The 57,671-nt window shown below is 57.3% G+C and carries 42 protein-coding genes and 8 pseudogenes (1 of these 50 running past the window's edge); 10 read left to right on the top strand and 40 right to left on the bottom strand.

Features of this window, described 5'->3' with window-relative positions; translation table 11 throughout:
* The 4 genes and pseudogenes from pncC to mltB all read right to left on the bottom strand — a co-directional run.
* Nucleotides 1-153 carry the 5' end (the start) of a nicotinamide-nucleotide amidase gene (gene pncC / locus HA48_RS09765; RefSeq protein WP_128601002.1) on the bottom strand. Its footprint begins 342 nt before the window's first position, so 153 of the gene's 495 nt are visible here — the first part of the coding sequence; its start codon is at nt 151-153; its stop codon lies off the left edge, out of view.
* 106 nt (nt 154-259) lie between these two features.
* Nucleotides 260-1,038, bottom strand: a pseudogene (gene tam, locus HA48_RS09760) (trans-aconitate 2-methyltransferase).
* A gap of 189 nt (nt 1,039-1,227) precedes the next feature.
* Nucleotides 1,228-1,563 (bottom strand): zinc ribbon domain-containing protein YjdM, encoded by a 336-nt coding sequence (locus tag HA48_RS09755; protein ID WP_128600999.1) that lies wholly within the window; start codon nt 1,561-1,563, stop codon nt 1,228-1,230.
* 86 nt (nt 1,564-1,649) lie between these two features.
* A complete protein-coding gene (mltB, locus tag HA48_RS09750) occupies nt 1,650-2,732 on the bottom strand; it encodes a lytic murein transglycosylase B (protein ID WP_128600996.1) in 1,083 nt (360 codons plus the stop codon).
* Nucleotides 2,733-3,092: 360 nt separating this feature from the next.
* Between mltB and mutS the strand changes: the two genes are divergently transcribed.
* Nucleotides 3,093-5,636 carry a DNA mismatch repair protein MutS gene (gene mutS, locus HA48_RS09745; RefSeq protein ID WP_128601013.1) on the top strand — a complete coding sequence of 848 codons (2,544 nt, stop codon included), beginning with the start codon at nt 3,093-3,095 and terminating at the stop codon, nt 5,634-5,636.
* Nucleotides 5,637-5,744: 108 nt separating this feature from the next.
* Here mutS and rpoS read toward each other — a convergent pair whose 3' ends face one another.
* From rpoS to HA48_RS09730, 3 genes are all read right to left on the bottom strand, one after another.
* Nucleotides 5,745-6,737, bottom strand: a complete 993-nt coding sequence (gene rpoS / locus HA48_RS09740) for an RNA polymerase sigma factor RpoS (protein WP_021507339.1) — start codon at nt 6,735-6,737, stop codon at nt 5,745-5,747.
* A gap of 51 nt (nt 6,738-6,788) precedes the next feature.
* Nucleotides 6,789-7,922, bottom strand: a complete 1,134-nt coding sequence (gene nlpD, locus HA48_RS09735; RefSeq protein WP_128600994.1) for a murein hydrolase activator NlpD — start codon at nt 7,920-7,922, stop codon at nt 6,789-6,791.
* A 166-nt stretch (nt 7,923-8,088) separates the two neighbouring features.
* Nucleotides 8,089-8,715 carry a protein-L-isoaspartate(D-aspartate) O-methyltransferase gene (locus HA48_RS09730; protein ID WP_128600991.1) on the bottom strand — a complete coding sequence of 209 codons (627 nt, stop codon included), beginning with the start codon at nt 8,713-8,715 and terminating at the stop codon, nt 8,089-8,091.
* On the opposite strand from HA48_RS09730, the gene HA48_RS09725 reads away from it, so the two are divergent.
* Nucleotides 8,699-8,884 (top strand): hypothetical protein, encoded by a 186-nt coding sequence (locus HA48_RS09725; RefSeq protein WP_128600988.1) that lies wholly within the window; start codon nt 8,699-8,701, stop codon nt 8,882-8,884. The genes HA48_RS09730 and HA48_RS09725 overlap by 17 nt on opposite strands.
* A gap of 214 nt (nt 8,885-9,098) precedes the next feature.
* On the opposite strand, the gene HA48_RS09720 is transcribed toward HA48_RS09725, so the two are convergent.
* From HA48_RS09720 to cysG, 14 genes and pseudogenes are all read right to left on the bottom strand, one after another.
* The gene (locus HA48_RS09720) at nt 9,099-10,943 is read right to left on the bottom strand and encodes a glycoside hydrolase family 9 protein (RefSeq protein WP_128600986.1); all 1,845 of its coding nucleotides are present in this window, start codon (nt 10,941-10,943) and stop codon (nt 9,099-9,101) included.
* 27 nt (nt 10,944-10,970) lie between these two features.
* Nucleotides 10,971-12,350 (bottom strand): OprD family outer membrane porin, encoded by a 1,380-nt coding sequence (locus HA48_RS09715; protein WP_128600983.1) that lies wholly within the window; start codon nt 12,348-12,350, stop codon nt 10,971-10,973.
* Nucleotides 12,351-12,430: 80 nt separating this feature from the next.
* Entirely contained in the window at nt 12,431-13,798 is a 1,368-nt protein-coding gene (locus HA48_RS09710) for a PTS transporter subunit EIIC (RefSeq protein ID WP_128600981.1), read from the bottom strand.
* Between the two features lie 30 nt (nt 13,799-13,828).
* Nucleotides 13,829-14,899, bottom strand: coding sequence for an SIS domain-containing protein (locus HA48_RS09705; protein ID WP_128600978.1), 1,071 nt, complete (start codon nt 14,897-14,899; stop codon nt 13,829-13,831).
* 158 nt (nt 14,900-15,057) lie between these two features.
* A complete protein-coding gene (locus HA48_RS09700; protein ID WP_128600976.1) occupies nt 15,058-16,101 on the bottom strand; it encodes a LacI family DNA-binding transcriptional regulator in 1,044 nt (347 codons plus the stop codon).
* Between the two features lie 14 nt (nt 16,102-16,115).
* Nucleotides 16,116-17,159: a tRNA pseudouridine(13) synthase TruD gene (truD, locus tag HA48_RS09695; RefSeq protein ID WP_128600974.1), complete on the bottom strand. Its 1,044-nt coding sequence runs from the start codon at nt 17,157-17,159 to the stop codon at nt 16,116-16,118.
* A complete protein-coding gene (gene ispF, locus HA48_RS09690; protein WP_128601011.1) occupies nt 17,156-17,629 on the bottom strand; it encodes a 2-C-methyl-D-erythritol 2,4-cyclodiphosphate synthase in 474 nt (157 codons plus the stop codon). Before ispF ends, truD begins: the two co-directional genes overlap by 4 nt.
* Nucleotides 17,629-18,345, bottom strand: a complete 717-nt coding sequence (gene ispD / locus HA48_RS09685) for a 2-C-methyl-D-erythritol 4-phosphate cytidylyltransferase (protein ID WP_128600971.1) — start codon at nt 18,343-18,345, stop codon at nt 17,629-17,631. The genes ispF and ispD overlap by 1 nt, the downstream gene beginning before the upstream one ends.
* A 3-nt stretch (nt 18,346-18,348) precedes the next feature.
* Nucleotides 18,349-18,663: a cell division protein FtsB gene (gene ftsB, locus HA48_RS09680; RefSeq protein ID WP_128600969.1), complete on the bottom strand. Its 315-nt coding sequence runs from the start codon at nt 18,661-18,663 to the stop codon at nt 18,349-18,351.
* Nucleotides 18,664-18,899: 236 nt separating this feature from the next.
* A complete protein-coding gene (locus HA48_RS09675) occupies nt 18,900-19,220 on the bottom strand; it encodes a DUF3561 family protein (protein WP_128600967.1) in 321 nt (106 codons plus the stop codon).
* A 57-nt stretch (nt 19,221-19,277) separates the two neighbouring features.
* Nucleotides 19,278-19,883, bottom strand: a complete 606-nt coding sequence (cysC, locus tag HA48_RS09670; protein ID WP_128600965.1) for an adenylyl-sulfate kinase — start codon at nt 19,881-19,883, stop codon at nt 19,278-19,280.
* The gene (gene cysN, locus HA48_RS09665; RefSeq protein WP_128600963.1) at nt 19,883-21,310 is read right to left on the bottom strand and encodes a sulfate adenylyltransferase subunit CysN; all 1,428 of its coding nucleotides are present in this window, start codon (nt 21,308-21,310) and stop codon (nt 19,883-19,885) included. The genes cysC and cysN overlap by 1 nt, the downstream gene beginning before the upstream one ends.
* 10 nt (nt 21,311-21,320) lie before the next feature.
* Nucleotides 21,321-22,228 (bottom strand): annotated as a pseudogene (cysD, locus tag HA48_RS09660) (sulfate adenylyltransferase subunit CysD).
* Nucleotides 22,229-22,237: 9 nt separating this feature from the next.
* Nucleotides 22,238-23,654 (bottom strand): annotated as a pseudogene (gene cysG / locus HA48_RS09655) (siroheme synthase CysG).
* Between the two features lie 243 nt (nt 23,655-23,897).
* Here cysG and HA48_RS09650 point away from each other — a divergent pair.
* Nucleotides 23,898-24,917: an aminopeptidase gene (locus tag HA48_RS09650; RefSeq protein ID WP_425270664.1), complete on the top strand. Its 1,020-nt coding sequence runs from the start codon at nt 23,898-23,900 to the stop codon at nt 24,915-24,917.
* A gap of 120 nt (nt 24,918-25,037) precedes the next feature.
* Here HA48_RS09650 and HA48_RS09645 read toward each other — a convergent pair.
* From HA48_RS09645 to cysJ, 3 genes and pseudogenes are all read right to left on the bottom strand, one after another.
* Nucleotides 25,038-25,771 (bottom strand): annotated as a pseudogene (locus tag HA48_RS09645) (phosphoadenylyl-sulfate reductase).
* Nucleotides 25,768-27,491, bottom strand: a pseudogene (gene cysI / locus HA48_RS09640) (assimilatory sulfite reductase (NADPH) hemoprotein subunit). The pseudogenes HA48_RS09645 and cysI overlap by 4 nt, the downstream one beginning before the upstream one ends.
* Nucleotides 27,491-29,293, bottom strand: a complete 1,803-nt coding sequence (gene cysJ / locus HA48_RS09635) for an NADPH-dependent assimilatory sulfite reductase flavoprotein subunit (RefSeq protein WP_128600959.1) — start codon at nt 29,291-29,293, stop codon at nt 27,491-27,493. Before cysJ ends, cysI begins: the two are co-directional and overlap by 1 nt.
* A gap of 296 nt (nt 29,294-29,589) precedes the next feature.
* Here cysJ and queD point away from each other — a divergent pair, with 296 nt between their 5' ends.
* Both queD and HA48_RS09625 read left to right on the top strand, forming a co-directional pair.
* Nucleotides 29,590-29,949, top strand: a complete 360-nt coding sequence (queD, locus tag HA48_RS09630) for a 6-carboxytetrahydropterin synthase QueD (RefSeq protein ID WP_128600957.1) — start codon at nt 29,590-29,592, stop codon at nt 29,947-29,949.
* A gap of 247 nt (nt 29,950-30,196) precedes the next feature.
* Entirely contained in the window at nt 30,197-30,796 is a 600-nt protein-coding gene (locus HA48_RS09625) for an inorganic diphosphatase (protein WP_128600954.1), read from the top strand.
* 105 nt (nt 30,797-30,901) lie between these two features.
* Here HA48_RS09625 and queE read toward each other — a convergent pair whose 3' ends face one another.
* The 6 genes and pseudogenes from queE to rlmD all read right to left on the bottom strand — a co-directional run bounded on the left by queE (nt 30,902) and on the right by rlmD (nt 39,427).
* A complete protein-coding gene (gene queE, locus HA48_RS09620; protein WP_128600952.1) occupies nt 30,902-31,573 on the bottom strand; it encodes a 7-carboxy-7-deazaguanine synthase QueE in 672 nt (223 codons plus the stop codon).
* Between the two features lie 148 nt (nt 31,574-31,721).
* Nucleotides 31,722-33,019 (bottom strand): annotated as a pseudogene (gene eno, locus HA48_RS09615) (phosphopyruvate hydratase).
* Nucleotides 33,020-33,096: 77 nt separating this feature from the next.
* Nucleotides 33,097-34,734 carry a glutamine hydrolyzing CTP synthase gene (pyrG, locus tag HA48_RS09610; protein WP_128600950.1) on the bottom strand — a complete coding sequence of 546 codons (1,638 nt, stop codon included), beginning with the start codon at nt 34,732-34,734 and terminating at the stop codon, nt 33,097-33,099.
* A 242-nt stretch (nt 34,735-34,976) separates the two neighbouring features.
* The gene (mazG, locus tag HA48_RS09605) at nt 34,977-35,768 is read right to left on the bottom strand and encodes a nucleoside triphosphate pyrophosphohydrolase (protein WP_128600948.1); all 792 of its coding nucleotides are present in this window, start codon (nt 35,766-35,768) and stop codon (nt 34,977-34,979) included.
* 75 nt (nt 35,769-35,843) lie between these two features.
* Complete coding sequence (gene relA, locus HA48_RS09600) at nt 35,844-38,078, bottom strand: GTP diphosphokinase (protein WP_128600945.1); 2,235 nt, start codon at nt 38,076-38,078, stop codon at nt 35,844-35,846.
* 32 nt (nt 38,079-38,110) lie between these two features.
* Nucleotides 38,111-39,427 carry a 23S rRNA (uracil(1939)-C(5))-methyltransferase RlmD gene (rlmD, locus tag HA48_RS09595; RefSeq protein WP_128600941.1) on the bottom strand — a complete coding sequence of 439 codons (1,317 nt, stop codon included), beginning with the start codon at nt 39,425-39,427 and terminating at the stop codon, nt 38,111-38,113.
* Nucleotides 39,428-39,517: 90 nt separating this feature from the next.
* On the opposite strand from rlmD, the pseudogene barA reads away from it, so the two are divergent.
* A pseudogene (barA, locus tag HA48_RS09590) lies at nt 39,518-42,243 on the top strand (two-component sensor histidine kinase BarA).
* Nucleotides 42,244-42,351: 108 nt separating this feature from the next.
* On the opposite strand, the gene HA48_RS09585 reads toward barA, so the two are convergent.
* From HA48_RS09585 to HA48_RS09560, 6 genes are all read right to left on the bottom strand, one after another.
* Nucleotides 42,352-43,491 (bottom strand): glycerate kinase, encoded by a 1,140-nt coding sequence (locus tag HA48_RS09585; RefSeq protein WP_128600939.1) that lies wholly within the window; start codon nt 43,489-43,491, stop codon nt 42,352-42,354.
* 84 nt (nt 43,492-43,575) lie between these two features.
* The gene (gene garR, locus HA48_RS09580) at nt 43,576-44,460 is read right to left on the bottom strand and encodes a 2-hydroxy-3-oxopropionate reductase (protein WP_128600937.1); all 885 of its coding nucleotides are present in this window, start codon (nt 44,458-44,460) and stop codon (nt 43,576-43,578) included.
* Nucleotides 44,461-44,479: 19 nt separating this feature from the next.
* Nucleotides 44,480-45,247 carry a 2-dehydro-3-deoxyglucarate aldolase gene (garL, locus tag HA48_RS09575; protein WP_128600934.1) on the bottom strand — a complete coding sequence of 256 codons (768 nt, stop codon included), beginning with the start codon at nt 45,245-45,247 and terminating at the stop codon, nt 44,480-44,482.
* 52 nt (nt 45,248-45,299) lie between these two features.
* Nucleotides 45,300-46,631: a glucarate dehydratase gene (gene gudD, locus HA48_RS09570; RefSeq protein WP_128600932.1), complete on the bottom strand. Its 1,332-nt coding sequence runs from the start codon at nt 46,629-46,631 to the stop codon at nt 45,300-45,302.
* A 10-nt stretch (nt 46,632-46,641) separates the two neighbouring features.
* Nucleotides 46,642-47,988: an enolase C-terminal domain-like protein gene (locus tag HA48_RS09565; protein WP_128600930.1), complete on the bottom strand. Its 1,347-nt coding sequence runs from the start codon at nt 47,986-47,988 to the stop codon at nt 46,642-46,644.
* The gene (locus tag HA48_RS09560) at nt 47,985-49,340 is read right to left on the bottom strand and encodes an MFS transporter (RefSeq protein ID WP_128600928.1); all 1,356 of its coding nucleotides are present in this window, start codon (nt 49,338-49,340) and stop codon (nt 47,985-47,987) included. The genes HA48_RS09565 and HA48_RS09560 overlap by 4 nt, the downstream gene beginning before the upstream one ends.
* 506 nt (nt 49,341-49,846) lie before the next feature.
* On the opposite strand from HA48_RS09560, the gene garD reads away from it, so the two are divergent.
* The gene (gene garD, locus HA48_RS09555; protein WP_128600926.1) at nt 49,847-51,406 is read left to right on the top strand and encodes a galactarate dehydratase; all 1,560 of its coding nucleotides are present in this window, start codon (nt 49,847-49,849) and stop codon (nt 51,404-51,406) included.
* 74 nt (nt 51,407-51,480) lie between these two features.
* Here garD and HA48_RS09550 read toward each other — a convergent pair whose 3' ends face one another.
* From HA48_RS09550 to syd, 4 genes are all read right to left on the bottom strand, one after another.
* Nucleotides 51,481-51,927, bottom strand: a complete 447-nt coding sequence (locus HA48_RS09550; protein ID WP_128600924.1) for a flavodoxin — start codon at nt 51,925-51,927, stop codon at nt 51,481-51,483.
* A 12-nt stretch (nt 51,928-51,939) separates the two neighbouring features.
* Entirely contained in the window at nt 51,940-52,719 is a 780-nt protein-coding gene (gene truC / locus HA48_RS09545) for a tRNA pseudouridine(65) synthase TruC (protein ID WP_128600921.1), read from the bottom strand.
* A complete protein-coding gene (locus HA48_RS09540) occupies nt 52,719-53,045 on the bottom strand; it encodes a YqcC family protein (protein WP_128600919.1) in 327 nt (108 codons plus the stop codon). The genes truC and HA48_RS09540 overlap by 1 nt, the downstream gene beginning before the upstream one ends.
* A gap of 589 nt (nt 53,046-53,634) precedes the next feature.
* On the bottom strand, nt 53,635-54,183 hold the full coding sequence (gene syd / locus HA48_RS09535; protein WP_128600916.1) for a SecY-interacting protein: 549 nt from the start codon (nt 54,181-54,183) through the stop codon (nt 53,635-53,637).
* Between the two features lie 62 nt (nt 54,184-54,245).
* On the opposite strand from syd, the gene queF reads away from it, so the two are divergent.
* The 3 genes and pseudogenes from queF to xni all read left to right on the top strand — a co-directional run.
* Nucleotides 54,246-55,091, top strand: a complete 846-nt coding sequence (gene queF / locus HA48_RS09530; protein WP_128600914.1) for an NADPH-dependent 7-cyano-7-deazaguanine reductase QueF — start codon at nt 54,246-54,248, stop codon at nt 55,089-55,091.
* 181 nt (nt 55,092-55,272) lie between these two features.
* Nucleotides 55,273-56,637: a nucleotide 5'-monophosphate nucleosidase PpnN gene (gene ppnN, locus HA48_RS09525; protein ID WP_128600912.1), complete on the top strand. Its 1,365-nt coding sequence runs from the start codon at nt 55,273-55,275 to the stop codon at nt 56,635-56,637.
* A gap of 37 nt (nt 56,638-56,674) precedes the next feature.
* Nucleotides 56,675-57,421, top strand: a pseudogene (xni, locus tag HA48_RS09520) (flap endonuclease Xni); the annotation flags it as partial.
* Between the last annotated feature and the right edge of the window lie 250 nt (nt 57,422-57,671).

Raw genomic sequence — 57,671 nt, 5'->3', positions numbered from 1 at the left:
GCGTTCAAACCACGCCGAACTGCCGCTGATATCCGTAAACACTTTAGCGATCCAGCCGCCGGTACAGGACTCCGCTGCCGTGACCGTCGCCTGATGCTGTTTAAGCACCTCACCAATACGGCTGCTTAACGCCTGTAGCTGTGCATCGTTCATCGCTGTTCGCCCTCTCCTGTTATGGCGCTTCACGTTAGCAGTAAATGGTATGGCATGCGGGCCTTTTCAACCACCAGCCTTCGATTTTGCGCAGTGTATTCCAGCATTAACCACGCGTTTTCACAGCGACAATAAACAGACGCGGGAAAGCCAGCAGAACCTGCCCATCACTGCGTGCCGGGTACGCAGAAAGCAGCGCCTGATGGTAATCACGCAAAAAATCGGCCTGCTGATTGTCATCCAGCGCGGCAAGGAAAGGACGCAATCCGGTAGCACTCAGCCATGAAATAATAGCCTGTGCATCGGCCATTGGGTGGTAATAGGTGGTACGCCAGATATCCACCTGACAGCCTGCCTCACTAAGAAGATCATAGTACTGATTGGTGGAAAGCAGGCGTTTGCGATCGGCTATTTGCGCTGAGATAAGGGGTTGCCAGCGCGAGGTTGCTGCGACTTCACGCATCAGCCGATGGGAGGGCTCGTCAAGGTTATCCGGCATTTGTATGGCCAGCGCGCCGCCAGCGGCAAGCTGCTCAACCAGATGCGGCAGCAACGTATCATGTCCGGTAAGCCATTGCAGTGAAGCATTAGCATAAATCAGCTGCTGCGGTTGCTCAGCCTGCCAGGTACGAATATCGGCGTGCTGAAAATGGCAGCCTGGCAGACGCTCACGTGCCTGCTCCAGCATTGCCTCAGAGCTGTCGAGTCCGGTTACCTCTGCCTGGGGCCATTGCTGAACCAGCAGCTCAGTGCTGTTACCGGGCCCGCAGCCAGATCGGTCGCGGTGCCTACGTCTTTAAGCGGAACACGCTCCAGTAACTCGCGAGCCGGACGCGTCCGCTCTGATTCAAACTGACGATATAGCCCGGGATTCCAGTCTTGCATGGCAATGCTCCTGTCTTGTCGAGAGAGCCACACACTACCTCTTTTTTAGCGGGTGATGCGAAGGGAAAAGTGCGATGGCGTATCCGGCAGATGCAAGCAACGGACATCTGCATCGGGATAGCAGCGGGAGAAAAGAATCAAAAGCCAGGCGTAGCGATCTGCGCAGGACGGCATACGGCCGCCCTGCCCTTAGCTCTTTTTCACAAACTCAGATTTCAGCTTCATCGGGCCAAAACCCTCGATCTTGCAGTCGATATTGTGATCGCCTTCGACCAGACGGATCCCTTTCACTTTGGTCCCTATTTTCAGGGTTGAGGAGCTGCCTTTAACCTTGAGATCCTTCACCACGGTGACATTATCTCCATCAGCCAGCAGATTGCCGTTAGCATCACGTACAATCAGGCTGTCGCCGGCATCCGCCGCGCTTGCGGACCAGATATGACCACATGACGGGCAGTTCAGATTATCGCCATCTTGCCAGGTGTAATCGGCCTGGCAGGCAGGACAGACAGGTAAAGTACTCATAAGCGCTCCTCAGCGATCGGGATGCGATGAAGATGACACCGCAAAAGGGGCGCCATCTTATACCCTTATACTTTATAAGGACAGAGCTAAAGCATATTGCCCTGACGCGCTTTCGCCACGGCTTCGCCCAGCTGCCACACCGCCATCGCATAGTGGGTGCTATGGTTGTAGCGTGTGATCACATAGAAGTTAGGCAAGCCATACCAGTACTGATAACTGGTACCCAGATCCAGCCGCAGCAGGCTGGCCTGATCGTTCCCCTCAAGAGAACCCTGCGGCGTGAGGCCGCTTGCCGTCAACGTACTCACCGGATAACGGGTTTTGAAACCATTTTCCAGAGCCGGTGCCTGACCGCTGGCCGGAACCGCTACCGTCTGCCCCGCGCGCCAGCCGTGCGCTTTAAAGTAGTTCGCTACGCTGCCAATGGCGTCCACCGGGTCCCACAAATTGATGTGTCCATCGCCATTGAAGTCGACCGCATACTGCTTATAGGAGGAGGGCATAAACTGCCCATAGCCCATCGCGCCGGCAAAAGAACCACGCAGATCGAGAGGATCATCCTGCTCGGTACGCGCCATCAGCAGGAAGGTTTCCAGCTCGCTACTGAAGTAAGCAGCACGACGCGGATAGCTAAAGGAGAGCGTTGCCAGCGCATCCAGTAAACGGGTTTTCCCCATAACGCGGCCCCAGCGCGTCTCCACACCGATGATGCCCACAATGATTTCCGGCGGCACGCCATATACCTGCTGCGCTCGCTGCAGTGCATCCTGGTACTGATTCCAGAAGGCTACGCCGTTTTGCACGTTATCGGGGGTAATGAATTTATTGCGGTAGCGAATCCATGCGCCGTTTGGTCCGGCCGGTGGCGTATAGGAAGGTGCCTGCTGATCCATCAAGCGCAAGACATAATCCAGCCGTTTAGCCTGGCCAATCACCGCGTGTAACTGCTCGCGGTTAAAACCATGCTTCGCGACCATCTGATCAATAAACTGTTCAGCCGCGGGATTACCGGCGAAATCGCCGAACATCGGCTGAATAGCATGGGAAGGTTCCAGCAGAAAACCGCCTTTAGGTGCAGGCACAACGGCGGCTTGCTGCTGAGGGGCAGGCTTACTGCTGCATGCAGCAAGCAGACAAATAAGCGGAAGAAGAGCAACCTTAAAACGCATCGGATATCCATCAGCCAGGTGAAATCAGAGGCGTTCATGGTAATCGTTCAACGCGGCGACTTACAGAGCAATATGTTAAATTCACGTCAGTTTTCATGCGTCTCAGCCTGTTACAGGGCAAATTTGCGAAACCGCTCCACACTTTGCTTTTTCCCGTAAAATTTACTTTTTACCGCTCTGCGCAATTTGCTATGGTCGGCAGCCATAAACGCCCGTGGCGGATGAAGGCAGTGCCGCAAAAATGGTAATATCTGCCCTTTCGTCACCTGTATGGTAACGGCACATCCAGGCTGTCATTAGCCAGCCTCCGGTTATGAAGAGTACATTCTGAGTGAGAACAAGATGAAAGGAGCAGAGCCAATGGACTTCAGCGCCCATACGCCCATGATGCAGCAGTACCTGCGACTGAAGGCCGATCATCCTGACATCCTGCTGTTTTATCGCATGGGCGATTTCTATGAGCTGTTTTATGACGATGCGAAACGCGCCTCACAGCTGCTGGAAATATCCCTGACCAAACGCGGCGCGTCAGCGGGTGAACCTATCCCTATGGCAGGCGTGCCTTACCACGCCGTGGAAGGTTATCTGGCCAAACTGGTACAACTGGGCGAGTCGGTAGCTATCTGCGAACAGATTGGCGATCCGGCACTCAGTAAAGGGCCGGTTGAGCGCAAAGTTGTGCGTATCGTGACGCCGGGAACCATCAGTGATGAAGCCCTGCTGCAGGAGCGTCAGGACAACCTGCTGGCGGCGATTTTCCAGAGCCAGCGCGGCTTCGGCTACGCAACGCTGGATATCAGCTCTGGCCGTTTCCGGCTGAGCGAGCCGGCCGATGCTGAAACCATGGCGGCAGAGTTGCAGCGCACCAATCCGGCAGAGCTGCTCTATCCCGAAGATTTACAGGCGATGACGCTGATCGATCAGCGGCGTGGCCTGCGCCGTCGTCCGCTGTGGGAGTTTGAGATCGACACCGCGCGCCAGCAGCTCAATTTGCAGTTTGGCACGCGTGATTTAAGCGGATTTGGCGTTGAACAGGCGCACCTCGCACTGCGTGCGGCTGGCTGCCTGCTGCAATATGTTAAGGATACGCAGCGCACCTCTTTGCCGCACATCCGCTCACTGAGCATGGAGCGCCAGCAGGATGGCGTGATCATGGATGCGGCAACGCGGCGTAATCTTGAAATCACGCAAAACCTTGCCGGCGGCACGGAAAATACGCTGGCTGCGGTGCTGGACCGAACCGTCACGCCAATGGGCAGCCGCATGCTGAAGCGCTGGCTGCATATGCCGCTGCGCGACGTGGCCACCATCAACCGCCGTCAGGACGCTATCGCTGAGTTGCAATCCCTTAGTGAGGAGTTGCAGCCGGTTCTGCGTCAGGTGGGCGATCTGGAACGCATTCTGGCGCGCCTGGCATTACGCACGGCGCGTCCGCGTGACCTGGCGCGCATGCGTCATGCGTTTCAGCAGCTGCCAGAGCTAAATAGCCAGCTGGAGGGGGTGACCGCAACGCAGCTGATCAATCTGCGCACGCAAATGGGTGATTTCAGTGATCTGCGCGCCCTTCTGGAGCAGGCCATTATTGAGTCGCCACCGGTGCTGGTGCGTGACGGCGGCGTCATTGCACCTGGCTATAACGCCGAGCTTGATGAGTGGCGTGCCCTGGCTGACGGCGCCAGTGACTATCTGGATCGCCTTGAGATCCGTGAACGTGAAAAGCTTGGACTGGATACGCTGAAGGTCGGTTTTAACGCAGTGCACGGTTACTATATTCAGGTCAGCAGAGGCCAGAGCCATCTGGTACCTATCCACTATGTTCGCCGTCAGACGCTGAAAAACGCCGAACGGTACATTATCCCTGAGCTGAAAGAGTACGAAGACAAGGTTCTGACCTCAAAAGGCAAAGCGCTGGCTTTGGAGAAAAGCCTGTACGATGAGCTGTTCGATAGACTGCTACCGCATCTGGAGGCGCTACAGCTCAGCGCGGCTGCACTGGCGGAACTGGATGTGCTCGCTAACCTGGCAGAACGCGCGTGGACGCTCAACTATTGCCGTCCGGTGTTGCAGGAGAAAGCAGGGATCCGTATTACCGCTGGCCGCCATCCCGTCGTGGAACAGGTACTCAAAGAGCCGTTCATCGCTAATCCGCTGGCGCTCTCTATGCAGCGTCGCATGCTGATCATCACCGGGCCGAACATGGGCGGTAAAAGCACCTACATGCGCCAGACCGCGCTGATTGCGCTCATGGCGTGGATTGGCAGCTACGTACCGGCAGAAGAGACCGTTATTGGCCCTGTCGACCGCATCTTTACACGTGTGGGCGCCGCCGATGACCTGGCGTCAGGTCGCTCTACGTTCATGGTTGAAATGACGGAAACGGCTAATATCCTGCACAACGCCACGGAAAACAGCCTGGTGTTGATGGACGAAATTGGTCGCGGCACATCAACCTATGACGGCCTGTCGCTGGCCTGGGCCTGTGCCGAAAGCCTGGCGAATCGCATTAAAGCGATGACGCTGTTTGCCACGCACTATTTTGAACTGACTACCCTGCCGGAAAAACTGGAGGGCGTGGTAAACGTGCACCTTGATGCGGTTGAGCATGGCGATACGATTGCCTTCATGCACAGCGTACAGGACGGTGCTGCCAGCAAGAGCTACGGGCTGGCGGTCGCTGCGCTGGCGGGTGTACCGAAAGATGTGATTAAGCGTGCGCGCCATAAGTTAAAAGAGCTGGAAACGTTATCTGGCAGTTCCGCCACATCTACTGTCGAGGGCTCGCAGCTGCCGCTACTGGTGGCGGAGACGTCGCCGGCTGTGGATGCGCTGGAAGCGCTTGATCCGGATAGCCTGACGCCAAAACAGGCTCTGGAGTGGATCTATCGGCTGAAAACGCTGGTGTAATCCGGTCACCACGCAGAGCGCCCTCACCGCGCTCAGCGTGCTGCAACAGATAACTGAGGCAAAAAAAAAGGTGACCCAAGGGTCACCATTTTTATGCTCGGTTAATGCTTATTCGCGAAACAGTGCTTCGATATTCAGACCCTGAGTCTGCAGGATTTCCCGCAAACGACGCAGGCCTTCAACCTGAATCTGACGGACACGTTCACGGGTCAACCCGATTTCACGGCCTACATCTTCCAGCGTTGCCGCTTCATAGCCTAACAGGCCGAAACGACGCGCCAGCACTTCACGCTGCTTGGCATTCAGTTCAAACAGCCACTTAACGATGCTCTGTTTCATATCATCGTCTTGCGTGGTGTCTTCCGGGCCGTTGTCTTTCTCATCGGCCAGGATATCCAGCAGCGCTTTTTCGGAGTCTCCACCCAGTGGGGTGTCAACCGAGGTAATGCGCTCGTTAAGACGCAGCATACGGCTCACGTCATCAACGGGTTTGTCCAGCTGCTCGGCGATCTCTTCCGCACTCGGCTCATGATCAAGCTTGTGCGACAGTTCACGCGCGGTACGCAGGTAAACGTTCAGCTCTTTAACAATGTGAATCGGCAGACGAATAGTACGGGTTTGGTTCATGATTGCCCGTTCAATAGTCTGACGAATCCACCAGGTGGCGTAAGTTGAGAAGCGGAATCCACGTTCCGGGTCAAACTTCTCTACGGCACGAATCAGGCCGAGATTACCCTCTTCAATCAGGTCCAGCAGGGCCAGACCACGATTGCTATAACGACGGGCAATCTTCACCACCAGGCGTAAGTTACTCTCAATCATGCGGCGACGAGAAGGAATGTCACCTCGTAATGCGCGACGGGCGAAGAATACCTCTTCTTCCGCCGTTAACAGTGGTGAATAACCAATCTCTCCGAGGTACAGCTGCGTCGCATCTAAAACGCGTTGCGTCGCACCCTGTGACAACAACTCTTCTTCTGCTACTTCGTTATCACCAGGTTCGTTCTCAACGAGAGCCTTCTCATCAAAAACCTCAGCTCCGTTCTCCTCGAATTCCGCATCATCGTGTAACTCATTAACTTTCAGCGTATTCTGGCTCATAAGCGGCTCCTACCCGTGATCCAAGGGCAGAACACCAAAGGTTCTGCCGGATTATCGCTGCGGTAAATAACGCAACGGGTTTACGGATTTCCCCTTGTAACGAATTTCAAAGTGTAATCTTACGGAACTGGTTCCGGTGCTACCCATGGTAGCGATTTTTTGCCCCGCCTTAACTTCCTGTTGTTCCCGAACCAGCATGGTATCGTTGTGGGCGTAGGCGCTCAGGTAGTCATCATTGTGTTTGATGATGATTAAATTACCGTACCCACGGAGCGCGTTGCCTGCGTACACCACCCTTCCTGAAGCAGTAGCGACAACAGGTTGTCCACGCGACCCGGCGATATCGACACCTTTATTTCCGCCTTCCGCAGCGGAGAAGTTATCGATGATCTTCCCATCAGTCGGCCAACGCCAGCTTCCCACTGGCGTTGAGCTGTTAGTCGTGCTGCTGACTGTAGGCGGTGCGGTAACCGGAGCTGTGGTCGTTGCCACATTATTTGCCCCTTTCGACGGCAGCATTTTCCCGCCTGTCGAACCCGAATCATCAGAATACGTAATAACAGGTTGCTGTGCAACAGGGGTGGATTTAATTTGCGTCTGGGTATTTGTCCCAGGCACTCCACCCTGGCTTGCATCCGCTGCGGTTATTGCGTTGCCACCGGTGATCGTCTGGCCATTACCGTTACCCACCTGCAGGGTTTGTCCGGCTGTAAGGCCATACGGTGCCTGAATATTGTTGCGCTGCGCCAGGTCGCGGAAGTCGTTGCCGGTTATCCAGGCAATATAGAACAGGGTATCGCCGCGTTTGACGGTATAAGTCTCGCCACCGTAGCTTCCTTTCGGAATATTCCCATAATTGCGGTTGTACACAATGCGACCATTTTCCGTGACCACATTATTATTGGTACTAACCATTCCGCCAGAGGCTGGCGCCGATGCTGTATTGCTGCTTAACATTCCACCGCGTGGCATTGCCGGTACGGTGCTGTTTTGCGAGGAGAGCATACCGCCACTCGGTACACCGCCACCTGATGCCGGAGCCATGCCGCTATCGGCGTTATTACTGCCAACCTGGCTAATAGGTGCCTGGGTATTATCGCCAGAGCTACAGCCTGCCAGCCAAAAACTCACCAGTGAAAGTGCCGCCAGACGGCGTAATTGAAATACTGTGCTTCCCGTGCTCATTGATCCCCCGTGATGGCAATCCTGGATAAAACTGTGTAACAGCTGTCACCGCATTATTCACTGCCTGAAACGGCATAAGCGGTCTTTCGCGTTGATTAACAAGGATAGTAACAATATCAACTGCGCCATGCCACGTAACGATTGTGAAGAAATACGTAGCTACCGCTTACGCCAGGTCACCCTGAACCAGCGGTACAAAACGCACTGGCTCAATAATCTCTTCAATAATTTCATGGCCCTGACGCCGTAAGCGCTTCAGCACCTGCTGATCCTCGCCAACCGGCAGCACCATTTTGCCGCCTTCGCCCAACTGCGCTATCAGCGCAGTCGGAATTTCAGGAGGCGCAGCGGTAACAATAATGGCATCAAACGGACCGCGTGCAGCCCATCCCTGCCAGCCATCACCGTGTCGGGTGGAGATATTGTGCAGATCGAGCTGCTTCAGGCGGCGCTTAGCCTGCCACTGCAGCCCTTTGATACGTTCAACGGAGTAAACGTGATTGACCAGATGCGCCAGAATAGCGGTCTGATAGCCGGAGCCGGTGCCAATTTCCAGCACGCGTGATTCCGGATTGAGCTCCAGCAGCGCTGTCATTCGCGCCACCATGTAAGGCTGTGAGATGGTTTGCCCGTTACCGATAGGCAGCGCGACATTCTCCCAGGCTTTGTGCTCAAATGCCTCGTCGATAAAGCGTTCGCGCGGTACATCTGCGATCGCTTTCAGCAGATATTCATCGTCAATCCCCTGCGCACGCAGCTGCGCCAGAAGCGTCTCGATGCGCCGATTCACCATGCCAGCGTGCCTCAGCCGGTTGCGCAGCCAGCAGAACAGCAGCACCGCGCTGAGCGTACTGACGTGCGACAGCCTGTACCGCCGCAAACGTATGTCGTGCGCGGTGAGCATGAGTTCCACCATGGTTGCTGAGCCGTATCCGCATCTGTTCCTGACCTTTATTCATTAACCGGCCTTTACCCGCCAGACTGCGCCAAAATAGCACCGGCTATGGCGCATTCAGGAGGAGACTGGTAGCACAAGGATGTTTGCATTCTAGCGGTGAGGCGCAGGAAGTGGTAGGCGTAAATCACGCAACTGCGGGCATTTGCCGCAACAATACGCGATCAAAGGTTGCAGCAGAAACAAAAATGCCCGGCCATAAAGCCGGGCAAACGTGACGATCAGATGCGGTCCGGCAAACTTACCGCATACAGATACCAGGCAGAATGTGGCAGCCAACCTTCCGCCCAGCGCCAGTCATCATCTTTGCGCGTCACGGCATACCCTTCGTCAAAAGCGATGCCGTCTGCTACCTGGTCCGACGCACCCGTAATACCGTTCACAATACCCCCCGGCAGCGTCGTGTATTTCCATGAGTTAAAGAAGAGATAGCTGATGTGCCGGTAGCCGCTGCCGGTCAACATACTGACATCAAACGGGTTACTACCGAGGATCCAGTTAAGCTGATCCCAGGCGTAGCTTCGCAGCTGTTGCGTAAAGGCTCTGTCATCAGCAAACAGCGGCATTGCCTGCCGGGCTGCGGCAGCCAGCGAGGCGATGCGCGCATTTTCGCCCTGCCACCATGGCGCTGCTTCACTGTCGTGCGGGAAGAAGAAGCTGGTGCGTTTCGTACCATCTTTCAACTGAATCAACTGGCGCGCGTAGCCAAATGGATTAGACGTCTCTTTAGTGACGGCCAGCTCAAAGCCCAGCGAGCTTTTTACGGTTTGCCTGATTTTCGCCTGCTGATCCTGCGGCGCAATGCTGGCATATTCCAGTAGCGCAATCACGGGCAAACCCGCGTCAGAGGGATGGAAGAACGGGCGCTTGTTATTATCGGCACGCCAGTAATCCTGCCAGTTATCCAGCGTCACCAGGCGCGCCATCAGGTTTTGCGCGCGCTGCTGCGCCGCCTGCAGATACATTGCTTTGTGCGATGCACGATACAGTTCCGTTGCTGCCAGCAGCGCCGTGTAGTCATCAACGATGTTCTCTTTACCGTCGTTAACCATGCGCACATTGTTTTTCTGCAGGAAAGCAAAGGCGTCTTCGGCCGTCTGCAGATAGTGCTGGCGCGTAAAGTTTCCGTCATTCTCCATGGTGCTGGCCAGCGCCAGTGCGGCAATCGACATCCCCGCGCCGGATCGGAAGCTGGCCTGCCATGCCAGTGGCCCAACGGCTTCTTCTTCCACAATGGTTGAATCCGTATCCTTCTCTTTGATCTGTGTGCGCCAGTTAGGATTCGCAATCACCCGATCTTTTGCCAGTTTCTCTTTACCCGGCGAAGAGATCGCCTGGAAGAAAGATTCCCCCGGGCGTTTCATACGCACCAGGAAATCTGCACCGTACAAGCCTTCGTCCAGCATGCGCCGGCGATACTCGTCATAATTCTCATTGTGGCGCGCGCCAAGGTTTTGGTAACCCCGCAATAAACTCCATGCCACCAGCGGCGCCTGTTGAGGGTTGAAATAAGACGTCAGGTTTTGATGTGACAGGTGCACACCATAATCCCCGGTCGCATCGTACCAGCCACCATGCACATCAACGGTACCAGTGCCCGTTCCCGGAGGCAGCGGCAATCTGCGATCCGATTTATCAAACAGGCCTGTCACGCGCTGGCTCTTGAAGTAGGCGATGACGTCAGAGAGCGTATAGCGTTCCAGCAGATCGGCGCCGATGATAAACGGCCCGGAACGGACATCGCCGTCGCTGCTGGTGGTCTGCAGCACGTAGCGACCCGGCGTTTGCCAGCCGGAAAAATCGGCACGATAGAAGTGGCGATCGCCCCAGCCCTGCACTTCTTCCTGTGGCTGCAGTGTACCGTCCAGTACTGGCTGATTGGTTTCACTGTTAAGCAGTGTGAATTTTACCGGCGGCTTCGCGCGCGAATCGCCGGTTAACTGCACAATCGCGCTTTTTGGCGCGGCGACCTCATAACCCACCTGATTAATTAAAACGTGGGTTTCAGCATGGGCCAGCCCGGCCATCAGCAGCGCAACGCTGAGTGCGGTTAAACGAATCCTCATGGTCATCATCCTTAGTGTCGTGAGTGATTAAAACAGGCTAAAAGGGGCAATCATCAGGAACTTGATGTCCTTTTCATCCTGAAATACGTTGCCATAGCCACCGCCCCAGCTGGGGTTATCGCTATGGTTGTTGTATGCGGTGAGATGCAGTTTAAATACTGTGTCTCTGGCCCAACCGGACTGCACCTGCCACGCCACATCGCCACTGATCGCTCTCTCCGTCAGGCGCTGCTGCTGCGACCAGTCACCGCCGCGCGCGGGTTTACCGTCCCAGCCCCAGGCAAACGAGCCACCGACGCTAACGCCGGGCCAGACAATGTCGCTCAGATCGATCATCATGCTGGCAAACAGCGCTTTTTCGCCGTCGGCGTTAAAGTCAGAGCGTGAATCCCACCACATATCAATACGCCCTGCGGAGTTGGGATAGAGTGGCGTCATCGCTACGGTGTAGTAGCCCTGTTTTCCGGGTGCATGCACCAGGCTTCCTTCCAGCCGGAACCGGTAACGATCCACCTGATAGCCCAGCGTTAAGCCCTGCTGCCAGGCAAAGGTGTCGTAAACATCGTGGCGGCCTGTGCGATCGTGTGAACCATAAAATTGCCAGCTGGCGCTGAACGGGTTATCACCCAGCGTGGTCTGGCGTGCGGCTTTGGCGAAATACTTATCCAGATAGTGTGGCGATTCACCCCATGCCAGCTCCAGCGTATTGCCGTTTTTGAAGTCGTACTTGCCCCCCAGCGAGTGCAGGTAAGGGATACGCGTCTGGCGATCGATCTCGCGAAATTCGTACATTTTGCGATACCACGGTGCCTTATACTTATTGGCCCACATCCATGAGAGCGACAGCGCACCGGCAGCATCAAAGTCATATACAGCCCCCACTTCCGCCCCCTGATAAGTACCCGGCAGAAAACCCCACTGGGTACCGAGCAGCGTTTGCCCGGTTGGCTGAATGTAACCGGCGCGCAGCCAGTAATCACCGGCCCTCAGCTTCAACGCCGCACGGTAGAGATCAAGGCCGCTCCTCTCACCCACGCCACGGTCTTCCCACATTGAAGGCCCGTGACTGAAACTAATTTCGTTGGGATGGGCCGGGCTGCCTTCAAACAGATCCCATGTGGCAAAAGCAGCAACATCCACACCCGCGAAATCAGCCAGATAGCCAGACTGGTAGTCCAGCGCGCCCGTCAACGTGCTGTGGTGCAGATTGGTTTGATAGTGCTGATAGTGGTGACTGGCAGGATTGAGATCCTTACGTTCACGGTGGCGCTGCCAGTAATAGATGTTGCCATCCAGCTTGCTGTCTTCAATAAACCCTTGCGCCAGCGCTGTTGAAGGTGAGGCCCACAGCATGAGCGTCGCAAGCGGCAGCAGCGCCAGCGCTTTTCCCTGAATTAACGTCTTCATTATGTTTCCTTAAGATGCTCGCAGCCCTGCAGCAGTAGCCGCATAGCATTTCCCTGTTGTATGTTTAACGAAGCGGCGCGTCAGGCGCCTGAAGTATTCAACTGGCGCAGCGTCCAGCGGCCATATATCAGCGTCAGAATGAATGGGGTGAGGAAAGCCACGGTCATGGCCGCAACTTCGTAGATCATTTTTGATTCGGGGCCTTCAAATAACCCCAGCTCGAACACGTTCAGCACCGGTAAAAAACTATAGGTTTTCACCTGCAACCAGCCGGTAATACCGCCGCCCAGCGCGGCACCGACGCAGCCAAAAACAAACAGCATGCGGTATTTGAGGTTAACGCCATACAGCGCCGGCTCGGTGATGCCGAAAAAAGCTGACAATGAGGCTGAAATGGCGATCTGTCGATCGCGCAGGCTACGCGCAATGAAAATGGCACCCGCTACTGCGCCAAATTGCCCCATCACTGCCGACATAAACATTGCCATGATGGTGTCGTAACCCTGCACCTGAATATTGATCATCGCCAGCGGAATAATGCCCCAGTGCACGCCAAACACCACGAACAGCTGGCCTATACCCGCCAGTAGCGCACCGGAAATCATGGGACTGAGCTGATAAAGCGCGCTATAGCCGCGGGCAATACCGACGCCCGCATAATCCGCCAGCGGACCAATCACGGTGAAGACCACAAAACCGCAGATCAGCAGCGCCAGACAAGGCACAAAAACCAGTGCTGCCACCTCAGGGATCCATTGCTTAAGTCTGCGCTCGACCTTACTCAGCAGCAGCACGGCAAGAATGGCCGGAATCACTGCGCCGCCATAAATCTTCAGGCTGATACTCAAACCAAACAGAGAGAACTGCGCAGGCAGCTCGGGCTGCGTCAGAGGAAACACCATCGCCGCGGTCAGTGCCAGCGCCGTAAAGCGGCTGGCACCAAAGCGATCGGCAGCCGTAACGGCGATAAACAGCGGCAGAAAAACAAACACACCACTGGCAAGCGCGTTAAACATCGCAAACAGCAGATCGTCACGGCCAACCAGGCCCTGCGTCTGCAACAGCACCATGATGCCTTTGATGACCCCGATTCCGGCCAGCACGCCGATGTAAGGCGTAAAAATGGCCCCGAGCGTAGCCAGTACTCTTCCTGCGATGCCGCGCTCATCCGCACCGGGCTTCACGGCCTTGGTGACCGGAGTAGCATCCTGCTGCATCGCCATGTAGAGCTGTTCGACCTGCGGCCCCACAACCACCTGTAGCTGACCTGACGCGTTCACCACGCGGATGACACCCGGCAGACCGCTGATAGCCACGACATCAACCCGCGTTATGTCCCGTATTGTCAGGCGCAGGCGCGTCGCGCAGTGAGAAATGTGGCTGATGTTATCATCGCCGCCGACCTGTTCCCTGATAGCCTGCGCCAGCTTCACATAATCGATTTTCACAATTGTTATCTCTTTTTATCCCGCCCGACGTTAGTCGTAATCGCCTGGTTTGGTCTTGCTTTTCATCGACACACCAAAGTCCGTGAAAATGCGCTGCGGCAGGTTGTTTCCTTTCGCTTCTGCCGTGTGGTGCGCCAATATCTGGAACGGCACGACCATAAAGAGCGGCGCAATCCATTCGCTGACCTCGATCCCCAGCGCCAGCGTGCGTTCATCTTCACTTTCACCGGTACAGACACTCCAGACGTGCGGCGTCACACGCTGCTCGTACTGGCGCAGCAGCTGCAGGCGCTCGCGCACAGGCGCCTCCACATCCAGGAAGAACAGGCGGTGCTGTGGATTGATTTCGAAATAGGGACCGTGCATAAAGGCTTCCAGCTCAATGCCCTGCGACGGTACGCGCACAGTTTCGCTAAATTTGGTTTCCATCTCTTTGAGTACGCCAATCGCCGGGCCAAAACCAATCGCAATAAAGCGTGGTGCAGCGGTGAGATCGTCCTGCCAGCGCAACCAGAAGCGTTCGGTTCGCGCGATGATGTCCGGCAGTGCCGCGACGCCGCATTGCAGTTGCGCCAGCTCATGCTGCTCCTGCTCTGCGGTTAACAGCCCTTTCTGGCGCGCGCTATGGATGCCGATCAGCATTAACGTGAGGATGGTCGCCACATACCCTTTGGTCACGTAGCCGACGCGCTCTTCGCCGTTCATGATATCGACCGCGTGATCCACCGCCTGCGCCAGCGGGCTATGCATGCTGCCGGTAATGCCCCAGGTCTCAACTCCATGCTGCTGCTTCAGGGCGGTAATCGCTGCCAGCGTGGAGGTACTTTCACCGCTCTGCGAAATGGCGATCACCCGATCGGTCGCGGGATCCCACTGCTCGTAATGCTGGAAATGGAACGGCTCCTGCACGGTAATACGCACGCCAGTGAGCCGCTCAACATAATATTTGGCGCTGAGCGCGGCATTGATGCTTGACCCGGTTGCCAGTACCAGTACCGTTTTCGCCTCACCCAGCGCAGGTAATCCGTGTGGATAGCGCGCCAGAAGATTACCCAGTACTTCTGACTGTTGGTGAATGTAAGTCATCATGGTGGGCTTCATTACTGCTCCTTAAACAATTTCTCCTGCCACCTGAAAACGTTTCAGGTGGCAGGCAAACTTATTTAACGACGCGGATTAAGTCAACGAAAGGATGGAGGATTTGCGATCAAGCTAACAAAGCGCAACGGAAATGGAGCGGGACGCGAAGGAGGATCGATTCAGGCAGATTCACCGGGAATGAGTACCGGATGTAACGGTGACGTGCGGCGGGCATCCGCGGCTAACGTGCCGTTAAGCTGCGCCATCATCATCGTGATAATGTTCTGACCCAGCAGCGTATTTTGATGATCAACATTGGTAAGGCGCGGGATAAAGTATTCACTACCAGGGAAACGTTCGCAGCTAATCACAGCGACCTGCTGCGGCACCTGAATCCCACGATCGCTCAGCGCGCGGATGGCGCCCATCGCTACGCGATCGTTGATGGCCACCAGCGCCTGTGGACGTTGCGGCAGCTGCCATAGCGTTTCAACCGCCTGATACCCGTGTTCAGGGTAAAAGTTATTCAGGCAGATCCACTCATGACGCGGCGTAATATCTGCCTGCTGCAGGGTGGTCACAAAGTGGTTAACGCGCTCACAGGTGACCCACACTTTGCGCGAGCCGCCGATAAACGCAATCTCCCGTAACCCGCGCGCCAGAAGGTGCCTGAGCGCCAGCGCAACACAGTGCTGCTGATCCCGCATGACACACGGCCAGCGGTTATCCGGATGCGGTTGCCCCACCACGACCACAGCCATTTTATGCATCAGCCTGTCCAGCATCGCCAGGTAACTCTCCGGAATCGGCACATAGTCGCTGTGGCCGCCCAGCACAATCACCCCATCGATCTGACTATCGATAATCGACTGAAAGATAGCGATCTCTTCATCCGGCGTTACCGGGCTGCGGTTGGCAGACTGCGTATCATAAAGAGTGATTTTGTACCCAATAGCCAGGCAGATCTGTTGGATCTGCGCCACCAGCGTAACGAAATAGGGATTGGTAATATCAGAGACGATCACTGCCAGCGTGTAGCTCTGGCGTGAGATCATACCGCGCGCCATCAGATTGGGGCTGAACTGGTGTTCCGTGATGACCTTTTCTACCCGAGCGCGGGTCTTCTCAGAGACCCATGCATGCTTGTTGAGCACGCGCGAAACGGTCGTAATAGAAACACCGGCAAGCACGGCAATATCCTTGATGGTGAGGTTTTTGTGCATAATTGCCGGCTCGTTTATTCGTCGCCGATAGGCGCGCTGGCGCCGTTACTCAGCAGCTCACGCACCACGCTGGTGGCAAAACTGCCGGCAGGCAACCAGAACTGCATCTCTAAGGTGACGTCATCCCACCAGCTCCAGCGCAGATCTTTGGGCACCACCAGCATGGCACGGCGCGCGGCATCCACACGTTCGCGTTCCAGCAGCGCCAGCAGATCGGCTGAGCCCGCCAGCTGCTGCTGCTCAAACGCCAGCGCCTCGCCCTGCGTACCGGGTTCACCGCGTCCGGCGAGCGGTGCGGTGATGCGCAGCTGGTGGCTCTCCACGCGCTGCTGCAGCTCAGCCAGCTCGTCCGCCTGCGCCACAAACCAGCTGCCGCGCCCGGCAAGCTGCAGGGCATCGCCGGCCTGAACGCGATCCAGCGCGCCATCACGCTGCAGACGTGCACTGGTCACCTGGTTAAACAGGTGACTGCGTGCGGCTGATAGCAGAATGCCTTTCATGCTGCGATCGCGCGGGCGAAACGTCTCTTGCGCCCACTGCTTTGCCTGCGTCAGGTTATTGCCGCCACGGCCAAATCGCTGCTCGCCGAAATAGTTCGGTACGCCCTGCTGCGCGATTTTTTGCAGCCGCGCTTCCACTTCTGCACGGTCAGAAACCTGCCGTACCACAAGGCGAAACGCATTTCCCGCCAGCGCGCCGGTGCGCAGTTTGCGCTTGTGGCGAATCACCTGCAGGATCTCCACGCCTTCCAGCCGGAAGCCCGCCAGGTTTGGCATGGCCGTGCCCGGCACGCGGAAACAGAGCGTCTGTTCCGTCACCGCATGGCGATCTTTCATGCCGGCGTAGCTGAGGTCGCGCTGATGTACGCCAAGAAACTTTGCGATCGCTTCGGCAACAAAGCGTGTGTTGCAGCCAATCTTACGGATGCGCACCAGCAGCTGCTCGCCCTCCCCATCATAGGGATAACCAAGATCTTCGATAACCACGAAGTCCTCAGGATTGGCTTTGATGACGCCCGTCGCCCCTGGCACGCCGTGCAGGTACAGCAGTTCACTCATGCTTTCACCAGCAGCGCGACCGCTTCACAGGCGATACCTTCACCACGGCCGGTAAAGCCAAGCTTTTCAGTAGTGGTGGCTTTAACGTTGACATCGTCCATATGACAGCCGAGATCTTCGGCTATATTGACGCGCATCTGCGGGACGTGCGGCAGCATTTTCGGCGCCTGGGCAATCAGGGTGACATCCACGTTCCCGATGCGATAGCCCTTCTGCTGGATACGACGCCAGGCTTCACGCAGCAGGCCGCGACTGTCAGCCCCTTTAAAGGCGGGATCGGTATCCGGGAACAGCTTGCCGATGTCGCCCATCGCCACGGCGCCAAGCAGTGCATCCGTCAGCGCGTGCAGGGCGACATCACCGTCAGAGTGAGCAATAAAACCCTGTTCGAAGGGAATACGCACCCCGCCAATCACTAACGGACCTTCGCCGCCAAAAGCGTGAACGTCAAAACCGTGACCGATACGCATCATGCGCTCTCCTTTAACTGAATCTGTGTGAGGTAGAAGGCCGCCAGCGCCAGGTCCTCTGGCCGCGTCACCTTGATGTTGTCGCTGCGCCCGTTGACCAGCTCCGGGTGATAACCGCAGTACTCCAGCGCGGAGGCTTCATCGGTAATCGTCGCGCCTTCGTGCAGCGCGCGCGTCAGGCAGGCGGTCAGCAGCGCATGCGGGAAAAATTGTGGCGTGAGCGCATGCCAGAGTGCTTCACGCTCCACGGTATGTGCAATCGCCTGTTTACCCGGCTCTGCACGCTTCATGGTGTCACGTACTGGCGCGGCGAGGATGGCTCCCACTCTGCTGTGCTCACGCACGGCCAGCAGACGCGCTAAATCGTCAGGATGCAGACAGGGACGTGCGGCGTCGTGCACCAGCACCCACGCACTGTGGGTAATCGCCTGCAGGCCGGCCAGTACCGATTCGGCACGGGTTTCGCCACCGGTAACACGCAGCACGCGCGTATCGCGCGCGAGGGGCAGCGTATCAAACCAGCCATCGTCCGGGCTGACCGGCACCACCACCTGCTTCACCGCCGGGTGCGCCAGCAGGCGCGCCACGCTGTGCTCCAGCAGAGTGTGCTGACCAATCGTAAGATACTGTTTTGGACAGGCCGCCTGCATGCGACTGCCGACACCGGCAGCCGGTACGACGGCAATCACATCCGCCGCGGAAGAGAAATGAGTCATGGATTATCGTTGCTGGTTCTGCGCAGACTGCGCATTACGTTTATTCTGGTCCGGCACCAGACGATAGAAAGTCTCGCCAGGCTTAATCATGCCGAGCTCGCTGCGTGCGCGCTCCTCAATCGCCTCTGAGCCCCCATTGAGATCGTCAATTTCGGCAAACAGTTGATCGTTTCGCGCTTTGAGTTTGGCGTTATTCGCCTGTTGTGACGCAACGTCTTCATTGACGCGCGTATAATCATGGATACCGTTCTTGCCCAGCCACAGAGAGTATTGCAACCATCCCAGCAGCACGAGCAGCAGTAACGTCAGTTTTCCCATCCCCGCCCCCTGAAAAACGGCCCAATCATCCCATAACTTGACGCCGGACTCCACAGCGGCAGCGAAATTCAACCTGGCCGGCACAAACAGTAAGCGATGCGCTAGTGTCTGATGGCGAAAATCGCCCGCAGAGGATCGCTAACAGAAGACGGACATACCGCGCGCTCAGCCCTAATCGCCACAGAAGCAGGTAAACTTTTGTAACCTGCCGATGCGTTTGCACATCAGCCTGAGGCTTACCAGCCGGAGAGAAAAGAGAAAACCAGCCAGAACAGGAGTACCACCAGCAGCACGGTGAGCCCTCCGCTCCACAGCAGTCGACCGCGCAGTAACTGGCTCAGTACGATGCCAATCAGCACCGAAGCGGGCAATAGCGCAAGGAAGAACGGCCAGGTATAGAGAAAGAAGAACAGCGTGTTAGAGCCGTAAAGCAGGAACGGAATGCCCAGTGCGCACCAGTAGGAGAAAAAGCCTATTACGCCGCCCGGCAACGATGAGCGCGGCTCATCCGGGTTGCGTTCATCTTTACGTGCCAGCATGGGAGTAACGTTCTGCATAGAGATCCTGTTGACGCTAAAGCGCGGCAAACCCGATAAGGATCTGCCGCTGTCGGTTCAGGATCTGATGATATCGCGGTGGCGCAACAGGTCTAACAATTGGGCCGCGAGTTTTGTAACCAATTGTTCGCCATCCAGCTGGATTTCCGGGGCATCCGGCGCCTCGTAAACGCTGTCGATACCGGTGAAATTACGCAGCTCACCGGCCCGGGCTTTTTTGTATAATCCTTTGGGATCGCGCGCTTCACACACGGCCAGCGGCGTATCCACAAACACTTCAACAAACTGGCCCTCGCCGAGCAGATCGCGCACCATCTGACGCTCTGCACGGTGCGGCGAGATAAATGCGGTCAGCACCACGAGGCCCGCATCCACCATCAGTTTTGCCACTTCCCCGACGCGACGAATGTTCTCTTTACGATCGTCATCGCTGAAGCCGAGATCGCGGCATAGCCCGTGGCGCACATTGTCGCCGTCCAGCAGATAGGTGCTGACGCCCAACCGGTGCAACGCCTGCTCCAGCGCGCCCGCCACGGTGGATTTACCCGAGCCGGAGAGCCCGGTAAACCACAGCACCACGCCCTGATGGCCGTGCTGCTGTTCGCGTTCAGCCCGCGTGACCGGATGGTCATGCCACACCACGTTTTCATCGTGCTGTGCCATTACTGACCGCCCAGCAGATCGCGCGCATTCCAGTGCGGGAAGTGACGGCGCACCAGCGCATTCAGCTCCAGCTCAAAATCACTGTACTCACCAGTCTGAGCACGGTTTTCACTCAGGGGCTGATTGATCATCCCGGCACCGACCGTCACATTACTCAGGCGATCGATAAAGATCATTCCACCGGTTACCGGATTCTGCTGATAAGCATCCAGCACCATCGGCTCATCGAAAGTGATCTCCACCAGGCCAATACCATTGAGCGGCAGGCTCTCAACCGCGCGCTTCTCCAGAGTGTTGATCTCCACCTGATGAATGACCTTCTCCACGCGGCCGCGCGCTTTTTTCCCGGCGACCTTCACTTCGTAGCTCTGGCCCGCCTGCAGCGGCTGCTCGGCCATCCATACCACATCCACTGTTGCGGACTGTACAGCCTGAAGATCGGCAGAGGCGTCCACCAGCAGATCGCCACGGCTGATGTCGATCTCATCATTCAGCACCAGCGTAATCGCTTCGCCGGCTGCCGCTTCGGGCAGATCGCCATCAAAAGTCACGATGCGGGCCACGCTGGATTCAACGCCGGATGGCAGCACTTTGACACGCTGGCCAACGCTCACCACGCCAGATGCCAGCGTACCGGCATAGCCGCGGAAATCCAGATTCGGACGGTTCACATATTGCACCGGGAAGCGCATCGGCTGGTGATCCACCACGCGCTTCAGCTCTACGGTCTCCAGCACGTCAAGCAGCGTTGGGCCGCTGTACCACGGCATGGTGACGCTCTGTGTAGCGACGTTATCGCCCTCCAGCGCCGACATCGGCACAAAGCGGATATCCAGGTCGTCCGGCAGCTGCGCGGCGAAATCGAGGTAATCCTGTTTGATCTGCTCAAATGTCTCCTGGCGATACGCCACCAGATCCATTTTATTGATCGCCACCACCAGGTGTTTGATGCCTAACAGCGTCGAGATAAAGCTGTGGCGACGGGTTTGATCCAGCACGCCTTTACGCGCATCGATCAGCAGAATCGCCAGGTCGCAAGTAGATGCGCCGGTCGCCATATTGCGCGTGTATTGCTCGTGCCCCGGCGTATCAGCGATGATAAATTTGCGCTTCTCGGTAGAGAAGTAGCGATAGGCGACATCAATGGTGATGCCCTGTTCGCGCTCGGCCTGCAAACCATCCACCAGCAGCGCCAGATCCAGCTTCTCGCCCTGCGTGCCGTGACGTTTGCTGTCATTGTGCAGCGAAGAGAGCTGATCTTCATAAATCTGTCGGGTATCGTGCAGCAGACGACCAATCAGCGTACTTTTGCCGTCGTCGACGCTACCGCAGGTGAGGAAACGCAGCAGGCTTTTGTGCTGTTGCGCGGTCAGCCAGGCTTCTACGCCGCCCTGATCGGCAATCTGTTGTGCAATAACGGTATTCATCTGCGTCTCCTTAGAAATAACCCTGACGTTTCTTGAGTTCCATCGAACCGGACTGATCGCGGTCTATTACGCGGCCCTGGCGTTCACTGGTGGTAGAGACCAGCATCTCTTCAATGATCTCCGGTAGCGTCTGCGCTTCTGACTCCACCGCGCCAGTCAGCGGCCAACAGCCCAGCGTACGGAAACGCACCATACGCTGCTTGATCACTTCACCAGGCTGCAGATCGATGCGATCGTCATCCACCATCATCAGCATGCCATCACGCTCCAGCACCGGACGCGGTGCCGCCAGGTACAGCGGAACAATTTCGATGTTTTCCAGGAAGATGTACTGCCAGATATCCAGCTCGGTCCAGTTGGAGAGCGGGAAGACGCGGATGCTTTCACCTTTGTTAATCTGGCCGTTGTAGTTGTGCCACAGCTCAGGACGTTGGTTTTTCGGGTCCCAGCGGTGGAAACGGTCGCGGAATGAGTAGATACGCTCTTTAGCACGCGACTTCTCTTCATCGCGGCGCGCGCCACCGAAGGCAGCATCAAACCCATATTTGTTGAGTGCCTGCTTAAGGCCTCAGTTTTCATGATATCGGTGTGCTTGGCGCTGCCGTGCACAAATGGGTTGATGCCCATCGCCACGCCTTCCGGATTGCGGTGAACCAGCAGCTCAGCGCCCATGTTCTTCACCGTGCGGTCGCGGAACGCGTACATTTCACGGAATTTCCAGCCGGTATCAACGTGCAGCAGCGGAAACGGCAGCGTGCCCGGATAGAAGGCTTTACGCGCCAGATGCAGCATGACCGAGGAGTCCTTGCCGATGGAGTACATCATCACCGGATTGCTAAACTCGGCCGCTACCTCGCGGATGATATGGATACTCTCTGCTTCCAGCTGGCGCAGATGAGTAAGACGGTTTTGGTCCATAATTTTTCCTCAAGCCAAAGTGACAACGGCGGACTCGCGAGCCCCCTGCTGTGCCGAATGTTGGAACCAGGCTAACTGCCCGTGTAAATTCACCACTTCGCCAATCACGAGCAGTGCTGGCGTGGGCGCCGCTGCCGCCAGCGCCTCAAGATTTTCGAGTGTGCCGGTCAGCACCTGCTGATCCTGACGCGTGCCGCGCCCAATCACGGCCACCGGCGTTGCTGCATCGCGGCCATGTTCAATCAGTCCGGCGGCGATCTCTGCCGCTTTAACCGTGCCCATGTAGATCGCCAGCGTTTGCCGCGCACGCGCCAGCGATGGCCAGTCAATGCCCTGGCTGTCCGCCTGGCAATGTCCGGTGATAAACAGCACGCTCTGGGCGTAGTCGCGGTGGGTTAACGGAATACCGGCATAGGCGGTCGCGCCGGCAGCAGCGGTGATGCCCGGCACCACCTGAAACGGAATGCCGGCCGCCTGTGCCGCCTGCAGCTCCTCGCCGCCGCGGCCAAAGATAAACGGATCGCCGCCCTTCAGGCTGCACCACGCGCTTGCCCTGCTGCGCCAGCGTGACCAGCAGCTGGTTGGTCTCCTCCTGCGGCACCGAGTGCGCGCCGGCACGTTTGCCAACGCAGATGCGGTCGGCATCGCGGCGCACCAGCTCTAATACCTCTTCGCTCACCAAATGGTCATACAGCACCACATCGGCCAGCTGCATCACCTGCAAGCCGCGCAGCGTCAGCAGCCCGCTGTCGCCCGGCCCCGCGCCCACCAGGGTGATCTCCCCCTGATTGTCGCTGCTGTTCTCCAGTTCGCGATCCAGCGTCTGACGCGCTTCATTAACGTTGCCCGCCGCCATCTGGCTGGCAAACAGGCCATTGAAGGCGCGCTCCCAGAAACGCCGGCGATCAGACATCCTGCGGTAGCGCTGTTTAACTTTGTCACGCCACTGCCCGGCTACGTCGGCCATCTGCCCGAGGTTCGCGGGGAGCAGCGCTTCGATTTTTTCCCGCAGCAGACGCGCCAGCACCGGCGCGGTGCCGCTTGACGAGATCGCCACCACTAATGGCGAACGGTCAACAATTGACGGGAAGATAAAGCTGCATTTCGGCTGATCGTCGACCACGTTAACCAGCTTGTGCCGCGCGTTGGCGGCATCAAATACCCGGGCGTTAAGGGCATTGTCATCGGTGGCGGCAATCACAAGGAAAACGCCATCCAGCTGGGCGGGATCAAAGTGCTGCGCCACCCACTCAATTGCCGCTATCTCCAGCAGCGCCTGTAGCTCATGGCCCAGCTCGCGCGCGGCAACCTGCACGCGCGCACCGGCGCGCCGCAGCAGCTCGATTTTGCGCGCCGCGATTTCACCACCGCCGACCACCAGCACCGGACGGTTTTTGAGATCGGCAAAAAGAGGCAAATAATCCACGTTAACCTTGCTAGTTTTACAATAAGTTAACGCGACTATACGTCCCTGCCTTCTGGCTGATGAAATTACGAATTGGCATTAGTAGTTACTGAATGGAATAACGCCCCAGGATTGCTGATAACAATTTGTGCTTAACAGATGATATTGCTGGTGTTTCGGAGCAATTCAAATTGTGCAAAGCCGGTCACAGTTTCATACTAACTCAGAATTTTTTTACCCTGACGGGATGTCATGATCACGACTCTGTTTGCTCTGTTGCGCCGCCATGCTCTGGCGGCACTGGTTGCAGGCGGGCTGCCCTTTCTGGCCCAGGCCGCGCCTGCAGCGCCCGGCCATTTTGCTGAACAGCAGCTTCGCCATATTGCCACCTACTTTCCCGGCCGCATGAGCGGCACGCCTGCGGAGCTGATGACCGCGGATTATCTGCAACAGCAGTTCACCCGACTTGGTTATCAGAGCAATACCCGCCAGTTCAATACCGGTTATGACTGGCTGGAGAAGCGCGGCGAAACGCGCCGCCACAAAGTGACCGCCACCTCGGTGATTGCCGCTCGCGCCGGGAGCGTGCCGCAGGAGATTCTGATCGTTACGCATCTGGATACCTGGACGCCGCTCAGCCGCCATGAAGCGGACAACAACCTTGGCGGTCTGCGTCTGCAGGGCGTGGATGATAATGCCTCCGGGCTTGGCGTGATGCTGGAGCTGGCACAGCAGCTGAGCAATGCGCCGCTGCACTATGGCGTGCGTTTTGTCGCGCTGAGCGCGGGCGAAATGGGTTTACACGGCATGGATGATTACCTGGCGCGCATGAGCGCGCAGGAGAAGAAAAATACGCTGCTGGTGATCGATCTCAATAGCCTGATCGTGGGCGATCGCCTCTATTTCAACAGCGGTATCAATACACCCTCGGCGGTGCGTAAGCAGACCAGCGCCCGCGCCCTGCAGATTGCCCACCGTTACGGTATCTCCGCGGCCAGTCATGCGATGACCCCGCGCGATTATCCGGGAGTGAATCCGTTCGATAAAGCCGGCATTCCGCTGCTGGATGTTACCGCCGCCAACTGGGCGCTGGGCAATAAAGATGGTCAGCAGCAGCGCGCCCGCACGGCGCATTTCCCGGACGGCGCGGTACGCCACCAAACCGAACGCGATAATCTTACCTACCTTGATCGCTGGCTGCCCGGCCGCATTACGCAGCGCACGCGCGATAGCGTGAAGATTTTGCAGCCGCTGCTCACGGAATTGACGAATCCGACGCTGTAAAGTTGAGTTGAGTTGCCGCGGACGCGGAGCTCGATTCAGAAACGGTTACTGCACACAGGCATACCCGGTAGCGGCACACTTTATTGCGCCGCTACCGCTATCTGCGGTCTCTTTCAGGCCTTAACCTTCATGTAATCCGCATTCGCGCTTCAGACCAAAGAAGCGCGTCTCCTCTTCCGCCATGCCGGGCTCCCACTTGCGTGTGGTGTGCGTATCCCCGACTGACAGATACCCTTCGTCCCACAGCGGATGGTACTTCAGACCGTGCTGCTTCAGGTACTGATGCACCTGGCGGTTATCCCAGTCAATGATAGGCAGAATCTTGAACACGCCGCGCTGCACCGCCAGCACCGGCAGGCTGGCGCGGCTGCCGGATTGATCGCGGCGCAAACCGGCAAACCAGGTTTGTGCGCCCAGCGTCCCCAGCGCGCGGTTCATCGGCTCCACTTTGTTGATCTGGTTGTACTGCTCAATCCCTTCCACGCCCTGCTCCCACAGTTTGCCGTAGCGCGCCTCCTGCCATGCCGCCGAAGTCTCGGCGCGGAAGATCTGCAGGTTCAGATTGAGCTGCTGCGTCAGTTCATCAATGAAGCGGTAGGTTTCCGGAAACAGATAGCCGGTATCGGTAAGGATGACCGGAATATCCGGTTTCTGCTGCGTGACCATGTGCAGCAGCACCGCTGCCTGAATGCCAAAGCTGGAGGAGAGCACAAACGCGCCTGGCAGCTGCTTCAGCGCCCAGCTTACGCGCTGCTCCGCACTGAGCGACTCCAGCTGCACGTTGCTTTCGGCCAGCGCATGATGCGGTCCACTTTGCTGCCGCTATTCAATGTTGCGAGATCAAGTACCGTCATACGGCCTCCGCGTCCCAGAAATCACGGGCAGGATCGAGCACGGCTTTAATAATGCCCACGCGTACCACGAAATCGCCGAAGCCTTCGTCAGGGTTGCGCCCGGTTGCCAGCGCGCGACCAGCTCATCAATGGTGGCGAGGATCTCGTTCTCCGTGATGTTCTCACGGTACATACGCGGAATACGGGTGCCGATGCGGTTCCCGCCGATATGCAGGTTGTAACGGCCTGGCGCTTTGCCCACCAGACCCAGTTCTGCCAGCATGGCACGGCCGCAACCGTTGGGACAACCGGTAACGCGTAACACGATGTGCTCTTCGCCCACGCCATGCGCGTGCATGATCTCTTCCACTTTGGTTACGAACGACGGCAGGAAGCGTTCGGCTTCGGCCATCGCCAGCGGACAGGTCGGAAACGCCACGCAGGCCATTGAGTTTTCGCGCTGCGGCGTTACCGCTTCCATCAACCCATGTTCGCGGGCAATGGCTTCAATCTGCGCTTTCTGCTGCTCCGGCACGCCCGCCACAATCAGGTTCTGGTTGGCGGTCAGGCGGAAATCGCCCTGGTGTACTTTGGCAATTTCGGCGATACCGCTCTTCAGCGGGCGCCCCGGATAGTCCAGCAGGCGGCCGTTTTCGATGAACAGCGTCAGGTGCCACTTCTTATCAATGCCTTTGACCCAGCCGATACGATCGCCACGGGTGGTGAAGGCGTACGGACGGATAGGTGCGAAGGTCAGTCCGGCGCGTTTCTCCACTTCCGCTTTAAAGGTCTCAACGCCTACGCGCTCCAGCGTATATTTGGTTTTGGCGTTTTTACGATCGGTACGGTTACCCCAGTCGCGCTGCGTGGTCACTACCGCCGCTGCCACATCAAGGATCTTCTCCACCGGCAGGAAACCAAACTCACTGGCGGTACGCGCATAGGTGGCTTTGTTGCCGTGCTCAATCGACAGGCCACCGCCCACCAGCAGGTTAAAACCAACCAGCTTGCCGTTCTCCGCGATAGCGATGAAGTTGAGATCGTTGGCGTGCAGATCAACATCGTTATGCGGCGGCACGACCACGGTAGTTTTGAACTTACGCGGCAGGTAGGTTTCGCCCAGGATCGGCTCCTGATCCGTGGTGGCAACCTTTTCCTGATCCCACCAGATCTCAGCGTAGGCGCGCGTCTGCGGCAGCAGGTGCTCAGAGAGCTTTTTCGCCCACTCGTACGCTTCCTGATGCAGCTCGGACTCTACCGGGTTGGAGGTGCACAGCACGTTGCGGTTAACGTCGTTGGCGGTGGCCAGCGCGTCCAGTCCCACTTCGTGCAGCATCTGATGCGACGGCTTCACATTCTTCTTCAGAATACCGTGGAACTGGAAGGTCTGACGGTTGGTCAGACGGATGCTGCCATAAAGGGTCTTATCGGTGGCAAACTTATCAATTGCCAGCCACTGGGTTGGCGTGATGATGCCACCCGGCAGACGGCAACGCAGCATCATGGCATGGCGCGGTTCCAGCTTCTGCGCCGCGCGCTCAGCGCGAATGTCGCGGTCATCCTGCTGGTACATCCCGTGGAAACGGATCAGCAGGAAGTTATCGCCATTGAAGCCACCGGTCAGCCCCTCATCAAGGTCCTCGAGGATGGTGCCACGCAGATAGTTGCTCTGTTTTTTCAGACGCTCAGCGTCAACCAGCTTGCCTTCAACGACCAGCGGTCCAGGATGTTTTTCGCTCATTAGTAAACGTCTCGCTGATAACGGCGCTCAATGCGCAGCTCACTTAAAAATTCGTCAGCCGTTTCACGATCCATAGCGCCGTGTTCGACCACCACATCCAGTAATGCCTGCTCAACGTCCTTCGCCATGCGATTGGCATCGCCGCAGACGTAAAGGTGCGCGCCTTCCTGAATCCAGCGCCACACTTCCGCACCTTTGGCACGGATTTTATCCTGTACGTAAATCTTCTCTGCCTGATCGCGTGACCACGCCAGATCGATGTTGGTCAGCAGGCCATCTTTAACGTATTTCTGCCACTCCACCTGATAGAGAAAATCGTCGGTAAAGTGCGGATTACCAAAGAACAGCCAGTTTTTGCCGCCGGCGCCCTCGTTATCGCGCTGCTGCATAAAGGCGCGGAACGGCGCAATGCCGGTGCCCGGGCCGATCATGATTACCGGCGTTTCCGGGTTGGCCGGCAGACGGAAGTTGTCGTTATGCTCAATAAAGACGCGAATCTCGCCATCTTCTTCAATGCGATCCGCCAGCCAGGTGGACGCGCCGCCGCCGCGCTGGCGACCATCAATCTCATAGCGTACGGCACCTACGGTAATGTGCACTTCGGTTTCGTTCTCCGCCTGCGAAGAGGCGATGGAGTAGAGGCGCGGCGTCAGCGGACGCAGCAGGCCGATCAGCTGTTCGGCGTTGAGTTCGGTCGGTGCCTGACGCACCATATCGACAATCGGGAAGCTCTGCGCATAGCTCTGCAGTTTCGGCTTGTCGCCGGCCAGCGCCAGCAGCGCCTCATTGCGCGACAGCGTCGCATACTGCTCAACAATTTGTGGGGTATTAACGGTTAGCTCGAAATGCTTCTGCAGCGCATCGGCCAGCGGCAGCGTTTCGCCGCGCACCTCAACCTGCTCATCCCCTTTCAGCCACACCAGCTGCAGTAACTCCTGCACCAGTTCAGCGTCATTCTCATACCAAACGCCAAGCGCATCGCCCGGCTGATAGCGCAGGCCGGAGTCGCCTAAGTCGATCTCAATGTGGCGCACGTCTTTATCAGAGTCACGACCGGTGATTTTCTGATTGAGCGCGAAGCTGGCGGTGAGCGGTGCCTCTTTAGTGTAGGGGCTGCTGTCGATCACATTGACGCTGCCCGCCGCGCTGACCGCTGCCTGCGCCGGTGTCGCACTGGGTACACGCGCTTTAAGCAGGTCGGTAAGTTGTAAACGCCAGGCGCTGGCGAGCTCGCTGTACTCGACGTCAGCATCCACGCGATCCAGCAGGCGCTCGGCGCCCAGCTCCGCCAGGCGGCTGTCGAAATCTTTACCCGCTTTGCTGAAGAACTCATAAGAGGTATCGCCAAGGCCAAACACGGCAAAGGCGGCACCGTCCAGCTTCGGCGCTTTTTTCGACAGCAGGAATTTGTGCAGCGCGACCGCCTCTTCCGGTGGTTCGCCCTCGCCCTGCGTGGAGGTGACGATGACCAGCAGTTTTTCCTGGCCGATCTGTTTGAATTTGTAATCCCCGGCGTTGACCAGGTTGACGCTCAGTTTGGCCGCCAGCAGATCGTCACGCAGTTGCTCCGCAAGGCGACGCGCATTGCCGGTTTGCGAAGCGGAGATCAGCGTGATGCCCGGCGCTTCGGCTTGCGCCGGCGCTGAAGCGACACCCGCTCCAGGCTGCTGATTGACCATGCCCCAGAAATAGCCGGAGAGCCAGGCCAGCTGGGTAGGATTGAAATCGGTCGTCGCCGCCTGTAAGCGCGTAAGTTGCTCCGGGGATAGCGGAAGCATTGCTGGGGGTGCCTGAGTCGTCATCGCGTTAAAAATTCCAGTGTCAGAAATCCGTACCGGGAAGCGGCGGAAGAGTGGGTAGGTTACCGGCCTGTATATTAACGATTAAATACGGCTTCGACATATTAAATAACCAAAACGACTAAGTGGTTTTTTGGATAAAGTTAACCTGCAAAAGTGGTAAATAAAGGTGAACTGATTCAATCAGTTAATTTAGCTGTTCCTGCCGTCACGCGCGTAAAATGCCCTTTTCGCGGCTGGCGGGTGCGAAAAATCTGCAATTCAGGTAGACTTCAGCGGTTTTTTCGTCTGAGGCCATTATGTCTACCACGCTGTTTAAAGAGTTCCAGTTTGAAGCGGCCCACCGCTTACCTCACGTGCCTGAAGGGCACAAATGCGGCCGCCTGCACGGTCATTCGTTTTTGGTGCGGCTGGAAATTACCGGTGAAGTGGATGCGCACACCGGTTGGGTAATGGATTTTGCCGAACTGAAGGCGGCGTTTATGCCGATTTACGATCGCCTTGATCACCACTATCTGAATGATATCCCCGGTCTGGATAACCCGACCAGCGAAGTCCTGGCGAAGTGGATCTGGGATCAGATGAAGCCGCTGCTGCCCGAGTTGAGCGCGGTGATGATTAAAGAGACCTGTACAGCAGGCTGCGTTTATAAGGGTTGAGACCTTCATCTTCCGCGCTGCAGGTGCGTTGGCCGCCCTTGTCCACCCCGGTCACTTACTGATGTAAGCTCCCGGGGATGAACGCGGTTGCCGCCTTCCTGCAACGTGGAATTCTTGGCCCTCGACATCCAAATCATTGTGACTGCCTGTATCTACCATTGAACCATTTAATGCAGCTAATTCATCTCGCTGTAACACATCCCCTCTACGTTGTTGTCTCCTTCATTAAAGATCAAGAGAATCAACAATGAACTTCGTGAAACGCCTCTCTCTGCTTGCTGTTTTTATCACTGCCTCTGCTGCCGTTCAGGCGGAAAACGTGCTGGATTTCCCTCAGCCGGAGAGTATGCCGGATGAGTTTTATGCAGTAACGGAAATTCCGGCGGGTGGCATGATCAAATATGAGACCGACGCTAAAACCGGCTTTATTGTCGCCGATCGTTTCCAGTCCATGCCGGTAGCCTATCCGGCTAACTACGGCTCACTGACCCAGTCGCTGGGCGGTGATAACGATCCGCTGGATGTGATTTTCTATACCCGCGCGCCATTACAGCCGGGAACACTGATTAAACTGCGGCCGATTGGCGTGCTGAAGATGATCGATGGCGGCGAGGTGGACGATAAGATTGTCGCTGTGCCCGCCAGCAAAATTGATCCGACTTACGACGATATCAAAGAGATGCGCGATCTGCCGAAGGTTGAGCAGCAGCGTCTGGAAGCGTTTTTCCGTGTGTATAAGCAGTTGCCGGATGGGCGCAAGAAGGTGGAGCTGAACGGTTTTGAAGATGCCGCTAAAGCCAAAGCGGAGATTAAACAGGCGTTCGATGCCTATAAAGCGAAGCAGTAAACGGCAGAGTTGCGCCAGTGCGGTAATGAACAAGGTCGCCATTAATGGCGACCCTACGGTACGGGTGTGATTTTTTGTAGGGCGCGCATTAATGCGCACCGGGTATCAGGCGATATTCAAATACTTATGCGTCTGCATCGACAGGCGCCAGTTGCGGGCAATGCAGGTCTCAATACACAGTTTTGTTGCCGCATCGCCACGGCTGATGGGCTGCAGTGCCACGATACGCTTTTTCTCATCGCCCAGGCCGGCCAGCAACGCATCCAGCGCTTCTACGTCACGCTCACGCGCCACCGGATGTTTGATCTCATCCGCCCGCTGCAGCGCCTGTGGCAGCACATCGTAGCCACCCCGCATGTTCACTTTCGGTGAAACCGTCACCCAGGTCGCGGCCGAGCAGTGCACCTCATGCGTGCCGCTGGTCTCAATCTGGCACTGAAAACCGCCTGCTTCCAGCGCATCCGTAAGCGGGCGCAGGTCAAAAATCGCCGGCTCGCCGCCGGTGATCACGATATGGCGCGCGGTCCAGCCCTGACGCTGGATAGTCTCGATCAGCGTGGCGGCATCGGCGCTGCCCCAGGCGTCACTCTCGACGGTTTTAACCAGAATATCGCCCAGCGATGTCTCCCGATCCGCATGCTTTTCCCAGGTATGTTTGGTATCACACCAGCTACACCCCACCGGACATCCCTGTAAGCGGATAAAGATGGCCGGCACGCCGGTATAAAACCCTTCGCCCTGCAGCGTCTGGAACATTTCGTTAATCGGGTAGAACATTTTTCACTCACGTCAGAAATTCGAGGCGCAGATTATGGCAGATTTTGCACGCGGCGACACAGCTGCATCGTGCCATAAAAAGCAAAAGCCCCGCCGGAGCGGGGCTTTGAGGGTGGCGATGCCGCCGTGCGGCAGCATCAGCAGGCGATTACGCCTGGCCTTTTACTTCTTTCAGACCGTTGAACGGTGCTTTGTCGCCCAGCGCTTCTTCGATACGAATCAGCTGGTTGTACTTAGCAACACGGTCAGAACGGCTCATTGAACCGGTTTTGATCTGGCCAGCTGCAGTACCTACCGCCAGGTCAGCGATGGTAGCATCTTCAGTTTCACCTGAACGGTGTGAAATCACCGCGGTGTAACCTGCATCCTTCGCCATCTTGATCGCCGCCAGGGTTTCGGTCAGAGAACCGATCTGGTTGAATTTGATCAGGATAGAGTTAGCGATGCCTTTATCGATACCCTCTTTCAGGATTTTGGTGTTGGTTACGAACAGGTCGTCACCCACCAGCTGGATTTTGTCGCCCAGCACTTTAGTCTGGTAAGCGAAGCCGTTCCAGTCAGACTCGTCCAGACCATCTTCGATAGAGACGATTGGGTACTGTTTGGTCAGATCTTCCAGGAAGTGCGTGAACTCTTCAGAGGTGAACGCTTTGTTGCCTTCGCCCGCCAGCACATATTTGCCATCTTTGTAGAATTCAGACGCTGCGCAGTCCATCGCCAGGGTGATGTCTTTGCCCAGCTCGTAGCCTGCTGCTTTTACCGCTTCAGCGATAACAGCCAGCGCTTCGGCGTTAGAGCCCAGGTTTGGCGCGTAGCCACCTTCGTCACCGACAGCCGTGCTCATGCCTTTGGCTTTCAGCACTTTAGCCAGGTTGTGGAAAACTTCAGAACCCATACGGATGGCTTCTTTCACGTTTTTCGCACCAACTGGCTGAATCATGAACTCCTGGATATCAACGTTGTTATCCGCGTGCTCACCACCGTTGATGATGTTCATCATTGGCAGCGGCATAGAGTATTTGCCGGGGTGCCGTTCAGTTCAGCGATGTGTGCATACAGTGGCAGACCTTTAGAGGCTGCTGCTGCTTTCGCCGCTGCCAGAGAAACAGCCAGAATGGCGTTTGCACCGAAGTTGGATTTGTTGTCAGTACCGTCCAGCTCGATCATGATCTTATCAATGTTCGCCTGGTCTTTGGCATCTTTGCCTTTTACCGCGTCAGCGATTGGGCCGTTAACCGCCGCAACCGCTTTGGTTACGCCTTTGCCCAGGAAGCGAGACTTATCACCGTCACGCAGCTCCAGTGCTTCGCGGGAACCGGTAGATGCACCTGATGGCGCAGCTGCCAGACCAACGAAACCGCCTTCCAGATGCACTTCTGCTTCTACAGTCGGGTTGCCACGGGAGTCGATGATTTCGCGACCGATGACTTTAACGATTTTGGACATTCGATTTTCCTCAGTACAAGTTAGTCAATCCTAAGACAAACAACGCGCGAAAAGTTCGCGCGCTGTTCGTTAAACTTTTACTTCGCTAAACGCTTCTGGTGCTCCTGCGCGGCCTTCACAAAGCCGGCAAACAGCGGATGACCATCACGCGGGGTCGACGTGAATTCCGGGTGGAACTGACAGGCTACGAACCACGGATGGTTCGGGATCTCAATGATCTCCACCAGCTGGTCGTCACCGGAACGGCCTGCAATGTGCAGACCCGCCGCTTCAATCGGCTTCAGCAGCAGATTGTTTACTTCATAACGATGACGGTGACGCTCAGTAATCACGTCAGAACCGTACAGCTGACGCACCTTGCTTTCCGGAGTCAGCTGGCACTGCTGGCTGCCCAGGCGCATGGTGCCGCCCAGATCGCTCTGCTCGGTACGCTGTTCAACGTTACCGTTCTCATCGCGCCACTCGGTGATCAGCGCAACCACCGGGTATTTACAGTCTGGCACAAATTCGGTTGAGTTGGCGTCCTGCATCCCGGCCACGTTGCGCGCAAACTCCATCAACGCAATCTGCATGCCGAGGCAGATACCCAGGTAAGGGATGTTGTTTTCACGCGCATACTGCGCAGTCATCAACTTGCCTTCCACACCACGGTAACCAAAACCACCTGGAATCAGGATAGCATCCAGATCTTTCAGGATTTCGACGCCGCGCGTCTCAACATCCTGCGAGTCGATCAGCTTGATGTTAACGGTCACGCGATTTTTCAGGCCGCCGTGCTTCAGCGCTTCAATCACGGATTTGTACGCATCCGGCAGTTCGACATATTTGCCGACCATACCGATGGTCACTTCGCCGCCCGGATTGGCCTCTTCGTAAATCACCTGCTCCCACTCCGCCAGGTTGGCTTCCGGTGCGTTCAGATTGAAACGCTTGCAGATGTAGTCATCCAGGCCCTGCGACTTCAGCAGGCCAGGGATTTTGTAGATGGAATCGACATCTTTCAGTGAGATAACCGCTTTTTCCGGCACGTTACAGAACAGCGCGATTTTGGCGCGTTCGTTGGCCGGTACGGCGCGGTCAGAACGGCAGATCAGCACATCAGGCTGAATACCGATCGACAGCAGCTCTTTTACCGAGTGCTGCGTAGGTTTGGTCTTCACCTCACCGGCTGCCGCCATATAGGGCACCAGCGTCAGGTGCATATACATGGTGTGCTCACGGCCCACATCGACCGCCATCTGGCGGATGGCTTCAAGGAACGGCAGGGATTCGATATCGCCCACGGTTCCGCCGATCTCCACCAGCACGACGTCATGACCTTCGCCACCTTCAATGATGCGCTCTTTAATGGCGTTGGTGATGTGTGGGATAACCTGAATCGTGGCACCCAGATAGTCACCGCGACGCTCTTTGCGCAGCACTTCTGAGTAGATACGACCGGTAGTGAAGTTGTTGCGGCGCGACATTTTGGTACGGATGAAGCGCTCGTAGTGACCTAAATCCAGATCGGTCTCGGCCCCATCATCGGTAACAAACACTTCACCGTGCTGCGTTGGGCTCATGGTACCCGGATCGACGTTGATATACGGATCGAGTTTCATGATGGTCACATTCAGACCACGTGCTTCAAGGATGGCTGCGAGGGAGGCTGCGGCAATGCCTTTGCCCAGAGAGGAAACGACCCCGCCGGTCACAAAAATATAATTCGTTGTCATGCTGAACCTGAGAGTTTAGGTTTAAAGACGGTGGAATAACCAGGACGGGAAAGCAGTATACCCGAAGTCGTCCGCAGCCACAATTGATGAATCACACCATCCTCCCGCGCATTGCAGTCCGTAACATACTGGATAGGACGCCGGGAAATGTTGATGTACGTCACAAACTTGCCGCCTGGCTGAATCGAGTAAGCGCAAGCGGCGATTTTATGCACAGCGCTGGAATAACGAGCAGATTCTGCTTAGTGCTTGTTCTCGTTCAGTTTCACCTGCTGCCAGGCGGCTTCCATCTGCTCCAGCGTGGCCGCCTGCATCTCCAGCCCCTGCGCGCCGATCAGCGCTTCTACCTGACGGAAGCGACGCTCAAATTTATCGTTGGCTTTCTGCAGCGCGGTTTCCGCTTTACTGCCCAGATGCCGTGAGAGGTTCACCGTGGCAAACAGCAGATCGCCAATCTCCTCCTCCAGCTTCACGGGATCAACCACCGCCTGCTGCGCTTCGTGCATCACTTCATCGATCTCCTCATGCACCTTGCCCAGCACCGGCCCAAGGCTGTCCCAGTCAAAGCCCACCGTCTTGCAGCGCTTCTGAATTTTGTGCGCGCGCATCAGCGCAGGCAGCGCCTTTGGGATGTCATCCAGCACCGAGTGCTGCGATTTTGCCAAACGCTCGCGCTGTTTAATCGCTTCCCAGTTTTTCAGCACCTCATCAGTCGAATCTGCCTGACTATCCCCAAAAATATGCGGATGGCGGCGCTCCAGCTTGTCGCTGATCGCATTGCAGATGTCGTCAAAATTAAAACGCTGCTGCTCATCAGCCATCTGCGCATAGAACACCACCTGAAACAGCAGATCGCCGAGCTCACCGCGCAGATCGTCAAAGTCTTCGCGCTGGATAGCGTCCAGCACTTCATAGGTCTCTTCCAGCGTATAAGGCGCGATGGAGGTGAAGGTCTGCTCGCGATCCCACGGGCAACCGCGCTCCGGATCGCGCAGGGTTTGCATGATGGTGAGCAGGCGGTTGAGGGCAGTCATGAAGGATCCTTATGGTAATAAAAATGGAAAGGTCGCCATAAATGGCGACCCTGAGATTATGATGACCTGGCAAAATCAGTGCAAACGGCGCGCGTCGATAATATCCGGTACCTGATTGAGTCGCGCCAGCACGCGGCCCAGCACCTGCTGATTGTAGATCTCAATATCCATATCGATGGTCGCCAGCTGCTTTTTGGTATCGCTGCGGCTGGAGACGCCCAGCACGTTAACCTTCTCGTTTGCCAGAATAGTAGTGATATCACGCAGCAAACCGCTGCGATCGTTGGCGGTGACGCGCACCACCAGCGAATAGCCGCTGGAGTAACTTTCGCCCCACACGGCATCCACAATACGCTCCGGCGCATGGGAGATCAGTTCGCTGAGCTGATCGCAGTCGGCACGGTGGATCGAGATACCGCGCCCCTGAGTGATAAAACCAACAATATCATCGCCCGGAATCGGCTGGCAGCAGCGCGCAATGTGGTGCAGCAGATTGCCGACGCCCTCCACCACCACGCGCCCGCTCTCTTTACGCGCCGAGGAAGCGTGATGGGATTTTGCCGTCAGCTGGCGCAACGCTTCGCGATCTTCCTCTTCGGCGCTTGGCTTGTTGAGCTTCGCCTGCAGGAAGTTGACCATCTGATTGAGACGAATATCGCCGCCGCCAATCATCGCCAGCAGCTCATCCTGCGAACTGACGTTGTAGCGTGGCAGCAGAATCTTCTCGGCCTCGCGCATGCTGATATCCAGCTGGCTAAGCTCGTTATCGAGGATCTGCCGGCCGGCAACGATGTTCTTGTCACGATCCTGTTTGCGGAACCAGGCCTGAATCTTCGAGCGGCCGCGGCTGGTGGTAATGTAACCAAGATTCGGGTTCAGCCAGTCACGGCTCGGGTTCGGCTGCTTCTGCGTGATCACTTCAATCTGATCACCCATCTGCAACTGATAGGTAAACGGCACAATGCGGCCGCCAATTTTCGCGCCAATACAGCGATGACCAATATCACTGTGAATATGGTAGGCAAAGTCGAGCGGCGTTGAGCCGGCAGGCAAGTCCACCACGTCGCCTTTCGGCGTAAACACATAGACGCGGTCATCAAAGACCTGGCTGCGCACCTCCTCCAGCAGTTCGCCGGAGTCCGCCATCTCCTCCTGCCAGGTGATCAGCTTACGCAGCCATGCAATGCGCTCTTCGTGACCGGCTGAGCCGCGTGCGTTGCCGGAGGTTGGCCCCTCTTTGTATTTCCAGTGCGCCGCCACACCCAGCTCGGCGTCTTCGTGCATCTGGCGGGTACGAATCTGGATCTCGACCGTCTTCCCTTCCGGGCCCAGCACCACGGTGTGAATCGACTGATAACCGTTTGGTTTGGGATTGGCAACGTAGTCGTCGAACTCGCTTGGCAGGTGGCGATAGAGCGTATGCACCGTTCCGAGCGCGCCGTAGCAATCCTGCAGACGCTCGGCCACGATACGCACTGCGCGCACGTCAAACAGCTCATCAAACGCCAGCGACTTTTTCTGCATCTTGCGCCAGATACTGTAGATATGTTTCGGACGGCCATACACTTCCGCGCGTACGCCCTCTTTCTGCATCTCTTTACGCAGGTTGTCGACGAAGTTCTCGATATATTGCTCACGATCGATACGTCTTTCATGCAGCAGTTTGGCGATGCGTTTGTATTCGTCCGGATGCAGATAGCGGAAGCAGTAATCTTCCAGCTCCCATTTGAGCTGGCCGATACCCAGGCGGTTAGCCAGTGGCGCATAGATGTTGGTGCTCTCTTTGGCCGCCAGTACGCGCTCATCTTCCGGCGCGTCTTTCATCTCGCGCAGGTGAGCGATGCGCTCTGCCAGCTTGATCACCACGCAGCGGAAATCCTCCACCATCGCCAGCAGCATACGGCGAACGTTATCCACCTGCTCAGAGGCCATGGAGTCGTTGTGAATCGCCTTCAGCTGACGAATGGCGTCCATGTCGCGCACACCGTGCACCAGCGACACAATGCCTTTACCGAAGGATTGCTCCAGCGCCTCTTCGCTCACCACTTCAGCGTGAGCAAGCGGGAACAGCAGCGCAGCCCGCAGGCTATCAATATCCATACTGAGCATGGTGAGGATCTCTACCATCTCAATACCGCGCCATAGCAGCAGAGCTTGTTCAGGATGGTCGTGCGTTTCGGTTTCACAGTAGCGCCATGTTTCCGCCAGACGCTCACACGACTGCGGATTGTTGATACTTAAGCTGGCGATCCACTGGTCAAGGGCAAACTCCCCCGCCGTATTTAAGTGCGCACTTCTAACCGCAACCATATCCTCTCCTGCCATAGCGACTTAAACGCCGCTTATGTTTTGCTAAACAGCACCATGGATTCGAGATGGCTGGTATGTGGGAACATATCCAGCATCGCGACCCTTTCCAAGTGGTAGCCCGCTGACAGAAATGTCTGACTGTCACGAGCAAGTGTTGTTGGGTTACAGGACACATAGACCACGCGTTCTGGCGCAAGTTTAACGATATGCGACATTACGCCCGCAGCCCCGGCCCGTGCCGGGTCCAGTAACACTTTATTAAATCCCTGCGCCGCCCATGGCTGGCGCGAGACATCTTCCTCTAAGTTGTGCTGGAAGAAGCAGACATTTCTGAGATTGTTAAGCTGAGCATTATACTCTGCCTGACGCACTAATGCTGCTACACCCTCCACACCCACCGCATTTTGTACGCACTTTCCTACAGGCAATGTGAAGTTGCCCATGCCGCAGAACAGATCAAGCACGCGATCGTCGGGCTGCAGATCCAGCCAGGCGATCGCTTTCGCCACCATCTGCTGATTCACGCCATCATTCACCTGGATAAAATCCTGCGGGCTGAACGTGAGCTGTAGATCAAACGAATGGTAGAAGGGTTCGGTCGCCTGCAGTGCCTGCAGCGTCTCGCTGCCGTCGGCCAGGAAGGTCATCAGCCGGTGCTCATGCGAAAAGCGTTCCAGTTTTGCGCGATCGGCTGCTGAGAGCGCATCAAGATGGCGCAGCACCAGCAGCGGACCGTTATCGGCCAGCACCAGCTCAACATGCCCCAGCCGTTTAACCGCGTTCAGGCTGCTCAGGCAGTGGTGCAGCGGTTGCAGCAGCGCTTCAAGCTCGGGCACCAAAACGGGGCACTGCTTCAGTTCAACCAGATCGTTACTGGCCGCCTGCCGGAACCCCATCAGCAGACGCTGCTGTTTGGGGTGCCACTGCAAGCCCAGCCGCGCGCGGCGGCGATAGCCCCAAGGACTGCCGCTGATGATCTCGTCAACGCGCACCGGCAGCGGCGCCTCGCGGCTCAGCATGCGGCTCAGCGCACGCGCTTTACTCTCCTGCTGCAGCGCCACCGCAGCGTGCTGCTGCTGACAGCCACCGCACACGCCAAAGTGTACGCAGCGCGGCGTCTCCCGCTGCGGGCTGGGCTGGGTGATGGTTTTCGCTTTCGCACGCGCAAACTGCCGTTTATCTTCCGTCACGGTTATTTCGGCCTGTTCACCGGGCAGCGCGCCGCTGACAAACACGGTTTTGCCATTATGGCGCGCCACGCCCTGTCCAAAGGGATCAAGGTCTTCTATCGTGACGGTGATCCGCTGCTTAGTCGTCACACGCTGTTTTGCGGAGTAAAATTGCGCCATAGTGTTATAAATTCTCGATATTAACGGAGTGTGCAACCGTACGCGGCGTGCACACAGGGATAAAATGCCAGGAGTCGCCAGGCCACAATTATGACGAAATATAGCCTGCGGGCGCGAATGATGATTTTGATACTGGCGCCGACGCTGATGATTGGTCTGCTGCTCAGCACCTTTTTCGTGGTGCACCGCTATAACGAACTCCAGCATCAGGTTCAGGATGCCGGCGCCAATATTATCGAACCGCTGGCGGTCTCCAGTGAGTACAGCATGACCTGGCACAACCGCGATGCAATTCGTGAACTGGTGAGTCTGCTGCACCGGCGTCATTCCGATATTGTCCGTGCCATCACTATTTTCGACAACAATAATCACACCTACGTGACGTCGAATAACAATCAAAACCTCGCGCTGTTACAGAAAGACGATATCTCTACGCTGCAGGATGGCGTCTCCATGGAGCGGCACGGCAACCTTATGGTATTGCGCACGCCAATTATCTCTGAGCGCTACTCAGTGGATGAGCTGCCGGGTGAAGATGCCAAACCGGCCGGTAATCCGCTGGGCTATGTGGCAATTGAACTGGATCTGCAGTCGGTGCGGCTGGAGCAGTACAAAGAGGTGTTCGTCGCCACGCTGCTGCTGCTGTTCTGTTTATGTATCGCTATGCTGTTTGCCTATCGCCTGATGCGCGATGTGACCGGTCCGATTCGCAATATGGTCTCCACGGTGGATCGCATCCGCCGCGGCCAGCTCGACAGCCGCGTGGATGGCTATATGCTCGGTGAACTGAGCATCCTGAAGAACGGCATCAACGCGATGGCGATGTCGCTGACCGCCTATCACGAAGAGATGCAGCAGAATATCGATCAGGCCACCTACGACCTGCGCGAAACGCTGGAGCAGCTGGAGATTCAGAACGTTGAACTGGATCTGGCGAAGAAGCGCGCGCAGGAGGCGGCGCGTATTAAATCGGAGTTCCTCGCCAATATGTCGCACGAGTTGCGTACCCCGCTTAATGGCGTGATTGGCTTTACCCGGCAGATGCTGAAAACCGGGCTGAGTACCAACCAGCGCGACTACATGAGCACCATTGAGCGTTCGGCTAACAATTTGCTCAGCATCATCAACGACGTGCTCGACTTCTCTAAGCTGGAAGCGGGCAAGCTGGTGCTGGAGTCGATCCCCTTCCCGCTGCGCGCCACGCTGGATGAGACCCTGGTCCTGCTGGCGCCCTCCGCGCACGATAAGGGGCTGGAGATCACCGTATGCCTGGAGAAGCAGGTGCCGGATAACGTGATTGGCGATCCGCTGCGCCTGCAGCAGATTTTGATTAACCTGATCGGCAATGCCATCAAGTTCACCGAGCGCGGCCACATTGATCTGCGCGTTGAGCTGCGCAGCCTGAACGCCACGCGCGTAGAGCTGGAGATCCAGGTGCACGACACCGGCATTGGCATCTCTGAGCAGCAGCAGTCACAGCTGTTCCAGGCATTTCGCCAGGCGGATGCCAGCATTACGCGCCGTCACGGCGGCACCGGCCTCGGTTTAGTCATTACCCAGAAGCTGGTCCAGGAGATGGGCGGTGAGATCGCCTTCCACAGTCGTCAGGATCACGGCTCCACCTTCTGGGTGCATGTGCATCTGGATCTCAATCCCAACGCGCCGGCCATTCCACGCGTGCTGGACGATCTGCACGCCACGCAGTTGGCCTATATCGAACCGCATCCGGCCGTGGCGAAAGCGGTGCAGGAGATGCTGAGCATAACGCCGCTGCAGGTGCAGCATTACGCCAGCATTGACGATCTGCCCGCCACGCGCTTCCCGCTACTGCTGCTGGGCCTGCCGGTGAACGACCCGCACCCGGCCACCTTGCCGGATGCGCTGATTACGCGCCTGCGCAGCCATGCGGATTCGGTGCTGCTGGCGCTGCCGAGTGAAATGATGCTGTTCGCCGATGATCTGCGCGCACGCGGTATTGCGGGCTGCCTGGCCAAACCGGTTTCGCTGACGCGCCTGCTGCCGATGCTGCTGGATCTGAACATGCGCCACCCCGCAACCCTGCCGCGCAGCGCGCGCCAGCCGCTGACGGTGATGGCAGTGGATGATAACCCGGCCAATCTGAAGCTGATCGGCGCCTGCTGGAGGAGCAGGTGCAGAATATTGTGTTGTGCGATAACGCGGAGCAGGCGATTCGCGAAGCGCGGCTGCATAAGCTGGATGTGATTCTGATGGATATCCAGATGCCGGATATCGATGGAATCCGCGCCAGTGAAATCATCCGCGGCCTGCCCCTGCATGCCAGTACGCCGATTGTGGCGGTAACCGCCCATGCGCTGGATGGCGAGCGCGAGCAGCTGATTGCCGCCGGCATGAACGACTATCTGGCTAAGCCGATTGATGAAGCTAAACTGAGCCAGCTGCTTCAGCGCTATGCGCCGAATCTTGCCAGCGCACCGCCGCTGCAGCCCGGGATTGCGCCCTCACTCGACTGGGACCTGGCGCTGCGTCAGGCGGCGAATAAACCGGATCTGGCGCGCGATCTGCTCCGGATGCTGCTGGATTTCCTGCCGGAGGTGGAGCAGCGCGTGGCGGAGTGCATGGCGGCTAACGATGTGAACGGGCTGCGCGAGATTATTCATAAGCTGCACGGCAGCGCCAGCTACAGCGGCGTGCCGCGTCTGAAGCAGCTTTGTCAGCAGCTGGAGAAGAGTTTGCATCAGGAGAGTGATATCGAGGCGCTGGAGCCGGAGCTGCTGGAGCTGAGCGATGAGATGGCGAATGTGGCGCGCGAGGCACGCAAGCTGCTGGCGGGTTGAGGGCGTGCGGTGTGTAATAAGGTCAGCATGAATGCTGACCCTGAAGAGCTTCCGGCGCGCCATTAACCGCACGAGTTTTTCACAGGGTCGCCACTCATGGCGACCTGGCTACAACCCCTGCCCAACCTTAATCGTGGCAGCGACATTTCTTGCCGTCAGGCGCACATTCTGTGCGGCCTGGGCCAGCGCCTCATCCAGCGTACAGATACCGAATAACACGCTGTAAACCGCATCCAGCCCGTGCGCATGCACTACACCGACATCGGCCGTCAGGCTGCCGGCAATCCCAATTACCGGCTTGTTAAACTGCTTCGCCACCTGGGCGACGCCAATCGGCACTTTACCGTTGATACTCTGACTGTCGATACGCCCTTCGCCGGTGATCACCAGGTCAGCATCTTTCACCTGATCCGCCAGCCCGAGCGCTTCAGTCACAATCTCAATGCCGCGCCGCAGCTCTGCCTGGCAAAACGCATGCAGCGCCGCGCCCATGCCGCCCGCTGCGCCGCCACCGGCAATGTGCAGCACGTCGATATCCAGATCGCGCTGAATAATACCGGCGTAGTGCGCCAGCGCATCATCCAGCTGCTGTACCAGCTCCGGCGTTGCCCCTTTCTGCGGCCCAAAAATCGCTGAGGCACCCTTCTCACCCAGCAGCGGATTGGTGACATCACAGGCCACTTCAATGCGGCACTGTCTAAGCCGCGGATCCAGCTCAGTGATATCAATGCGGGCCAGCTGCGGTAACGCGCCGCCGCCGTGGCCAATCTCACGGTTTTGTGCATCCAGCAACTGTGCGCCCAGCGCCTGCACCATACCTGAACCGCCATCATTCGTTGCGCTGCCGCCGATACCAATAATGATGTGTTTAACACCGCGATCGAGCGCATTCGCGATCAGCTCACCGGTGCCATAGGAGGTTGTTACCCGCGGATCGCGCTGTGCCGCCGGCACCAGCTCCAGCCCGCTGGCGGCCGCCATTTCGATAAATGCGGTATGCCGATCGCCTGATAAACCGTAAAAGGCGTCAACCGGTTTACCCAGCGGCCCGGTGACCGTCAGCCTGACGATGCTGCCCTGGGTGGCTGCCACCATCGCCTCTACCGTGCCTTCACCGCCATCAGCAACCGGTATCTTTACGTAGTCGGCAGCAGGAAAGATCTCGCGGAATCCTGCTTCAATCGCGTCCGCCACTTCCAGGGCAGACAAACTCTCTTTGTATGAATCCGGTGCGATGACAATTTTCATAGGCAATCCGAGCGCGTAGATGACGGAACTCCGTCCAGCTAAGGCGATGAACGGTCCGGCCTCCGCAGATGCCGGACCCGTGCACTACCGGGTGATCTCAACTTTCGCTAATTTTTCATAATAGCAAGCCAGCGCGCTATGATCGGACGTCCCTTGCCCATCCACTTTCAGCGCCTGCATCATCTCCATTACCGCCGCGGTCAGCGGCAGGTGTGCGCCAATGCCGTGCGAGGTGTCGAGCGCGTTAGCCAGGTCTTTGATATGCAGGTCAATACGGAAGCCCGGCTTGAAGTTACGATCCAGCACCATCGGTGCTTTGGCATCCAGCACGGTACTGCCGGCCAGACCGCCGCGAATCGCCTGATACACCAGCTCCGGATTCACACCCGCTTTGGTTGCCAGCGACAGCGCTTCGGACATTGCGGCGATATTCAGCGCCACGATCACCTGATTCGCCAGTTTGGTGACGTTGCCCGCGCCGATATCGCCGGTGTGCACGACCGAACCCGCCATGGCTTTCATCACGTCGTAGTGGGCGTCAAACACCGCTTTATCACCGCCGACCATCACTGACAGCGTGCCCTCAATCGCTTTTGGCTCGCCGCCGCTGACGGGCGCATCCAGCATTTTGATGCCCTTCTCTGCCAGCGCATCGTGTACTTCGCGGCTGGCCAGCGGTGCAATGGAGCTCATGTCGATGACCACCAATCCGGGCTTAGCCCCCTCAATGATGCCGCCGGCACCCAGACACACCTCTTTCACCTGCGGCGAGTTCGGCACCATGGTGATGACCACGTCAACCTGTTCCGCCACCTCTTTCGGCGTTTTCGCCACGGTGGCACCCAGCTCAACCAGCTCGGCTTCGTTGCTGGCGTTATGATCGCGCACTACCAGCGTATAACCGGCTTTCACCAGGTTTTTACTCATCGGTTTGCCCATAATGCCCAGGCCGATAAATCCAATTTTCATTGCCTTTCCTCTTCGTCAGTTACTGCTTAAATTTGTCGCACAGCGCCTGCGTGGCGTGGCGGAAAACACCCAGATCGCTACCGACCGCCACAAAGCTGGCGCCCCACTCCAGGTAACGGCGCGCATCGGCTTCAACCGGTGCCAGAATGCCGCTGGGTTTGCCGGCGGCTTTCGCCCGCTCAAAGACATGTTTAATCACTTTCAGCACTTCCGGATGCGCAGGCTGGCCGAGATAACCCAGCGCCGCTGAGAGATCGCCCGGACCGACAAAGATGCCGTCCACGCCCTCGACTGCCGCAATCGCATCAATATTGTCTACCGCCTGCTGCGTTTCGATCTGCACCATGACGCTGATGTTGTCGTTGATGGTGCTGTTGTACTCCGGCAGCGTGCCGTACATGTTGCTCCGGTGCGAAACCGACACGCCGCGAATGCCAACCGGCGGATAGCGGGTGGAAGCCACCGCGCGCAGCGCATCCTCTTCCGTCTCCACAAACGGAATCAGGAAGTTATAGAAGCCGATATCCAGCAAACGCTTGATGATGATCGGTTCGTTACACGGCGGACGTACCACCGGCGCGCTGTGGCTGCCCTTCAGCGCCATCAGCTGTGGAATAAAGGTGGTGATGTCATTGGGGGCGTGTTCGCCATCCAGTACCAGCCAGTCAAAACCCGCCAGCCCCAGCACTTCAGTGGTGATCGGGTTGGCAAGGGCACACCAGCTGCCAATCAGAGTCTCTCCGGACAGCAGGCGGCGACGAAAGGTGTTCGGCCAGGCGTTACTCATGTTCTTTGCTCCAGTCAGTTAGCGCAGGCTCCCGCGCGGGGAGCCACAGGAATTAGCGCACCAGGCACGGACGCTTGTTATCAAAGGTCCAGTTCGGTACGAGGAACTGCATCGCCTGCGCGTCATCGCGCGCGCCGAGTCCATGTTTCTGATACAGCGCATTGGCCTGCATCACCTGATCCATATCCAGCTCGACGCCCAGCCCCGGTTTCTGCGGCACCTGCACCATCCCGCCTTTGATCTGGAACGGCTCTTTGGTAAGGCGCTGATTGCCCTCCTGCCAGATCCAGTGGGTGTCGATGGCGGTAATAGCGCCCGGTGCGGCCGCGGCAACGTGGGTAAACATCGCCAGCGAGATATCGAAATGGTTATTGGAGTGCGAGCCCCAGGTCAGGCCGAAGTCGTGGCACATCTGCGCCACACGCACCGATCCCTGCATGGTCCAGAAGTGCGGATCGGCCAGCGGAATATCCACCGACTGCAGCGACAGCGTATGGCCCATCTGCCGCCAGTCGGTGGCGATCATGTTGGTGGCGGTTGGCATACCGGTTGCGCGACGGAACTCCGCCATCACTTCGCGGCCGGAGTAGCCCTGTTCGGCACCGCACGGATCTTCAGCGTAAGCCAGCACGCCTTTCAGCTGCTTGCCGAGCAATATGGCCTCGTTCAGCGACCAGGCACCATTAGGATCAAGCGTAATACGCGCCTCGGGGAAGCGCTTTGCCAGCGCCGTCACCGCTTCGGCCTCTTCGCCACCGCGCAGCACGCCGCCTTTCAGTTTGAAATCGTTAAAGCCGTACTTTTCGTAAGCGGCCTCCGCCAGCCGTACCACAGTGTCCGGCGAGAGCGCCTCTTCGTGACGCAGGCGATACCAGTCGCACGCCTCATCCTCCTGGCTCTGGTACGGCAGCGAGGTCTTTTTGCGATCGCCGATATAGAACAGATAGCCGAGCATCTCAACGCGATCGCGCTGCTGCCCTTCACCCAGCAGCGAAGCCACATTAACGCCCAGATGCTGGCCCAGCAGGTCCAGCAGCGCTGCTTCAATACCGGTGACCACATGAATGGTGGTGCGCAGGTCAAATGTCTGATTGCCGCGCCCGCCGGCGTCGCGGTCCGCGAAGGTGCTGCGCACCAGATTCAGGATGTTTTTGTACTCGCCGACGGTTTTCTCCACCACCAGCGCGGCGGCATCCTCCAGCGTCTGGCGAATCTTTTCGCCGCCCGGAATTTCGCCTACGCCGGTATGGCCCGCATTGTCTTTAATAATGACAATGTTGCGGGTAAAGAACGGCGAGTGCGCACCGCTCAGGTTAAGCAACATGCTGTCGTGTCCGGCCACCGGAATGACCTGCATGGATGTGATTTTCGGTGTCTGACTCATTTCCTGCTCCTTATGCATGAGTGCGCCCAAACGCCGGGCGCTTGCGGTCGAACGACCAACCGGGAACCAGATACTGCATCGCCGTGGCGTCATTACGCGCGCCTGCCGGCAGTGATTTGTAGAGGGCATTGGCCTGCTGCAGGCGATCCCAGTCCAGCTCAACGCCCAGGCCAGGCTTATCCGGTACCGCAATTTTTCCGTTGCGGATCTGCAGCGGCTCTTTCGTCAGGCGCTGCTCGCCCTCCTGCCAGATCCAGTGGGTATCAATCGCGGTGGGGTTACCGGGCGCGGCCGCACCGACGTGGGTGAACATCGCCAGCGAAATATCGAAGTGATTATTGGAGTGGCAGCCCCAGGTCAAGCCCCAGTCATCACACAGCTGCGCCACACGCACCGCGCCGCTCAGCGTCCAGAAATGTGGATCGGCCAGCGGGATATCGACGGCATTGAGCATCACCGCATGATTCATCTCGCGCCAGTTGGTGGCGATCATATTGGTGGCGACCGGCAAGCCCGTGGCGCGACGGAACTCGGCCATCACTTCCCGTCCCGAATAGCCCTGCTCTGCGCCGCACGGATCTTCGGCGTAGGTCAGTACATCGCCCATGCCTTTGCACAGCCCTATCGCCTCATCCAGGTGCCAGGCCCCGTTGGGATCGACCGTGATGCGCGCCTCGGGGAAGCGCTTTTTGAGCGCCACCGCCGATGCAATCTCCTGCTCGCCGGGCAGCACACCACCCTTCAGTTTGAAATCTTTAAAGCCATATTTGTCCTGCGCCGCTTCCGCCAGGCGCACCACGGCTTCCGGCGTCAGCGCCTCCTGATGGCGCAGGCGATACCAGTCGTGGCTGGCCGATTCACCGCTCAGGTAGCCGAGATCGGTTTTGCGGCGGTCACCGATATAGAACAGATAACCAAGTACCGTTACCTCATCGCGCTGCTGGCCGGGACCAAGCAGCTCCGCCACCGGCACGCCCAGGCACTGCCCGAGCAGGTCAAGCAGTGCCGCCTCCAGCGCGGCGACGGCATTGACGCGCAGCTCAAAGGTCCACGCGCCTTTGCCAAAGGTATCGAAATCTGCCGACTGATTGCCCTTGTGCACCTGCTGCACCAGCCGGTTCATACGTGCCACCTGCTGGCCCTTCACCTGTGGGATCGCGTCTGTCAGTGTCTGGTAGATGGTTTCACCGCCCGGCGCTTCACCCACGCCAGTGTGCCCGGCGCTGTCGGTGAGCACCACGATATTGCGGGTAAAGCAGGCGCTGTGCGCGCCGCCAATGTTGAGTAACATACTGTCGTAACCGGCAACCGGGATCACCTGCATCTCAGTGATAACGGGGGTGCTTTGCGTGGTCATTGCGGCTCCTTATACGGTTTCAGTTCAACGCGTTTGATGTCACCGGTGATAAACAGGAAGCTAAAGGCGGCGACAAAGGCATGAATCCCGACATATACCAGCGCGCCTTCAAACGAACCGCTGGTAGCGATGATGTAGCCAATCGCGATAGGCGTGACGATGCCGGAGAAGTTACCAAACATATTGAACAGGCCACCGCTCAGGCCGCTGATCTCTTTCGGTGCGGTATCGGCCATCACCGCCCAGCCCAGCGCACCAATGCCTTTACCGAAGAACGCCAGCGCCATGAACAGCACCACCACCCATTCGGTTTCGGTGTAGTTACACATCACCATGCTGATAGAGAGCAGCATGCCGATAACGATGGGGGTTTTACGCGCAATATTGAGCGAGCCGGTTTTACGCATCAGGTAATCAGAGATAATTCCGCCCAGCACGCCGCCGAGGAAGCCGCAAATCGCCGGAATCGAGGCAATAAAGCCGGCTTTCAGAATCGACATGCCGCGCGCCTGCACCAGATAGACCGGGAACCAGGTGATAAAGAAGTAGGTCAGCGCGTTGACGCAGTACTGGCCGAGATAGATACCCCACATCATACGGGTGGAGAGCAGCTGTCTAATCTGGTGCCATTTTTCATCCCAGCTGACTTTGCGCGTAGCCTTCTTCGCGTCCATGTTGATCAGCGCACCGCCCTGCTCCATGTACTCCAGCTCCGCCTTGTTCACGCCTGGGTGGTTGTTGGGATCGTGCATCACTTTTAGCCAGATAAAGCTCAGGATGATGCCGAGACCGCCCATAAACCAGAACACATGCGCCCAGCCCACCTCAGAGACCAGCCAGCCCATGATGGGTGCGAAGATCACCGTGGCGAAATACTGTGCCGAGTTAAAGATAGCGACAGCGGTACCGCGCTCCTGCGCCGGGAACCAGGCCGCCACAATCCGGCTGTTGCCGGGGAACGAAGGCGCTTCGGCCAGGCCGACCATAAAGCGCAGCAGGAACAGCGAGATCACAATGCCAAAGCCGCTGAAGATATCGACAAAGCCCTGCAGCAGCGTGAACAGCGACCAGAGGAAAATACTCCAGAAGTAGACGCGTTTTGATCCGAAGCGGTCAAGCAGCCAGCCGCCAGGGATCTGACCAATAACGTAAGCCCATGAGAAGGCGGAGAAGATGTAACCCAGACCGACCGAATCCAGGCCGATATCTTTCGACATCGCGGAACCGGCAATAGAGATGGTGGCACGGTCACCGTAGTTGAATGAGGTGACGATAAATAACATCACCACAATCCAGTAACGGGCATTGGTGCGCTTCTGCACCGCTTCCGCTGTCTGGCTGTAACTATTCATGATGCACTCCTGAAATATAGCGAACGCTACTTTCACTCTGACTGCATACACATCGCGTTGGGTATCAGAATGATGTTGGGTTAAACACGGCGATTGTTGTTATGGCAAACGATGATGCGTCGTGACGAGTAACCAAACGTCTAAGAACGAGAATCAGTATAGGAACAGCCAGGAGGCGAAACACTGGAAGAACGCCCGAGGTTTAGCAGGCATCGCAATCTATTTTATGGCGTTTGCACATAAGGCTGCGGCGTGGCTCACGGAACTGTTAATTTCACGACCGAAACGGTGAAGAAGTGAACAGCAGAAGCACGCTTTGTGAGTCTGTTCACTTGTATTTGGTAAAACGAACCAAACGGCGTGCTGAAAACGCCTTAAAGCCAGTCAGTTGCACAATGCGCGCGCCAATACCCCTGCATATACTGAGGCTGGCAAATAACGATGACGTGACGAAAGCAATTTCAACCGCCCCGCAAAGTACGGCGCGACAAACCGGAAGGTGAGCAATGAACCGACCACTGACAGACAAACCGCTCTACATTAAAGTGCACGACGCCGATAACGTGGCGATTGTGGTTAACGATCAGGGCCTGCCCGCCGGTACACGTTTTGATGACGGCCTGCAGCTAACCGAACATGTGCCGCAGGGCCATAAAGTGGCGCTGAGCGATATCGCCCCGCAGGGGGCAATTGTGCGCTATGGCGAAGTGATTGGCACGGCGCTGCGCCCTATTGCGCGCGGCAGCTGGATCGAAGAGTCGCTGGTGGCGCTGCCCGACGCGCCGCCGCTCAACAGCCTGCCGCTGGCCAATAATGTCCCGCCGGATCTGCCCCCGCTTGAGGGCTACACCTTCGAAGGCTACCGCAATGCGGATGGCAGCGTTGGCACACGCAATCTGCTGGGCATCACCACCAGCGTACACTGCGTGGCGGGCGTGGTGGATTATGTGGTGCAGATTATCGAACGCGACCTGCTGCCGCGCTATCCCAATGTGGATGGTGTGGTGGCACTGAACCATTTATACGGCTGCGGTGTGGCGATTAATGCGCCTGCCGCCGTGGTACCGATCCGCACCATTCACAATCTGGCGCTGAACCCCAATTTTGGCGGCGAGGTGATGGTGGTGAGCCTCGGCTGTGAGAAGCTGCAGCCGGAGCGCCTGCTGACCGGAACGCCCGACGTGCAGGCGATCTCCCTGGATGATAACGATATTGTGCGGTTGCAGGATGAGCGCCACATCGGCTTTGGTGCGATGGTCGATGAGATTCTGCAGGTAGCGGAGCGCCATCTTAAAAGACTGAATCAACGCCAGCGGGAGCGCTGTCCGGCAGCCGATCTGGTCATCGGTACGCAGTGCGGCGGCAGCGATGCTTTCTCGGGTGTGACTGCCAATCCGGCCGTGGGCTTTGCCTCCGATTTACTGGTGCGCTGCGGCGCAACGGTGATGTTCTCCGAAGTAACGGAAGTACGCGATGCAATCCACCTGCTGACGCCGCGCGTGGTGGATGAAGCCGTTGGCAGGCGTCTGCTGGAAGAGATGGCCTGGTATGACGATTATCTCAGCCAGGGGCAAACCGACCGCAGCGCCAATCCCTCACCGGGTAATAAAAAAGGCGGGCTGGCCAACGTGGTGGAGAAAGCGCTGGGGTCGATCGCCAAATCCGGCCGCAGCCCGATTGTTGAAGTGCTTTCGCCGGGTCAGCGCCCGACCAAACGCGGCCTGATTTATGCTGCCACACCGGCCAGTGATTTTGTCTGCGGCACACAGCAGATGGCCTCGGGCATAACCTTGCAGGTGTTCACAACCGGACGCGGCACGCCGTACGGACTGGCCGCCATCCCGGTCATTAAAATGGCGACGCGCAGCGCACTGGCGAACCGCTGGCACGATTTGATGGATATCAATGCCGGCACGATTGCTACCGGAGAAGAGAGTATTGAGCAGGTCGGCTGGCGACTGTTTGAGTTGATTCTGGATATCGCCAGCGGGCGCCAGCAGACGTGGTCAGATCGCTGGGGAATTCGTAATCAGCTGGCGGTGTTCAATCCGGCCCCCGTGACGTAAGGGCAGAGTCGCGGTCTCCCGTCCCACCCTCTCCGACAGCGGAGCAGGTGAGACGGGAGAGTGCGTAAGATGACTTACAACAGCTTACCCCAGCTCTCAACCCAGGGTGTGGTTACGGCTTCCGGCTCCGGGTTTTCTATTGCGTCCACCAGCAGCACCTCGCCCAGGCGCTGTGCTTGCTGCTCCTGCAGTGTCGCGTCAAAGGTCTTGCCGGCGCCGCAGAAGTTCTCGTAGCTGCTGTCGCCCAGTGCGATGACGCCGTAACGCAGCGCCGGCTGATAGCCCAGCTCATCACGCACCTGGACATACAGGCGGGCGATGTTGTCCGGGAAATCGCCCTGACCAGTGGTTGAGGTCACAATCAATACCGCATCCTGGCTATAGGCCTGCCAGTCCGCCAGCGACGGATCCTCAAATACCTTTACCTCGTGCCCCTGCGCCTCTAATACCGGCTGAGCCTCTTCGGCCACCAGCAGTGCGTTGCCGTAAACCGTACCTGTAAAAATGCCAATCTTTGCCATCTTGCCGCTCCTTTATGCTGTGGGCTTATCCTGGACTGCCTCAGCGGCAAACTCAACCCTCGGCACATCGGAGAGCTGTTCCTGCCAGCCAAACTGCTGCAGCATCTGTTGCCAGACGCGATCCAGTCCGGCACGAATCACCAGCGGCGCGCCGGTAACCGGATGGCTTAGCGACAGCGCGCTGGCATGCAGCATCAGCCGATCCAGGCCAAAGTGCGCGGCGGCACCGCGGTTCTGCCGCAAATCGCCGTGGGCGCTGTCACCGATAATCGGATGGCGCAGATGCGACATATGGCGACGCAGCTGGTGCTTGCGGCCGGTACGCGGCGACATCTCAACCAGGGTGTAACGCGCGCTACTGTATTTACCGATGGCAACCGGCATCTCGGCGTGGGCTAAGGTGTGATAATCGGTGACGGCCGGCTGCGGCGCACGCGGTTCGGTGGCGAACTTGTCGGCGATTTTATCCAGCTCTTCCATCAGGGGATAATCCAGCGTGGCGCGTCCGTCGAGCCAGCCGCGCAGCACGGCATGATAGGTCTTCTGTATCTGGTGCTGTTCAAACTGCTGCGCCAGCAGGCGGCCCACATCGCTTGATAACCCCATCAGCAGCACGCCGGAGGTAGGACGATCAAGACGATGAGCGGTAAACACGTGCTGGCCTATCTGGTCACGCACCGTTTGCATCACCACCACTTTCTCTTTGCGATCGAGCCAGCTGCGGTGCACCAGCCAGCCGGCCGGTTTATTAACGGCCACCAGCCACTCATCCTGATAGATAATCTCGAGCATCAGAGCGAAGGTTCCTGAAACAGCGCATCCAGCTTGTTCAGCGTAGCCAGCAGCGCCGCATGGCCTGGCGTCGAGGGGGGGAGCGCCACTTCATAATAGGGCGTAACGGCAAAGTCCTGCGGCAGTGATGCCCCGGCCTCAATCAGCGCGTAGAGGCGTGGGATCAGCACCCACTGTAGCCACTCCAGTGGCTGGAGCGTATCCAGGCAGAAAGGTTCGGTACTGTTGAAGGCTTCAGCCTCCGGGGAGTGCGCCTGCCAGTGGTCGTGTTCGCGCATCACCGCTTCGACCTGCTGCAGCCGCTCAATAATCAAGTGCGTTGACATACGCCAGCTCCGGGAAAAAATGGGGCGGCAATCATATCACTACGCCTGCCGTGCGTAAAAAACGGCATAAAAAAGGGAGCACTGTGATTACAGTGCTCCCGGTTCGTTTGCAGCAATCCCGCCACCGCTGTGCTCCCTGCTCATCCATGACAACTGTTCCTGCGCGCTCCGTTGCCTGTCATCATGACATTGGTCCTTAGCATCCTGGCCCGCCACATCCCGCGTGGCTCTCATTCTCCATCCTGGAGGTGTCCTTTTACTCAATCCTGAGTGTCCTGCTTCATCCTCAAGCCTTCCATGTGACGTAAACTCCGTTACGTTCCTGCCGCCTGGCTGACATTCTCCTGAACGTCTCTCAATCCGTGGCTTCCTGCCAGTGGTGACTATTCTGTCAGAAACCATCGTAATAACAAGAGAGTAAAAGATGTTAATCAATCAAGTATTGTCTCAATTTTCAGACTGGTACCATAACTCCATGATTCACAATCTTTTTACATTACAGACTTCCGGAAGTCTGCAACACATTCAGGCGATCTCTCACACGCCTTGTGCGACATATCTTACAAGCGGTGCAGGATAACTCTGCAAGTCAGTCACTAACAGGTTGTAAAGCATTAAGAAATGTCTCAATCCCGGGCGAAAGAACTTCCCGTTTTTTACTGCCAGGCTGCTCCAGAATCACTTCACCGGTCAGATTACATATGGCAATCACATCCTGCTCTGAATCCGTGGTGGCAATAAAGAGGGTTGGGCTCTGTTTTAAGCGGCGTTTCATCACCAGATGACCAATCAGATTCTCCTGCAAGCGGGTAAAATCTGCTTCACTCCACACCTGCAGCAGCGTAACGGATTGCCCGGCAAAACGCGCCATCATATCCCCGGCAAACTGGGTGGTATAGAACGCGGTAATCTCCGGCTGCAGCTGGATATCCAGCGCGCGCTCTACCGCTTCCAGCGTGGCTGGCAGCGTAAACGGCTGCGGCTGCCAGAGTACACGTTCATCCAGCATACTGACGGTGCACGGCGAAGGGATATCCAGCAACGCTTCGCTGGCGGGGAGATGGCCGTGCTGCTGCTGCCAGTGAGCAATATAGCGGGCGGTAAAATCGTGCAGAGCCTCTGCGGTGTGCGGCATCATTCATCTTCTCGCTGGTGATCGGTTACACTTAGCCACTTTGATGGAATTTAGTGGTAACCGTTATGTCTTCTGAAAATCGCGATCCGGCATTAAGCGGCCTGACCTTAGGTAAGCCCACCGCGTATGTTGATCGCTACGATAACACGCTGCTGCAATCCGTGCCGCGCAGTCTCAATCGCGAACCGCTGGGGCTCTACCCCGATAACCTGCCGTTTCACGGTGCGGATATCTGGACGCTGTATGAGCTCTCCTGGCTCAATAGCAAAGGCGTGCCGCAGGTGGCGGTCGGCGAAGTTGTGCTGCGCGCAGACAGCGAAAACCTGATCGAGTCTAAAAGTTTTAAGCTCTATCTTAACAGTTTTAATCAGACGATTTTCGCCGACTGGGGCGAGGTACGCCAGACGCTTGAGCGCGATCTCAGCCACTGCGCTAAGGGAGAAGTCAGCGTGGCGCTGTTCCGCCTGAGCGAAGTTGAGGGTCAGCCCATCGGCCACTTCAGCGGTGACGTCATCGATGAACAGGATATTACTGTTAGCGATTACGGCTTTAATGCTGATTACCTGGCGAATGCCACCGGCGGTGAAATTGTTGAAGAGACGCTGGTCAGCCACCTGCTCAAATCCAACTGCCTGATCACCAATCAGCCAGACTGGGGATCAGTCATGATCCGCTACCGCGGCGCGCGCATCGATCGCGAAGCGCTGCTGCGCTATCTCATCTCCTTCCGCCAGCATAATGAGTTCCATGAGCAGTGCGTTGAGCGCATTTTCAACGACGTTCAGCGCTTTTGCCACCCTGAATCCCTGACAGTCTATGCGCGCTACACGCGGCGTGGCGGATTGGATATCAATCCGTGGCGCAGCAATGTGCCGTTCACGCCCGGCTATTCACGCCTGGCGCGTCAGTAACAGATTGCGAGACACCTCGCAGGCCGCAGCACGGATGCGCGGTTCCTCTTGAGCATTCACGACCGACAACGTTACTCTGTCAAAGGCGCAGGCGTTACCGCTGCGCACAAAGGATTTTCGTCGCTGCCAGTGGTTTACGCGCAGCGTCATTAATCACGCATTGGCGTGTAAAGGAGTTCTCTTGATTACACATATCAGCCCGCTTGGCTCGATGGATCTGCTCTCCCAGCTGGAAGTAGACATGCTGAAGCAAACCGCCAGCAGCGATCTTTACCAGCTGTTCCGTAACTGTTCGCTCGCGGTGCTCAACTCCGGTAGCCAGACCGACAGTAGTCACGAACTGCTTTCCCGCTTTGAGAACTTTGATATTAACGTGCTGCGCCGCGAGCGCGGCGTAAAGCTTGAGCTGATCAATCCGCCGGAAGAGGCCTTTGTCGATGGCCGGATCATCCGTTCGCTGCAGGCCAATCTGTTTGCCGTGCTGCGTGACATTCTGTTTGTTAACGGTCAGCTCTCTGCTGCCGGACGTTATCAGGATGTAGATAGCCAGGATTCAGCGCAGATTACTAACCTGGTCTTCTCAATTTTGCGTAACGCGCGTGCGCTGCACATTGGTGAATACCCCAACACCGTGGTGTGCTGGGGCGGCCACTCAATTAACGCGGTGGAGTATCAGTACTGTCGTAACGTCGGCACCCAGATGGGCCTGCGTGAGCTGAACATCTGCACCGGCTGCGGACCGGGCGTGATGGAGGCACCGATGAAAGGTGCGGCAGTGGGCCATGCGCAGCAGCGCTATCACGATAGCCGCTTTATCGGCCTGACCGAGCCTTCCATTATCGCCGCAGAGCCGCCAAATCCGCTGGTCAATGAGTTGATCATCATGCCGGATATTGAAAAGCGTCTGGAAGCCTTTGTGCGTATCGCTCACGGGATTGTGATTTTCCCGGGCGGGGTCGGTACTGCCGAAGAGCTGCTGTATCTGCTTGGTATTCTGATGAATCCGCATAACCGCGATCAGGTGCTGCCGCTGATTCTGACCGGTCCGAAAGAGAGCGCGGATTACTTCCGCGTGCTGGATGATTTCATTGTGAATACCTTGGGTGAAACAGCGCGTAAGCACTACACGATCATCATTGATGATGCAGCCGAAGTGGCGCGGCAGATGAAGAAAGCGATGCCGCAGGTGAAAGAGTATCGCCGTGAAACCGGGGATGCTTACAGCTTTAACTGGTCCATCCGCATCGCGCCTGATCTGCAGGTGCCGTTCCTGCCCACCCATGAGAACATGGCGAACCTTAAGCTGTTCCCGAATCAGCCTGCAGAAAAACTGGCGGCGGATCTGCGTCGTGCGTTCTCCGGCATCGTTGCCGGTAACGTGAAGGAGATAGGTATTCGCGAAATCCGCGAGAAAGGCCCCTACAGGCTGCACGGTGATGCGGATCTGATGCATCGTATGGATGAGCTGCTGCAGGGCTTTGTTGCGCAGCAGCGCATGAAGTTACCGGGCAGCGCCTATATCCCCTGCTACGAAATCATCAAATAACTCACCGGGAGGCAGCCTGCGGGCTGCCGCTATCACTATGCCGCTCCATCTACTCATTATTGATGCGCTTAACCTGATCCGCCGTTTACATGCGGTACAGGGTTCGCCATGCCGTGAAGCCTGTGTGGCGGCGCTGCACCAGTTGCTTGGGCATACACGCCCGACGCACGTTGTTGCCGTGTTCGATAGTCACGAGCGTCAGGCGGGCTGGCGTCATCAACTGTTGCCGGACTACAAAGCCGGCCGGCCACCTATGCCAGACGATCTTCAGCAGGAGATGCCCACGCTGCAGGAGGCTTTTCGCGCGGCCGGCGTGAGTTGCTGGGTTGCCGATCTCGATGAGGCCGACGATCTGGCGGCCACGCTGGCGGTTAAAATGGCTGATGCCGGTCATCAGGCGACAATCGTCTCTACCGATAAGGGCTATTGTCAGCTGCTGGCACCCAATATCCGCATTCGCGACTATTTTCAGAAGCGCTGGCTGGATGTGCCGTTTATTGAGCAGGCGTTCGGTGTTACGCCTGCACAGTTACCCGATTACTGGGGGTTATGCGGAATCAGTAGCAGTAAAATTCCAGGCGTACCGGGGATCGGCCCCAAGAGCGCACGTGAATTGTTGCTGCAGTTCGGTTCGCTGGAGGCGCTTTATCAACAGTTCGATCAGGTCCCCACGAAATGGCAGAGTAAACTGCGCGATCAGCGCCAGATGGCCGAAGTTTGCCGTCAGGTGTCTCTGCTTAAGCGCGATCTGGTTTTGCAGGGGAATTTGAATACGCTGCGTTATCAGCCTGAGTCTTGCTGGCGGCGCGTGTTAAATCCCGCAACGGCCTTGCTGGTGGCCCGCCGGCCTGACGGCCTGTGGGTCGCCACTACAAAAATGCGGTAGCGCAAAGTATGCCGCAGGAGGTCCTGCAAAATAATTTGTGCTACCGCAAGGCGGCAAGGGCGTGAGTTCCCGGGAGCATACATCAGTATGTGACCGGGGCGAGCAAGCGCAGCCAACGCCACGGTAGCGCAAAGTATGCCGCAGGAAC

It is taken from the genome of Pantoea wallisii (genome assembly GCF_002095485.1).
Taxonomy (GTDB): domain Bacteria; phylum Pseudomonadota; class Gammaproteobacteria; order Enterobacterales; family Enterobacteriaceae; genus Pantoea; species Pantoea wallisii.
Note: the sequence above shows the minus strand (reverse complement) of the source record. Positions and strands in the feature narration are given on the sequence as shown.

Excerpts from the sequence above, each read along its gene's own strand:
- HA48_RS09755 (WP_128600999.1), bottom strand. The coding sequence starts at position 1,563 with ATGAGTACTTTACCTGTCTGTCCTGCCTGCCAGGCCGATTACACCTGG.
- mltB (WP_128600996.1), bottom strand. The coding sequence starts at position 2,732 with ATGCGTTTTAAGGTTGCTCTTCTTCCGCTTATTTGTCTGCTTGCTGCA.
- mutS (WP_128601013.1), top strand. The coding sequence starts at position 3,093 with ATGGACTTCAGCGCCCATACGCCCATGATGCAGCAGTACCTGCGACTG.
- rpoS (WP_021507339.1), bottom strand. The coding sequence starts at position 6,737 with ATGAGCCAGAATACGCTGAAAGTTAATGAGTTACACGATGATGCGGAA.
- nlpD (WP_128600994.1), bottom strand. The coding sequence starts at position 7,922 with ATGAGCACGGGAAGCACAGTATTTCAATTACGCCGTCTGGCGGCACTT.
- HA48_RS09725 (WP_128600988.1), top strand. The coding sequence starts at position 8,699 with ATGCGCCGATTCACCATGCCAGCGTGCCTCAGCCGGTTGCGCAGCCAG.
- HA48_RS09730 (WP_128600991.1), bottom strand. The coding sequence starts at position 8,715 with ATGGTGAATCGGCGCATCGAGACGCTTCTGGCGCAGCTGCGTGCGCAG.
- HA48_RS09720 (WP_128600986.1), bottom strand. The coding sequence starts at position 10,943 with ATGAGGATTCGTTTAACCGCACTCAGCGTTGCGCTGCTGATGGCCGGG.
- HA48_RS09715 (WP_128600983.1), bottom strand. The coding sequence starts at position 12,350 with ATGAAGACGTTAATTCAGGGAAAAGCGCTGGCGCTGCTGCCGCTTGCG.
- HA48_RS09705 (WP_128600978.1), bottom strand. The coding sequence starts at position 14,899 with ATGAAGCCCACCATGATGACTTACATTCACCAACAGTCAGAAGTACTG.
- HA48_RS09700 (WP_128600976.1), bottom strand. The coding sequence starts at position 16,101 with ATGCACAAAAACCTCACCATCAAGGATATTGCCGTGCTTGCCGGTGTT.
- truD (WP_128600974.1), bottom strand. The coding sequence starts at position 17,159 with ATGAGTGAACTGCTGTACCTGCACGGCGTGCCAGGGGCGACGGGCGTC.
- ispF (WP_128601011.1), bottom strand. The coding sequence starts at position 17,629 with ATGCGTATCGGTCACGGTTTTGACGTTCACGCTTTTGGCGGCGAAGGT.
- ispD (WP_128600971.1), bottom strand. The coding sequence starts at position 18,345 with ATGACTCATTTCTCTTCCGCGGCGGATGTGATTGCCGTCGTACCGGCT.
- ftsB (WP_128600969.1), bottom strand. The coding sequence starts at position 18,663 with ATGGGAAAACTGACGTTACTGCTGCTCGTGCTGCTGGGATGGTTGCAA.
- HA48_RS09675 (WP_128600967.1), bottom strand. The coding sequence starts at position 19,220 with ATGCAGAACGTTACTCCCATGCTGGCACGTAAAGATGAACGCAACCCG.
- cysC (WP_128600965.1), bottom strand. The coding sequence starts at position 19,883 with ATGGCACAGCACGATGAAAACGTGGTGTGGCATGACCATCCGGTCACG.
- cysN (WP_128600963.1), bottom strand. The coding sequence starts at position 21,310 with ATGAATACCGTTATTGCACAACAGATTGCCGATCAGGGCGGCGTAGAA.
- cysJ (WP_128600959.1), bottom strand. The coding sequence starts at position 29,293 with ATGACGACTCAGGCACCCCCAGCAATGCTTCCGCTATCCCCGGAGCAA.
- queD (WP_128600957.1), top strand. The coding sequence starts at position 29,590 with ATGTCTACCACGCTGTTTAAAGAGTTCCAGTTTGAAGCGGCCCACCGC.
- HA48_RS09625 (WP_128600954.1), top strand. The coding sequence starts at position 30,197 with ATGAACTTCGTGAAACGCCTCTCTCTGCTTGCTGTTTTTATCACTGCC.
- queE (WP_128600952.1), bottom strand. The coding sequence starts at position 31,573 with ATGTTCTACCCGATTAACGAAATGTTCCAGACGCTGCAGGGCGAAGGG.
- pyrG (WP_128600950.1), bottom strand. The coding sequence starts at position 34,734 with ATGACAACGAATTATATTTTTGTGACCGGCGGGGTCGTTTCCTCTCTG.
- mazG (WP_128600948.1), bottom strand. The coding sequence starts at position 35,768 with ATGACTGCCCTCAACCGCCTGCTCACCATCATGCAAACCCTGCGCGAT.
- relA (WP_128600945.1), bottom strand. The coding sequence starts at position 38,078 with ATGGTTGCGGTTAGAAGTGCGCACTTAAATACGGCGGGGGAGTTTGCC.
- rlmD (WP_128600941.1), bottom strand. The coding sequence starts at position 39,427 with ATGGCGCAATTTTACTCCGCAAAACAGCGTGTGACGACTAAGCAGCGG.
- HA48_RS09585 (WP_128600939.1), bottom strand. The coding sequence starts at position 43,491 with ATGAAAATTGTCATCGCACCGGATTCATACAAAGAGAGTTTGTCTGCC.
- garR (WP_128600937.1), bottom strand. The coding sequence starts at position 44,460 with ATGAAAATTGGATTTATCGGCCTGGGCATTATGGGCAAACCGATGAGT.
- garL (WP_128600934.1), bottom strand. The coding sequence starts at position 45,247 with ATGAGTAACGCCTGGCCGAACACCTTTCGTCGCCGCCTGCTGTCCGGA.
- gudD (WP_128600932.1), bottom strand. The coding sequence starts at position 46,631 with ATGAGTCAGACACCGAAAATCACATCCATGCAGGTCATTCCGGTGGCC.
- HA48_RS09565 (WP_128600930.1), bottom strand. The coding sequence starts at position 47,988 with ATGACCACGCAAAGCACCCCCGTTATCACTGAGATGCAGGTGATCCCG.
- HA48_RS09560 (WP_128600928.1), bottom strand. The coding sequence starts at position 49,340 with ATGAATAGTTACAGCCAGACAGCGGAAGCGGTGCAGAAGCGCACCAAT.
- garD (WP_128600926.1), top strand. The coding sequence starts at position 49,847 with ATGAACCGACCACTGACAGACAAACCGCTCTACATTAAAGTGCACGAC.
- HA48_RS09550 (WP_128600924.1), bottom strand. The coding sequence starts at position 51,927 with ATGGCAAAGATTGGCATTTTTACAGGTACGGTTTACGGCAACGCACTG.
- truC (WP_128600921.1), bottom strand. The coding sequence starts at position 52,719 with ATGCTCGAGATTATCTATCAGGATGAGTGGCTGGTGGCCGTTAATAAA.
- HA48_RS09540 (WP_128600919.1), bottom strand. The coding sequence starts at position 53,045 with ATGTCAACGCACTTGATTATTGAGCGGCTGCAGCAGGTCGAAGCGGTG.
- syd (WP_128600916.1), bottom strand. The coding sequence starts at position 54,183 with ATGATGCCGCACACCGCAGAGGCTCTGCACGATTTTACCGCCCGCTAT.
- queF (WP_128600914.1), top strand. The coding sequence starts at position 54,246 with ATGTCTTCTGAAAATCGCGATCCGGCATTAAGCGGCCTGACCTTAGGT.